Source organism: Streptomyces niger, from assembly GCF_000718305.1.
In the GTDB taxonomy this organism is placed as follows: domain Bacteria; phylum Actinomycetota; class Actinomycetes; order Streptomycetales; family Streptomycetaceae; genus Streptomyces; species Streptomyces niger.
The window spans coordinates 510180-567850 of the sequence record NZ_JOFQ01000002.1 but is presented as its reverse complement, the minus strand read 5'-3'; the positions used below and the strand labels follow the sequence as shown (position 1 = coordinate 567850).

Genomic DNA, 57671 nt, shown 5'->3' with positions numbered 1-57671 from the left:
CTCCCAGAAGCCCCCCATTCCCACTCCCACTCCAAACGGTCGGCACCGACGGACAGCCCCATCACGTCGAGCATCTAGGGTGTTAACGACGAACCACGCGCCCCGCCAGGCGCACACAACCATCGCACCTAACGGTGAAACCGCCGCTACCCAGCGGTCGCGCGTGTCCGCAAGCGGCGGTCAGCGATTCACCTGCCAGTTCCCGTACGTGAGAATGCAGCGATCTGCAGGAACCTCTTTCCACCGTTTCCATCAGGCAAGTGGAGGGCGGGCGGCTCGATGTCGGTGGCGAACTGCTCGACCTTCTGGGAACACAACCGCCTGAAGTCACAGCCAGCGCACTTGCTTGACGAACCCCGCCGCGGGAATTCGCCCTCGACGATCCGCTCGACGGCCCACTCCACATTGGTGACCGCATCCCTCATAGCGTCGGCATCGACGGGAACGTTGACGCGCTTGCCGTCCTTGAGGAGGTGTACGGCGCCTGTGCGTGCGTTCATGCCTCGGACGACTTCGGCACCCCGGCCGTAGAGCTGTACCTGGAGGGACAGGTCCTCCCAGTTCAGGTCATCATTCTGAACCGGGTCGTCGCCGCCTTCCATCGTCTTGAAGTCGATCACCTTCGCATCCTGGATCTCCTCTGCCTCGTCGACACAGAGAAGCAGATCGATTGCGCCCGAGATGACGGCTCCCTCGATCGGCACCTCGAAAGGCAGCTCGACCTGGCGGCGACGTTCGAAATCCTGCCCGTACTCGGCGGCGTAACCGGCGACGACGTCCGCAGACTTCTGCTTCGCGCGCTCGAAGGCGCCCGGGCGGCTGACCGGGTCGGTGCTGGGCGCGACGTGCTTCAGGTGGAACAGGTCCTCGGCGACGGCACGGGCGGCTGTGGGTGTCGGCGGGCGATCCTTGTAGAGCTCATGGAGCTTACCCACCGCGGCGTGCACGGCCCGACCGAATCCGAAGAGTTCCGGGATGGCGGGAGAAAAGCCGTTGACCTCGCCCAGCTTGTACGAGTAAGGGCACCGCATGTAGGAACGGATCTGGGAGTAGGTGGTGGGCAGGACCGATTCGTCTCCCCGGCGGCGCGGAGTGGTCGAGCGCGGCGTCACGCGTGGCGGAGCACTGGGATCAAGCAGGTCACGCCTGATCTCGGGGTGAGACAAGCGGGCTGCGAAGCGCGAGACGCGGGACACCCGCTTGCCACCGGGAAGCATCGATGCCCCGGTGACGTACAGGTAGCGCTCGGCCCGAGTGATGGCCGTGTAGAATAGGCGTGCCTGGTCCGCATCCCCGGTCTGGTAGGAACCGTTGTCGAGAGCCTGCTGGATGAGTGACGTAGGCATCCACCCGTCGTAGCTTCGCCGCTTAGCCGGGAATCGGTTGGCCTCCACGTCCACCACGAACACGACGGGGAATTCGAGGCCTTTGGCACGATGCACCGTGGACACCGAAACGGCGTCGGGACGGCTCACCATCTGATTGTCGGTTTCGTAGCCGTCACCAGCGACGTTCTCGAGGAAGTTGAGAAGGTCCTTGAAGCGGTTACTACCATCGATGGACACGTAGACAGGCTCGACGTCCTGCAGGATGCGGCTGAAGGTGCCGAGGTCGGCCATGATCCCGTCGTCGAACCCGCTGTCGGCCACACCGAGGCCATGCAACAACTCGTGCAGGAGTTCCTGCGGGAAGAGACGCTGCCGCGGCGCACCCTGAGCCACAGGCGCATGGATACGTCGCCCCCAGTCGGCGAATACCTCCCTAACCCGCTTCAGGTCCGCCTTCGGGAACGCCGGGAGGAGTTCCGAGCGGAAGAGGCGCTCGACCTCGTTACGGTCGGGGGAACTATCACGAAGCAGACCGAAGGCGCTGCGGATCGCTGCGGGCTGCGCCCGATCGAACAACTGACTGCCGGCGTTCAGTGCGTAGGGGATGCCCCGGGCGCTGAGCGCCTCTACGAAAGCCCTGTGACGCTTGGAACCGTCGGACTCGGACGTCTCCGTGGAACGCATCAGGACGGCGAAGTCCGCCGGAGTCAGTCCTCGGACGGTACCGTCGGGCTCCTCGTAGCCGGTGCCGAGGAGTTCCTGGATGCGGTCCGCCACGAAGTCCGCCTCCGAAAGCCGGTCGGGGAAGTGCTGGACGGCGAATTCCCGGGGCCCTCGATCGGCGGCCGCCTTGAGGCGCTTCGGCAGGCGGGCGGCACCGAGTTCCTGGGCGGCGAAGTCCCCGGCCGCCTCCACGATCGCCGCAGTGGAGCGGAAGTTGGTGAGCAATCGGTGCTCGGAGGCGCGAGGATACCTGCGGGTGAACTCCAGGATGTTCGTGACGTCGGCGCCACGCCAGCCGTAGATCGCCTGGTCGTCGTCGCCGACGACGAAGAGAGTCTGTGAATGCGCGCGCATAAGACCGATCAAACGCTCCTGCACCACGTTGACGTCCTGGTACTCGTCGACCAGCACATGACGGAGTGAGGCCAGCGCACGCGCGGCGCCAGGATCCTCACTTTCTAGCGCCTCTACCACGAGTCGCTGCATGAGCGAGAAGTCGATGAAGTGGTCCTTCTCCAGGTGACTGCGCAGACGCTCGAGGGCCTCCCCCAGTTCGGGGTCCTCCGCCGCCACCTGACGAGGGTCGAGCAGCTCATCGTTCATCATCTGCCAGGCCCGACCAAGCTGCCGCAGGGTCTTCTAGTACCCGTGCCGGAAGCCCCCTGATGTGGGGTGGGCATCCCTCAGCGACGCGATCCGCAGCTTCGGGTAACGCGAGATCAGGTAGAGCTGATACCGCATCTCGTCCAGTACGTCGAACTGGCGGTAGTCCGCGTCCATCTCGCCCAGTACCCGTCGGCACCAGGCGTGGATGGTACCGACGTACATGCCACCGACCAGATGGGGATCCAGTCCGCATACCTCGAGAGCCTGCGCGACCCTGACCTTGATCTGCTCCCCCGCCTTGTCGGAGAAAGTGAAGGCGACCACCGACTCGGGCGGAGCACCCGAGGCCACGAGATGGGCGACGCGGCCCGCAAGGGTCCGGGACTTACCCGAACCAGCGCCAGCGATCGCCAGGACCTCCCGCTCGGGGGCTACGGCCGCCTCGTACTGATCCTGAGTGAGCCACCCCTTGAGTGCCTGCTCAACGTCCATCGCTCGTCCACCTCTCCATAAAAGGCTGTTGATACCTTCATCGTGCCGGCGGGGTCTGACAATGCGGTGTGAGCTGCGAGTTCGCGCTCTGCTGCCTCCTACGGACCCACGATGAGCGACCGCGTTTCGCACGGGTATCGCAGCCAGCCCCCTGCTCGATGGAGGACGATGCGGTGAGCCACCCTCGCGAGAGAAGGGGGAACCCGACGCGAGTCCGGCTTCGAATCGATAGCAGGGCGAAAGCAAACTGGTTCGGCGCGCTTCCTGAGCGTCTTGGACCTGTGACATGACACGCTGGCAGCCCTGTCGTGGGCATGGCGGCGTGCCATCGTGCTCAATGATCCGAGAACCAGCTGAAATCGTCGCGCGGGAGGGCGGCGGTCCGGTAGAGCTGTCTATAAAGCTTTTCGCCGAAGTTGGTCTGTCGGTCGGCACCCACCTCCTCGCCTAAAGCGATGACGACGGGCGGGACGTCCTGCGGAGAGAAGCCGACGGCTTGGACGACCTGGTCAACGGACGCCCCCTCTGATCGCCCGAGGGCCGAAGTGGCTCCTCGACTCTTCGAGTGCTAGCCGCACGAGGGTCACCGCATCCTCGAACGCTGTGTGCTCCCAAACGCGGACGACGAACCAATCTCGTTCCATCAAGAGCCTGTCCGTCTCCGCGTCCCTCCTTCTGTTGCCCTCGATCTTCGCTGCCAGTAGCAGCCCTCCACGAGAACCGCCACCTTGTACTTGTTGAACAGGACGTCTGCGGTTCGGCGAAGAGTCGGCACCGGTCTGACCGCCATTCTGTAGCGCAGCCCCTGTCGATGTGGTTTCCTCAGAAAGGCGTCAGGCGACTCGGAGATTGGCGCTGCGGAGGCGTTGATTCACCTCACCGAGAAGAAGTCGCTGTTTGCGCCTGGCGGACGTCCACTGGAGCCGGGCGACCACGCGGCCCGCCCTAGGTGCAGAGTCAGCACGACGGTGGCCGGCACTCTGTGGCCGTCATCGACGGCGACGAGCCGCTTGGACGCACCGCCAGTGGCCCGACCCTGCTCGCGTACACGGTCGCTTTTCGTCACACCGGCCCGGGAACGCCAGGCACGTGGAGGAGGATGCTCGGCTCGGGCGGCGCGCCTGCCCTTTTCAGCGGCGGTAGAGGCCTGGCGCCCATGTTTCCATCTACCACAGGTCGAGTGTAGTGATACACGCCAAAAGGCTCAGCGTCGGTAACCGGATTGGGGGCCGGCGTAGAGCGCGGGCGAGCTGTAGGGTGCCAAGGTTGTCCTCCAGCCGGCTAGCCGGCTACAGTGCGCCAATGACCCAACCACATCCTGAAGTCGGCGTCTCCCGAAAGGCGGTCAGTGGCGACACCGATCTCCCGCCGCTCCGGACGATCGACCTGTTCGCCGGGTGTGGGGGGCTGACACAGGGCTTCGTGGAAGCCCGCCATGAGGGCCGATCGGTGTACCGCCCGGTCGCCGCCGTAGAGCTTGATCCTGCTGCGGCGGCTACCTATGCCGTGAACTTCTCCGAACGCTTCGGGGCACACATCCACCAAGGAGATATCGCGCAGTGGGTAAACCTGCCTGGAGGTCTGCCCGAAGCCGACATCGTGTTGGGTGGCCCGCCGTGCCAAGGATTCTCGCGCCTCGGTAATCAGGACCCGAAAGATGAGCGCAACCAGCTCTGGCGTCACTACCTGAAAGTGGTTTCGACGGTCCGACCGATGATGTTCGTAATGGAGAACGTCGATGCATTCAGGAAGTCGTCCGAATTCCAACTCTTGATCAATGAGACGATCACCGGTGGGACCCTCTCCGAATATCGCATCTTTGATGATCTCCTTAACTCCGCCGATCACGGCGTCCCGCAGCGACGGTTCCGGACCATCGCGATTGGCATCCGTAAGGATCTATTGCTGCCTTCTGACTGCGGGGCGCCCAGCCGGGTCGACGAAGTCTCGGATATGGAACTGCAGTCCCGCTTGATTCCAGGGCCCGCCGATGGGCCTCAGCGGACGGTATGGCAGACGATCTCAGACCTTGCCCTGCGTAAGTTGTTCCCGGAACTCCCACATCGACGCAAGGTCGTGAACGGGCAAGAGATTGCCGGCCCTTTCTCCATGGGCGAACTACATCTGAGCCGAAATGGAATAAAGCCCATTTCGATGGCGCGCTATCGGTCCATTCCAGAAGGAGGTAATAGGTTCGATATTCCCTTTGAGCTCCTCTCTCGTTGTTGGAGGAACCACAAGACCGGCTCGGCGGACGTCATGGGGCGAATGCATCGAGACAAGCCCTCGGTCACTATCCGCACGGAATTCTTCAAACCGGAGAAGGGGCGCTACCTGCATCCGTGGCTGCACCGTCCCATCACGCATCTGGAAGCGGCCCGCTTGCAAGGATTCCCAGAAACTTTCCAGTGGTGCGGGAATAGGGCAGAGATCGCGCGTCAGATTGGCAACGCCGTGCCCGTCGGGTTGGGACGGGCCATTGCCGAACATCTGGCACCGCTGCTTCTGACCCAGAGGGACCTCCTCGACTCCCACACTCCGAAGGTGCCTCGCGTGCGGAAGCCGCGGCGCAGGCTCACGACGGCCGCGTGAGCGATGAACGTGCTCGTGCGACTGTGAACGACTGAGCGTTCCGTTCGGGAGGGTTGTGGGCGTAGCGACCAGATATAAAATTGTTCTATTGGACAACGACGTCGAGGAGCCCCATTGTCGGCCCAGGCCCCGGTAAGGGCACGAGGCGGTGGCGCCTCGGCCGACCTGACGTCCGCGGCCGTACGAGACGGCGGCACCTGCGCCCACAGCACGGCGACCGGGCCGTCGACCCCACGACTGCGGAACGACGCGGATCCACGGGGTGGGGATTGAACGAGTTCGAAGATCAGTACGAGGCGTTCAAGCGTCTCATCAAAACTCACACGCCGGAGCAGGCACTGGCGACGATCAAGCTCTTCGGCATGTCCGACGAGCTCGCCAAACGGATCGCGGAACGTCATCAGCAGGAGACCATCGCCATTCGCGAGAAGCGTGAGCCCGGCTCTGTCGTTCGGAACAACCGCGAGACCTGGTACGTAGGCCCTCAGGAGGACGACCGGTGTTGGCCCGCTCTCAGGAACCTGCTGGCGAAACAGTCGTGGAACGAGGATAGCCTGCGCGGCCTCGACTCGGCGTCCACCAAGGTTGTCTCCATGCTCGACCACCCGTTGGAGAGCGCTTTCTCGACCAGGGGATTGGTGGTCGGATATGTGCAGTCGGGTAAGACCAGCAACTTCACAGCGCTCATCGCGAAGGCGGCGGACGCCGGCTACAAGTTCTTCATCGTCCTCGCCGGCATCCACAACGGTCTGCGGCTGCAAACTCAACTACGCTTGGAACGGCAGTTGGTGGGGCCGGTCATAGATCAATGGCACACCCTCACCGGACGCATCGGGGACTTCGAGCCTCCCGCGGGCAATCCGGCCGCCTTCTTCGGTGACAAGAGCCAGCAGCACGTTTTGTGCGTGATCAAGAAGAACGTGCCCAGGCTGCGGAAGCTTAAGGCATGGTTGGAAAAGGCACCGGACTACCTCCGTAACTGCCCGACGCTGATCATCGACGATGAGGCCGACCAGGCGAGCGTCGCCTCACGCAGTACCAACCCCCTGATCCGGGAGATCATCGATCTGTTCCCTCGTGGGGGATACGTCGGTTATACGGCCACGCCCTTCGCCAACCTGTTGATCGATCCCGCGGCCAAGGATCTCTATCCGGAAGACTTCGTCGTCAACCTGCCGAAGCCCCGCGGGCACTTTGGTACCGAAGTGCTCTTCGGTCGTGACGCATTGGACGGTGAGGACCCGCAGGAAGTACCGGACGGGTACGACATGATCCGCACGGTCCCCGACGAGGAGGTACCCCTCGTGAGACCGGGACGCGACGAGATCGAGGGGTTCGTACCCGAGATCAGTGGTTCCTTGAGGACGGCCGTGCTGTACTTCTGGCTCGTCACCGCCGCTCGACGGGTACGCGGAAAGGGCGTTCCCCACTCCACGATGCTGATCCACACCAGCGTCAGCACCCTGGTTCACGAGAGCTTCGAAGGACCCTTGGAAGCTTTCCGTAAGCGGACGGCCGGGTATCTCAAGACCACCGACGGGGAACTTCTCGATGAACTGAGGCGGCTCTGGGAGGCCGAGGTCGCTCGCGTACCCGGTAATGAGCCCGATCTCGGGGAGACACCCGTCTCTTTCGACGCCCTCCTGCCGCTGCTGGCTGGTGTGCTGGACGACTGCCACATCATCCTGGACAACTCGAAGAGCGTGAAGCGACTGGACTACGAGGCCGGTCCTGTCGTCGCCATCGCCGTGGGTGGTAACACCTTGTCGCGTGGCCTGACTCTCGAAGGACTGGCCGTCAGCTACTTCGTGCGAAACGCCACCACGTACGACTCGCTGCTGCAGATGGGCCGTTGGTTCGGTTTCCGCGAAGGGTACGCCGACCTGCCGCGCATCTGGATGACGGACGGGATGCGTGACTGGTTCCGGCACATCGCCACCGTCGAGTCGGAGATGCGTCGGGACATCGATGTGTACATGGTCGAGGACAAGACGCCCAGGACCTTCGCCGTCCGCATGCGGACCCATCCGTCGCTCCGCATCACGGCGGCGGGCAAGATGCGGGACGCGGTCAAGGCGAGTGCGGCGTACGGTGGCCAGCGCGTGCAGACCCGTTACTTCCGGACCCGGGACGCCGAGTGGTTGCAGGCCAACCGGCGGGCCGCTCACGACCTCGTCGACCGCTCCCTACGTCTGGCTGGAGCCCGGCACGAGGACAGAGGGAACCAGGGCCGGCACATCCTCCGAGGTGTGCCCTACGACATGGTTCTGGACTTCCTCGCGGAGTATCGCTTCCACGGCAAGTCGTTGGAATGCGACGCGGATCTGCTGCGCGGCTACGTCGAGCGCCGGGTGCGTTCCGCGGGCGGAGGCGCGCTCAAGCGTTGGAATGTAGCGATCATCGGTAATCCGCTCAGCGGCGACCCGGACAAGCAGTACGAGTTCGCCCCCGGGCTCGCCGTCGATCGAGTCATTCGTGCGAAGCTCGGCGTGAGCGAAAGCGATGCCGCCGACATCAAGACCCTGATGAGCCGCCGCGACGCCGGCGTCGACCTCGATCTCACTGCGCTCACGGAGATCAGCGAAGAGGCTCTCAAGAACGCCAGACGCGAGCAGGCGCCGGACACCGGGCTGTTGACCCTCTATCCGATCGACGCCCTGTCACCGTCACCGACGAACCGTGAGAGTCGCGCCCCGCTCGACGCCGTCGACCACGTCATCGGCGTCGGTCTGGTCTTCCCGAAGCCTCGGGGGAAGGACAGCGAGGTGGAGTACTACAGCGCCGACCTGTCCCGCGTGCAGGACGACGATGAGGAGGATCTGTCTTTGCTCTTCGAGGAGGACGACAGTTGAGCGGGGGCGCTGATCTGCGGCGCGTGCTCGATCGGCACTGGGCCGAGTTGGACCTGACCCCGCTCGGTCCCGGAGCCGCCCTCAGGACGTCCCCGCTTCCCGTCGTCACCGAGCACGGGGCGGTCTCCGCGGCGACCGACGGTTACTCGTTACGCCATTTGTTGATCCCCCTTCGGGGGCGTCGACGGGTCCCCACCGGACGGATCGGCGGAACGCTGCGCGTCACGGAGCGGGCGTTGGAGGACGACGAGACCTACGGTCGTTTCGCGGACATCGTCTGTATCCGAAGAGATCTCGACGACGTTTTCACGGGTTTGTGCGCTGACGTTCTCGTGGCTCTGGAGGCGGACGGACGACACCCCTACCGCACGACGTTGGCGGTGGTCAACCGCTGGCGCCAGCTCTTCAGCGGTGTGCCCCGTGCGCTCACCGAGGCGCAGGAGATCGGTCTCGCTGGCGAGTTGTCGGTCCTACTCCGTCTGCTGGACAAGGACCCGGGGGCCGTGAGTTGGTGGACCGGTCCCGAGGGCGGTCGCCATGACTTTTCCGACGGCCTCCACGCCGTCGAGGTGAAAAGTACCTCCACGACGTCCGAACGCAGGACGTTCGACGTCCATGGGCTCGACCAGCTGGAGCCGCCACAGGACGGGCGTCTGATGTTGGCCTGGCATCGGTTCGAACGAACCCCGCGGGGAAAGAGCGTCGGCGAGCTCGCCGCGGAGGCTGCTCGGCTGTGCATCGACGAGTCGGAGCTGTGGCTTCGGCTGGCACGTGTCGGTTACCGGCGCGGACAGACAGATGAGGAAGGCGCTTTGCGCTTGTCCCCCGTCGAAGAGCGTTGGTACGAGGTCGATGAGGCCTTCCCCCGCCTCACGACGGCCTCCCTGATGAAGCCGGTACCCGACGGCCTCCTGGACGTGCGCTACACCGTCGATCTGGCGGGCGCCCACTCGCCGATGCTGGAGCACACGGCTGTGGAAGCCTTCCTGGGTGAAGTGGGGCGGACGCTATGACCGCGGAATCCCCACGTTGGCTGTCCGAGCCTTATGCTCCCGGCGGCGGAGGGACGGCCGAGGGCGCTTTGAAGAACCTCGACGGCACCGAGCTCGACCCGCTGACCCTTCTCGTGAGGGAATCGGCTCAGAATAGCTGGGACGCACGGGCTGGGGACCGCCCTGTGGACTACCGAGTGGAACTGCGTACCCTCGGGCCCGGCGAGGCGCCGGTGTGGCGCAACCTTTTCGCCGCGGACGCACCCCAGCTTCGACACCTAAAGCTTCGGGCCTCGCTCGCACGCCCCGCTCTACGCATCCTGACCGTGACCGACACGGGGACGAGAGGATTGGGCGGCCCCACTCGCGCCGACGTCGCGGTTCCAGGGCAGTCCGACTTCGCGTCATTCGTCCGCAAGACCGGCAGCTCGAGCAAGATCAGCGGTCGTGGTGGCACCTACGGTTTCGGGAAGGCGGTGTTCCACCTCCTCTCCGCATCACACACAGTGGTCGTGCACACGCGTTGCCGGTTGAACGACCGGTTGGAGACCCGACTTATCGGGTGGGCGGTGCACGAGAGCTACACAGTGGAAGGCGACGACGGTACGAAGACCTTCACCGGCCGTCACTTCTGGGGAAAGGTCCGGCACGGTTACGTCGAGCCGCTGGTCGGGGAGGAGGCCGACGAGGTCGCCGGAAGTCTCGGCCTGACCGCCCTTCCCCACGGTGAGACGGGGACCTCCGTCACGATCCTCGACCCCGTCTTTGGCGAACGCGACGACGCCGAGGCCATGCGGTGGATCGTCGACGCCATGGTCTGGAACCTTTGGCCGAAGATGCTACCGGAGGGGGGAGACGCACCTATGCGCTTCTCCGCCAGCCACGAGGGCCGGACGGTTCCCGTACCCAGGCCGTCGGAAGTACGTCACCTCCGCCCGTTCGTCTGGGCGTACGACGACATGAATCGCCTCGTCGAACACAAGTCCATGGGGCGCGTCCTCGGTCGGCTCGGCATGCGGAAGTTCATCTCACCCCAAGGAACTCCTCCTCGGGTGGCACAGGAAGCGGGGATCGGAGAGAGGCTTCACCACACGTGTCTCATGCGACCGGTCGATCTGGTGGTGAGGTACCTCGAGGGACCTCCCTTCTTCGAAGAGAGCGGAGGCTACGCGGCGGTCTTCCGGGCCGACGCCGGAATGGACCGGATCTTCGCGGCGGCGGAGCCCGCGTCGCACGACGCCTGGTTGGTGGACAAACTCAGTGGAGAGGACCATCGCCTGGCGAAGCACGCTCTCCGCAAGATAAACGACGCCATGAAAGAGGCTTCCGGACCCGCCCCGGTGTCGAACGAAGCAGGCGAAGGCGTTTCCCTTGCCGGGATGAGCCGACTCATGGCGGGGCTTATGGCGGGTACGGCCGGGGAGGGCGCGGAAGCCGTTTTCGCCACGGGTACGACCTCCACTGGAAGCCCCGCGGGCGCCGGACGGGGCTTCGCGGGGGCGGCCGGAGCCGGCGGTGTCCCCGGCCCCAGGGGAGGAACGACCGGTCCGTCAGGTCGTCGGCGCGTTCTGTACGACGGGGTTCCCGAACACGACGTCGTCGACGGTGAGGCCGTCCTCGTCCAACGTTTCACCCTGCCCGACGCGGGTCCGTGCGTCGCGCACGGGCATCCTGCCGTTGCCTTGGGCGACGGTCGCGGGATCGAAGTGGAGCCGCCCATCGGAGCGTCGATTCCCACGGTATTGGGATGGCGCGCGGGGGACGGGCCCATGACGGCCGGAACCTCGTTGTACGCGGATGGCGGTGACGGCACGGTCTGGTCTCTGATCGTCAGGCCGGCCCCTGACACCATGACCGAGTTGACGATCACTGTGGAGGCAGGGGGCGAAGGCCGGTGAACCGTCGCGCCTATCCCTATCGGAGAGCGGCCGTCGGATCGGTGTCCATGGCCGAGTGGTCCCTCAAGTCCGAGGACGGGGACGCCGTTCCGCTGCCCGCCTTCATACCCGACTGGGACTTTCAGAGGGATCTGTCCCTCGAGACGGCGGTCGGAGTCGACCTCGACGCAGTCAGAGCTTCGACCGGACTCCCCTACGAGGCCGAGCTCGTCCTTTCAGTGGTCTGGAGTTCTACGGGCAGCGGCCTTCGACGGCTGGCCGATCGGCTCAGGCTGCTTGGTAGGGGCACTCGCTCGGCACAGCTCTCGTTCACCGTGATCGGACGTGACAGTGGTGGTCTGCTGTCGCTCGACACCCAGCTGATCCTCGCGAAGAGCCTGGACAACCCGGACCCCACCGGTCCTCGGCGCGCGGGATCCGTACTCTGGCATCACCGGGCCGGGGTACGCCTGCAGGGCGACGCGTCGCAGTTCCCCATGGCGGTGGTCGACTTCAAGAGCGCCGGCTACCCGGAGAAGGCTCCTTGGTACCTCGACATCGGTCCGAACCTGGAGGCGGCGACGATGGGCGCCGTCGTGCTTCTCGTGAACAGTGGCACTCCGACTGTGCTCAACGCGCTTCGCCGTGCGGAGAAGGCGTCGTACGCAGAGCGGCTCATCCAGTCCGCCGTCAGGCAGGACGTCGTCCGCCTGATGATCGAGCGGGCCGTAGCGGACGAGGAGCTGACGGATACCTCTCGTTTCGAGCCGGACACGCTCGGTCACACGCTACTCGGGCTGCTGCGCACCTTCCTCCCCGGTACCTCTCTCACCTCCCTGCGCATGACACGTCGCACGGACCCGGCGCTCTTCTCGGCGAAGATCCAGCACGCTGTCGGCCTCTTCTCCAAGGAGACGTGATGGTCTATCTCTATCCGCGTCTTCTGCCCGCAGCCGCGTCCGGCCTTCGGGAGGAGTATCTGCGGCACTCGGTCGAATGCCTGCGCGAACGTTCCACTCTCTCCCACCCGGCCATGTTCTACGCGGCCACCGGTGGCGCCCGTCTTCCCGAACGGCGGCTCGGCTCCCTGCGGGAGTCGGTGCTCTCATGTGCCACTGAGCGTGGCTACCCCGCTAAGCCCGGCAGGAAGCAGGCGGCGGGTTTCGACATCGAGGTGGCGACGATTCTCCACCGGGACTCGGGCATCGTTCCGGCAGAGGCGGTGGCGGGTGATCTCTGGGCCTTCCTCTCGCTCGTCGTCCTGCCGGACGTGTCCGCATGGCGGTTCACGGACCTGCACCGTGACCGGGTACTGGGGACCGACATCACACGCCATGTCTTCGGTCGGCTGTGGTGGCGAGCGCACCTTTTGTGCGACGAGGACGGCGGAAGGGAGGACCTCTACGCCTCACTGTCCGTTCTCAACGAGTCGGCCTTCGACCAGATCTACGCCCGACGAACCTCGATCGGCGGAAGCCCACATCTGGTGCGTGCGATCGTCCGGGTCTGGCAGACGCTCGACGTCCCTCCTCATGCGGAGAGGAAGGTGCTCCGGGATTTCCTGATGCGGGTACTCAGGCTCAACGCCTTCATATCCTTCGACACGCTGCCAGCGGACATACTCGACGAGGAGTTGGAAGGCGTGTTCCGGGAGTCGTTGTCCGTGGTGGTCGGAGTGTGAACTCTGACGGGATCTCGGGCGTTGCCGTGGGAAGTGGCCGCTGATGCATCGCCCGGATGGTGGCTCAGCTGACCGGCGTGGGACAATCTGCCCCCATCTCAGCAGCTACGGCGTGGGAGCGTGAGCTGGATCGCATCCCTCGTCTGGCTGCTCTGTGTTGTCCCCTCGGTCGACGAACCTGGCGACCTAGGCTCCTGCCGGGCGTGTGTTCAGCGGCGCGGAGCACGAGACCGGCGAGTGGCCTCGTTGGCTGCGGGTCGCGGTTGCGAGGGCAGCGGGGTGGGGCGCACCTGTGTCGCGTAGCTGCTGCGGGCCTGGGCGGCGAGGGCCCTGGCGCTGGGTGCGGGACGGTGACCGAGCCGCTGGATGCGCCAGGTCAGCGTCCTTGCAGGTGAGCGGGCGTCGTCCAGCGAGCGTTGGCGGGCAGCCTGCTCTATGAGCATGCCTGGCCGGTGGCCGGCGGTTTCACCGTCGGTGAGCACGGCGGCGAGGGCCGGCCAGGCGGGATCTTCGAGGATTTCCTCCGCGCGCTGGGGCAGGATCGCGCGGATTTGCTGGGCGTGGTGTTCGGCGGTGTGAGTGGGTGGGGTGCGCTGGGCAAGGGCGGCCAGGGGCGCGGTTGCGGCCTGGTCGTAGGCGGCCTGGATGTACAGCAGGCTCTCGCGAGCGGCCATGACCTGCTGGTCGTGGCGGCGCGCCTGGTGCCAGCGGGCGGCGGCGATGGCGACGAGGACGGTTGCATCGAGGAACATCGCGAGAGTGGCTCCGTCCTTGGGGGCGGGTTCTCGGAGCATGGATCGGACGGCGCTGCGTAGTGCGCGTGCGTGGTGGTGTTCGGCGCGGATGCGGGAGCGGGTGGCGCGTTCGAAGGCCCGGGCGGCCTGGCCGAGGTGGGGCCGGATCTCCTTGGGTGCGAGGACGGGGAGGGCGTCGAGGGCTTCGCCGAAGGCGGCGAGGTGGGCCTGCGCGGCCGCATCGTTTCCCCGGTCGAGGAGGGCGGGGGTGCGTTCGGCTGCGTCGGTGGCCCGGTGCCAGGGGTTGGGCTGACGGCGGTTGCCTGGCTGCTGGATGTCGGGATCTGCGTCGGTGGCGGTCAGGCGTTCGCGGATCTTGGGGAAGGAGAGGTCGGGGGCGAGCTTGGAGCCGGAGAACCAGATGGGCTGGCCTGCGGCGCTGGTGTCGCCGTCGAGGGCCACCTTGTAGCCGCGGACGTCACCGGAGGGAAAGCGCTGAACGTCGACGAGGACACCGGTGCCGGCGAGCACGGTGAGGAACTCCTCGGGATCGGTGGCCACCGCGACAGCGGTGCGGACGGTGGTGCGCAGGCGCTCGCGGGCTGTGGCTTGGTGGCCGGCGCGGTGGGCCTTTTCCTGTTCGGCGCGGGTGGGGCGCTGGGCGGCGGTGCGGTCGCCGCGGACGACGCGGTGAAGGCCGTATTCCTTCTCCACGGCGGCGAGCTCGCGGTCGGCGGTCAGGTAGTCGTTCCAGTGGCGAGCGGGGCGCAGGTCTGCTCGGACTTTGGTGGCGATGATGTGGATGTGGTCGGGGGCGTGCCGTACGGCGACCCACCGGCAGCCGTCGGGGCCATCGGCGGGAGCGATGCCGGTGGCCGCGACGACGCGGCGGGCGATCTGTTCCCAGTCTTCGTCGCTGAGGATGCGGTCCTCGGGCGCGGCACGGAGCGAGCAGTGCCATACGTGCTGCTCGGGAGCCCGGCCGAGCCGCCCGGCCTGCTTGACGTGTAGGTCGAGGTCTTGGGCGAGGAGTTTCTTGGTGGCGTCGAAGTCGTCGACGCGGCCGGGATCGGGGGCGAAGCCGTCCCAGGAGGCGACCAGGTGTGGGTCGGTGTGGTCCTTGGCCTTCTTGGTGTCGAACAGGTACCGGATCAGGCCGGCGGTGCTCTTGCCGCTGCTGATTTTCGCGATCACGTGGCCGTCCTCGCAGAGACGGCTCGGTTTGCGGCCGCCGCGATGTCGCCGATGGTGGCCCGGACGGTGTTCAGGGTGCTCTCGGCCTGGGCCAGGGTGGCGGCATCCCCAGCGTGTGGATTGCCGCCGGAGTTGAGCACGCGGGCGATCTGGTTGACGTTGTTGCCGATCCTCGCGACCTGGGCGCGGAGGGCGTTGAGCTCGTCGATGTAGTCGTCGACGGGGGTGCGCTGGCCGGGGACGGCGAGGTCGCCGTCGACGTAGGCCATGACGGCGGCCCCGACGAGGTAGGCGCCGGTGATGTTCAGTGACTGGGCCTTGGCGCGGATTTTGGTCTTCTCCTCGACGCTGTAGCGGGCGTCCACTCGCTCCTTGCGCTGCCCCTTGCCGTAGGGGCGGCGGCGGGCGACGCGATGCAGGGCTGCTACTTCGGCGGCGCGCGGCAGTGGCGGAGACGCCGCATCGACGGGCTTGTCCTCCTCGGGCACCCTCTGGTGCCCGAGTGCCTGCGCCACCCCTGGGGCGCGGGCTTCCCCGTTGGCGCCGTCCTTGGACGGTCCAACGGCATACCTTGCTGCCGCGTGGAGGGCGTGGTTGGTCAGTCGGCTGCCGCGATGAGCTCGCGTCGTGTCGGAGTTGTCCGGGTCCGGATCAGTGTCCTGAGGCTTGGGGAGGCCGGTGTGGTGGGGCATGGATCGCTCCTGAGAGAGGGCCGGGATTTCGGTAGAAGGAAGGCGTGCACGGAGGAGCGTTCACGCGTGCCCCCCTTTAAGAGGGGGCACGCGCGTGAACGGTCCGGGGCGTGAACGCCGTGTGTGCGGTGGCGTGATCGCCTGACCTGGGGTTTCTTGTTATTCGTGAACGCCGTGATCGGTCCGTGCAGGGGGTCACGCGCACGGTGGGCGTGAACGGTTCCGTGAACGCTTTTTGCGGTCCGGCGGGCAGTTGCGGGGCGGCTTCAGCGGGCGGTCAGTGCGGTGTCCGGCCGGTCACCGGAGTCCGGTCAGTCCCGGTCAGGCCACCGGAACTGACCGGGGCTTTAACCGGGAGTGACCGCGGTCGGAAGAGAGGCGACCGCAGGTGCGCCGGAACGCGCCTGCGGCTTGGTGAGCGGTCAGTCAGACGGTCAGGTCAGGAGACGGCGACCAGGCGGCGGGCCCGGTAAGTGGCCTGCTGACCGCCGCTCGCTCCGCCGGCGATGCCCTGGGACTTCTCCGCGTGTCCGGCCTGGGCGAGCTGGTCCAGCTTGCGGCGGGCCTTCTCCACGTCCGCGCGGCTGGGCTTGGGCTCCTCGGTCAGGTGGGCAGCCAGTTCGCGCGGGGTCAGGCCCTCGGGGCTGGCTTGGAGGAGGGCCAGTGGGTCGAGGGTCTGCTCTACATAGGAGGTGCCGCGCTGGTGGTTGTGGATGACCGGCAGCGGACCGATCTCACCGGTCACCATCTTGAGGTGGTGAATCTTGACCGCCGGATCACCGGACTCTCCAGCGATGAACAGCACGCTGCCCGCGCCGGAGGTGAACCAGGTTGACCCGTAGACGCGGTCCAGGACAGGGCGCTGGTCGCGGGGTGTGTCGCCGGTCCACTTGCGCTGGTGATGCAGTTCCAGGAGCTGGGCGCCTTCGCGCAGGGCGTGCTGGCGGGCGTTGTTGTAGGCAATGGCGGCCTCGTCCTCGGTCAGGCGACTGACCGCGTCCTTCAGGCTGTCGATCACGACCGTGTCGGCCTGGTGGGCAGCGGCCAGTTCGGCGAGGAGGTGGGGATCCTTGTCGAGAGTGGTGGGCAGCGGGCCGGACCACACCCGCAGCCGGTCGCGCAGCGTCGGCTCGTCCTTGGGGCCCAGGTGGCGTGCCAGGGCCTTGGCGATCTGTGGCGGGCGGTCCATGGCTAGGTAGAGGACGCGCCGGCTCTCGGCGACGGGCAGGTCCAGTACGGCGGCGTACACGCCGAGCCGGGCCAGGATGACCTGATGGGCGAGCGTGGTCTTGCCGACACCCGGCGGTCCTACGATCATCAGACTCTCGCCCGCCGCCCAAGCGGTCTGCTCCGGAGTGCCCCACAGCGGCTCGGTCTCCGCCCCGGTGTCGGTGACGAACACCCATCCGTCCGAGACGTACCGGTCCAGTCGCGAGGTACCGGCGTTCCGAGCGCGCTCACGCTCGGTGCGGAGCGTGTCCTCCAAGACGGTGTGGAGCTCTTCCGGGTCACCGCCCGGATCGCTTGCGAGCTGGGCGGCGCGCAGACCGGCGCTTTGTACGCGGCGAAGCCGTGCCGTGCGCGCCACGATGTCGGCGTAGTAGCCGGCGCTTCCGGAAGCCACGCTTGCGTGCGCCAGACCGTGAACGGCGTTCGCGCCCCCGACCCGTTTGAGGTCGCCCTGGCGCTGAAGCAGGTCGGACACGGCAATGGGGTCGGTCGGATTTCCCTGCTGATGGAGCTGGAGCAGAGCGCACCAGATCGTCTCGTGGGCAGGGCGATAGAAGTCCGTGCCGTCGAGCAGTTCGCGCACTTCGGCGATGCTCTCGGCGTGGTGCATGCAGGTTCCAAGCACGACCCGTTCGGCATCGGCATCGTGCGGAGGTGCCTGCCCTCCGGCGTCCGCGGGCTCGGGTGACGGACCCGGGAGAGGGGCCGTAGGGTGGGGCACAACAGGTCCTCACCGGTGGTGCGGGGCGGGCAAGGCCCCGCACCACCTCAGGTGGTCGTTCAGTAGCGGGCGATCTCGTGGGACTTCGGACGGCCTTCGGTGTTGGTGCACCGGGGGCCGTTGCCGTGTCCGGGACCGGGGCTTCTCATGCGGCCCATCCCCACTGCCGCGGGCCCTGCTCCAGCAGCTGCCGGTCGAAGCGGGCGAGCTCGGCCTCGCTGTACAGCACGCGGCGGCCCACCTTCACGCCGCGCGGCCCGTACCCCTGGTGTCGCCAGTACCTCACCGTGCTGGCTGCGGTGCGGTAGCGCTCGGCGACCTCGGCGGTGGTCAGGTAGCGATCCATCTTTCCCTTTCGGCTAGGCGTCGAGTCGGTACGCATAGCTGTACCCGACGATCAGCGGTTAGGCAAAACGGATAGGGTTTGGTTCAATCGGGATAGCGACGGCGAGAGACGGAAGAGAGGGAGGTCAGCATGACCACACCGCCTATTGCTGAAGGGGTACCGCTGCTCTACAGCGAGGGGAACGCGGCCGAGCGGGTTGCGCTGGAGCGCGAGGTCAGAGGGTGGAGCACGACCGAGCTCGCCGCCCGGATGACCGAGGCCGGCGTCCCCATGAACCAGACCGCGGTCTGGCGCATCGAGAACGGCACACCGCGACGGAAGATCACCCTCGACGAGGCCCTCGGCTTCGCCCGCGTCTTCGAGCTGCCCCTGGAAGAGCTGATGTCCCCGCCCCAGGAGGGGCTCGACATCGAAGGAAGGCGGTGTGTCCAAGAAGCCGTGGATGCGTTCTACAAGGCTCGCGACGCGCAGGATCACCTGCACCAGGCGGTCGTCCTGGCCGCCGAATACATCCGGGCCCATCCCGATAGCTCGGGTGCCTTCCACAAGCAGTGTCTCCGCCTCGCGGGCGAGGAACGCGACGCTCGCGCTCTCACCCAGTACATCGAGGACGGTGGCTACTACCACCACAACTGACCCACCCCAAAGGAGAACCACTTGGCGAACATTCAGAAGCGCCCTAACGGCAAATGGCGCGCCCGCTACCGCGACCTCGACGGCAAGGAGCACGCTCGCCACTTCGACCGCAAGGTCGACGCCCAGCGGTGGATAGACGAGGTCACGGCCAGCGTGATCACGGGTCAGTACGTCGATCCGCGGTCGGCCAAGACGCCGTTCAAGGAGTACGCAGAGAAGTGGCGGGCCAGTCAGCCGCACCGCCCCTCGACGGCCAAGGCCGTGGCCCAGCACCTGCGTTGCTACGTCTACCCTGTCTGGGAGAAGCGGGCGCTCGGCGCCATCAAGCCCGGTGACATACAGACATGGGTCACCAGCCTGACGACCAACCACAAGCTCGCGGCGAGCACTTCACGGACCGTCTTCAACACGGTCAACGCGGTCTTCCGCGCGGCGGTCCGCGACCGCATGATCCCCCACAACCCGTGTGTCGAGGCGAAGCTTCCCGCCGTGCCCCGGAAGAAGGTGGTGCCCCTGGCGGTCGAGCAGGTGCGGACGCTGGCCGAGGCGGTGCCCGCCCGCTATAAGGGTCTCGTGCTGCTGGGCGCCGCCACCGGACTTCGGCCCGGCGAACTCTTCGGCCTTCAGTTCCGGCACGTCGACCTGCTGCATGCGACCGTCTCGGTCGAGCAGCAGATCCAGCAGACGGCGAAGCACGGGGTGTACGTCGGGCCGCCGAAGACCGCGCGGTCGTATCGCACCGTCCCGCTGCCGAGGGTGGCGGTCGACGCCGTTGAGGCCCACCTGCGGGACTTCCCGGTCGACGGACCGGAGAGCTGGGTCTTCACTGCACCGCAGGGCGGTCCCGTGGTCTACACACACTTCATGGACGGGGCGTGGCGGCCTGCCTGCGCGAAGGCCGGCATCGCGAAGGGCACCGGCCCTCACGCCCTCCGGCATCACTACGCGAGCCTGCTGATCAAGCACGGTGAGTCGGTGAAGACCGTCTCCGAGCGCCTCGGCCACACCAACGCGGCCATGACGCTGAACATCTACACCCACCTGTGGCCCGACTCCGAGGAGCGGACGCGGGCCGCCGTCGACAAGGCGTACGCGGACCGACCCGACGCGGGCGCGGAGCAGGCCGCCGAAGCGGCGTAGCCACTCCGGCCACTCCCCCACACGCTGCCTACGTCAGCACCTTGCGGACTCTGTGCGGACCGCAAAGGCCGCCCAACCCACTCCCCCGCAGGTCAGACGGCCTTTCACCGAACGCATCAGACGTTGAAGCGGAACTCCACCACGTCGCCGTCCTGCATGATGTAGTCCTTGCCTTCCATGCGGGCCTTGCCGGCGGCGCGGGCTTCGGCTACCGAGCCGCATTCGACGAGGTCGTCGAAGGAGATGATCTCCGCCTTGATGAAGCCCTTCTGGAAGTCGGTGTGGATGACACCGGCCGCCTCGGGCGCCGTGGCGTTCTTCTTGATCGTCCAGGCGCGGGATTCCTTGGGGCCGGCCGTCAGGTAAGTCTGCAGGCCGAGGGTGCGGAAGCCGACGTGGGCGAGGGTGGCGAGGCCGGGCTCGTCCTGGCCGACGGACTGGAGGAGTTCGAGGGCCTCGTCCTCGTCGAGCTCGGCGAGGTCCGCCTCCAGCTTGGCGTTCAGGAAGATCGCCTCGGCGGGGGCGACCAGCTCACGCTGCTCGTTCTTGAAGTCCTCGTCGGTCAGCTCGTCCTCGTCGACGTTGAAGACGTAGAGGAAGGGCTTGGTGGTGAGGAGGTGCAGGTCGTGCAGGAGCTCCTCGTTGCCGGAGCCCTGGACGATGCCCGCGGAGAAGAGGGTGTCGCCCTTCTCCAGGATCGCCTTGGCCTCCTCGACGGCCTTGACCTTCGGCTGGACGTCTTTCTTGATGCGCGACTCCTTCTGGAGGCGCGGGAGGACCTTCTCGATGGTCTGGAGGTCGGCGAGGATCAGCTCGGTGTTGATCGTCTCGATGTCGTCCTTGGGCGAGACCTTGCCGTCGACGTGGACGACGTTCTCGTCCTTGAAGGCCCGGATGACCTGGCAGATGGCGTCGGACTCGCGGATGTTCGCCAGGAACTTGTTGCCCAGGCCCTCGCCCTCGGAGGCGCCGCGCACGATGCCGGCGATGTCGACGAAGTCGACGGTGGCCGGGAGGACCTTCTCGGAAGAGAAAATCTCGGCGAGCTTCTGGAGGCGCGGGTCGGGGACGCCGACGACGCCGACGTTGGGCTCGATGGTGGCGAACGGGTAGTTGGCCGCCAGCACGTCGTTCTTGGTCAGGGCGTTGAACATGGTCGACTTGCCGACATTCGGCAGACCGACGATTCCGATCGTGAGCGACACGTTGGCGACTCGACTTCCGACGGGAGGTGGGGTGGGGTGGGCACGGCCCGCACGGTCCGCGCCGGTGGACTGGGGCCCGGTCGGGCGGTGGCCGGGTGGGCCGATCCACCAGTCTACGGGGAGGGGCGGGCGGGCTGTGCGCCGTACCGCCGGCGCCCGGCGGAGCCCCTCAGGGTCGGGCCGGGAGGCACGCCACTGCGCGCGGTCGGGAGGCCCAGCCCGGGTCGGGCCAGGAGGCACGCCACTGCACGCGGTCGGGAGGCCCAACCCGGGTCGGGTCGGGAGGTGCGCCACTGCACGCGGTCGGGAGGCCCAACCCGGGTCGGGTCGGGAGGTACGCCACTGCGCGCGGTCGGGCGGTCCGCCGGTTCCCGTCTTCGGGTCCGCCCACACGATCGCCCCCAACCCTCCGGCCGCGCCTTCATACCCCCTCCCCCTACGCCGATCGTTGTCCCGGGTGTGGCGTCCGTATGGTGATCCGGCTCCATCGTCGTGGAAAGCGCGTGTCCTACGGGCTATTAATCCCACTTAGCGGCCTACCGTTGGCGAGTGGAGCAACACGAAGCGCGCGCACCTCAGCACACCCCGTCCCGGACCGGGCGTCCGGCCGCGGGGCGGGCCGTCGGGAACCGCCCCGCGGCGGCGCCCCCCGTCGTCGGCGGCGGCCGGCCCCCGGCGAAGGCCGCACAGAGCGGTCAGGCCGCACAGAGCGGTCGGGCCGCGCAGGACGGTCGGGCCGCGCAGGGCGGACGCGGCGCCCGAGGCGCGCAGGGCGGCGCCGGGGATGGTCAGGCCGCACCAGGCTCTCGGGACGCTCAGGTCGCGCCGGACGCCGGGCCCGCGATCGCCGAGACCTCGACCGTCTACCGGGCGGGCGCCCGCCGCGTGCTGCCCGGGCCGCTCGCCGCGCTGGTCCGCAGGCTGCCTGCGGCCAAGCTGACCGGCCTGGGCTGCGCGCTGCTGACCACGCTCGCGCTGCTGGTCATGGCCTTCCTGGACCGGCTGCTGGCGGGCGGCTCGCCGACCGTGTACGGCGTCTGCTTCGTGCTGGCGGGGGCCGCGGGCGCACTGTGGGTACGCCCGTACGACCTGGTCGTCGCGCCGGTCACGCTGCCGATCGCGTACACGGTGGGCTGCCTCCCCGTCGCCGGCGCCGGCGGCTCGGGCAGCCTGCTGATGGGCGTCTTCACCGTCCTGGCGGTGAACGCCGGCTGGCTCTACCTCGGTACCGCCCTCAGCGTGCTGCTCGTCGGATTCCGGAAGTGCCTGCTCATCCTCCGACGGCGGGCGCAGCGTCCGGACGTCCGCCAGGACCGGGATCGGCGGCCCCGAGACCGGCGTCCTGGCCCGGAGCGGGAGCGGCGGCAGTCGGGTCGCAAGCCCGCCGGGCGGCCATTGCGGCCCCAACGATCCCCGCGTTGTTCTGAAGCTGCGCAGGCACGATCTCAGCCTTGACGCCCTTGATCAGCGGCAGGAACTTGTGGGACTTCCGGCTCACCCCGCCGCCGATCACGAAGAGCTGGGGCGTGAAGAGCATCTCGACGTGGCGGAGGTACTTCTGGAGCCGGTGCGCCCAGTCGTGCCAGCTCAGGTCCTCCTCGTCCTTGACCCGGGTGGAGGCGCGGGTCTCGGCGTCGTGACCGTCCAGTTCGAGGTGGCCGAGCTCGGTGTTGGCGACGAGCTGCCCGTCGGTGAAGAGGGCGCTGCCGATGCCGGTGCCCAGGGTCAGCATGATGACCGTGCCCATGCGCCCGCGGGCCGCGCCGAAATGCATTTCCGCGAGGCCCGCGGCGTCCGCGTCGTTCAACACGGTGACCGGGCAGTTGCCGGCCTCGCCGGCGAGCCGGGAGGTCAGCAGCGCCGCGGCGTCGGTGCCGATCCAGGCTTTGTCGACATTGGCGGCCGAGCGGGTCACGCCACCGGTGACCACGCCGGGGAACGTCACCCCGACCGGTCCCGACCAGCCGAAATGCTCCACGACCTGCTGGACGCCGTCGGCGACCGCGTCCGGGGTGGCCGGGTGCGGGGTGAGCACCTTGAAGCGCTCCTCCGCCGGCTCGCCGCTTTCCAGGTCCACGGGCGCACCCTTGATGCCCGACCCGCCGATGTCCACGCCGAATACGTTCATGGATGAAAGGCTAGGCGGGGAGAGGCCGGCTCACCCGCCAAAAGGCGAACCGGCCGCCGTCCGTCCGTACGGAGCGGGGATGCGGAGCCGCGGTGCGGTCACTCCGCCGCGGCGGACCCGTCCTCCGTGGCCGACTTCGCCTCCGCGCGCAGGTCGCGGCGGAGCTCCTTGGGCAGCGAGAAGTGGATGGACTCGGTGGCGGAGGTGACGGTCTCCACGTCCTCGTAGCCGCGCTGGGCCAGCCACTCCAGTACGCCCTCGACGAGGACCTCCGGGACGGAGGCGCCCGAGGTGACGCCGACCGTGCCGACGCCCTCCAGCCAGGCCTCGTCGATCTCCTCGGCGCCGTCGACCAGGTGCGCGTCCTTGGCGCCGGCGCCGAGGGCGACCTCGACCAGGCGGACGGAGTTGGAGGAGTTCTTGGAGCCGACGACGATGACGAGGTCGGAGTCGGCACCCATCTGCTTCACGGCCGTCTGGCGGTTCTGCGTGGCGTAGCAGATGTCGTCGCTGGGCGGGGAGAGGAGGTTGGGGTAGCGGCCCTTGAGGGCGTCGACCGTCTCCATGGTCTCGTCGACCGAAAGGGTGGTCTGGGAGAGCCAGACGACCTTCTCCGGGTCCCGGACCTCGACGTTCTGCACGTCGTCCGGGCCGTCGACCAGGGTGATGTGCTCGGGGGCCTCGCCGCTGGTGCCGATGACCTCTTCGTGGCCCTCGTGGCCGATCAGGAGGATGTCGTAGTCCTCCTTGGCGTACCGGACGGCTTCCTTGTGGACCTTGGTGACGAGCGGGCAGGTGGCATCGATGGTGGCGAGCTTGCCGCGCTTGGCCTCGTCGTGGACGACCGGCGCGACGCCGTGCGCGGAGAAGATCACGATGTTGCCCGGGGGCACCTCCGCCGTCTCGTCGACGAAGATCGCACCCTTCTTCTCCAGCGTCTTGACCACGTATTTGTTGTGGACGATCTCGTGGCGCACGTAGACGGGCGCGCCGTACTGCTCCAGGGCCTTCTCGACGGCGATGACGGCTCGGTCCACGCCGGCGCAGTATCCACGGGGGGCGGCGAGGAGGACGCGGCGGGAAGTCGGGGTGGTCATGGTCCCCATCGTACGGGGCCGAGTGGCGTCCTACGGAAGGCCTGGCCAGAGGTGCGGACGGCGCGTTACGGGGCATATGTCCGCACGGCAGGGCGGCTTGCCCGAAACGACCGTACGGCCGACGATCATGTGACACCGCCGATCCCCGGCGGCGTCATGCCAGGCCGCCGATCGCCGGCGGCCCGTTCGTTCTGCAGAGGTGTCCGCCATGCCCCCCACGGCCGATCCGCAGCCCCCCGCCGGCGGCGCTCCCGATGCCCACGGCCCCCATGGCGCCGACGGCCCTGACGGCCCCGCCGGCGCCACCCCGGCCGCCGGGGGACGGCTGCGGCGGACGCTGTCCTTCCGGGACCTGATCGTCTACGGCCTGCTGTTCATCGCCCCGATGGCGCCGGTCGGCATCTTCGGCACGCTGCAGGCCAAGTCGCACGGCGCGATCACGATCGTGTACGTCGTCGCGACGATCGCGATGGCGTTCACGGCGTACTCGTACGCGCAGATGGTGCGGGTCGCCCCGCAGGCCGGCTCGGTCTTCACCTACGCCCGGCTCGGGCTGGGCGAGGGCGCGGGCTTCGTCGCGGGCTGGATGGCGATGCTGGACTACCTGCTGATCCCGGCGGTGGCGTACCTCTTCTCGGGGATCGCGCTGCACTCCCTGGTGCCGGCGGTGCACCAGTGGATCTGGACGGCGGTGGCGGTCGTCGTGACCACGCTGCTGAACCTGTGGGGCGTACGGACCGCCGCCGTGGTGGGCTTCCTGGTGCTGGCCATGGAGATCGCGGTGCTGGTGGTCTTCGTCGTGGTGGCGGTGTGGGTGCTCGCGACGGACGGCGCGCAGCGCGGCTGGGCGGTGCCGTTCACGGGTGAGGGCGGCTTCTCCACGAGCGCGGTGCTGGCGGCGGTGTCGGTGGCGGTGCTCTCGTACCTGGGCTTCGACGCCATCGCCGCGTTCGCCGAGGAGACCGAGGAGGGGCGGCCCACGAAGGACGGCGGGCGCCGGCCGGGCAGCGGCCGGGTGGCACGGGCCGTGCTGACGTGCCTGGTGGTGGCCGGTGTGCTGTTCGCCGTGCAGACGTACCTCGCGGCGCTGCTGGCCCCGATGTCGGCGGCCGAGCTGGCGGCGAAGCCGGCCGAGCAGGGCGACGCCTTCTACGCGACGGCGAACGCGGCGGCCGGCGAGTGGCTGCAGAAGCTGGTCGCGGCGAGCAAGGCGATCGGCGCGGCGTTCGCGGCGCTGGCCGGGCAGGCGGCGGCCGGGCGGCTGCTGTTCGCGATGGCGCGGGACCGGCGGCTGCCGGGGGCGATGGCGAAGGTCGACGCCGGGAGCGGGGTGCCGCGCCGGGCGCTGCTGGGCGCGGCCGTGGTGACGCTGGTCGCGGCGGTCTGGGCGGCGCGCCGGGACGACGGCCTGGACCACCTGTCCTCGATCGTGAACGTCGGGGCGCTGACGGCCTTCGGGCTGCTGCACGCGTCGGTGATCGGCTACTTCTGGCTGCGCAAGCGGGCCGCCTCGCCGAACCTGCTGAGCCATGTGATCGTCCCGCTGCTGGGGCTCGCGGTGGTGGTCGCGGTGATCGTCGAGGCGTCCCCCACGGCCCAGGTCGTCGGCGGCGTGTGGCTGGTGATCGGGCTGGTGGTGCTGGCGGTGCAGTACGCACGCGGCCGGGGCGCCCCCCGCACCGGCTGAGGGCGGCCAGCGTGAGAGCCATCCCTGTCCCACTCGCGCCGTCCCGGAGTCGCGAACCCATGGGACGCACACAAGAAGGTAGGGGCGCGTAGGGGTCGGACTGTCGGTCCCCGCCGATACGCTCGATCCCATGGCTCTACAGACGTCCGCAGAGGCGCCCCTCCCCGTCGGCCAGGTGTCGCGGCTCATCGGCGGGTGGATCGACCGGCTCGGCGCGGTGTGGGTCGAGGGGCAGATCACCCAGCTCTCCCGGCGGCCCGGCGCGGGCGTCGTCTTCATGACGCTGCGCGACCCGTCGCACGACATCTCGGTGAGCGTGACGTGCTACCGCCAGGTCTTCGACAAGGTCGCGGACGTGATCAGCGAGGGCGCCCGGGTCGTCGTGCACGCGAAGCCCGAGTGGTACGCGCCGCGCGGCCAGCTCTCGCTGCGGGCCGCGGAGATCAAGCCGGTGGGCGTCGGCGAGCTGCTGGCGCGGCTGGAGATGCTGAAGAAGGCGCTGGCCGCCGAGGGGCTGTTCGCGGCGGAGCGCAAGCGCCCGCTGCCGTTCCTGCCGCAGCTGATCGGGCTGGTCTGCGGCCGGGCGAGCGCGGCGGAGCGGGACGTCCTGGAGAACGCCCGGCACCGCTGGCCGGCCGTCCGTTTCGAGGTGCGCAACGTCGCGGTGCAGGGCGTGCACGCGGTCCCGCAGGTGATCGAGGCGGTACGGGAGCTGGACGCCCGGCCGGACGTGGACGTGATCATCGTGGCGCGCGGCGGCGGCAGCGTGGAGGACCTGCTGCCGTTCTCCGACGAGCAGCTCGTACGGACCGTGGGCGAGGCCCGTACGCCGGTCGTGTCGGCGATCGGGCACGAGCCGGACAGCCCGCTGCTGGACCTGGTCGCGGACCTGCGCGCGTCGACGCCGACGGACGCGGCGAAGAAGGTCGTGCCGGACGTGGGCGAGGAGCTGGCCCGCATCCAGCAGCTGCGGGAGCGCGCGCTGCGCTCGGTCACCGGCTTGCTGGACCGCGAGGAGCGCGGCCTGGCCGGTGCGCTGAACCGTCCGTGCATACGGGAGCCGCACCGCATGGTGGACGCGCGCGAGGAGCAGGTCACCGCCCTGCTGGAGCGCGGCCGGCGCACGCTGGGCCATCTGCTGGACCGGGCCGACTCCGAGCTGACGCACACCCTGGCGCGGGTGGTGGCGCTCTCCCCCAAGGCCACCCTGGAGCGGGGGTACGCCGTGCTGCAGCGCGCGGACGGCACCGCGGTCCGGGCGCCGGAGGAGGTCGCCGAGGGCGAGGAGCTGCGGGCCCGGGTGGCGGACGGCGACTTCACGGTCCGTCGTACGGACGGCGCTGTCACACCCCGCACTTAGGCTGGGGTCCATGGCCAAGGCGAAGACGGACACGGGCATGGAGACGGACGGCGCGGCGGGTGCCGGTGCCGCGGGGGCGCCGGACGTGACGTCCACGCTCGGGTACGAGCAGGCGCGGGACGAGCTGATCGAGGTGGTCCGCAGCCTGGAGGCGGGCGGCACGACGCTGGAGGAGTCGCTCGCGCTGTGGGAGCGCGGCGAGGAGCTGGCGAAGGTGTGCCGGCGCTGGCTGGACGGGGCCCGGGCCCGGCTGGACGCGGCGCTGGCGGAGGAAGCGGACGAGGCCGAGGAGGCGACGGAGGGCTGAGGGCCGGGGGCCGAGCCCGGTCTTTCGGCGGCAGTGGCCTCCCGAACCCTTCGCGGCGCAGGCATGTGAAACCGCTCACAATTGTCCTGCTTTAGTTGAAACTTAATCTATCTTGGTTAGAGTGGAGGGTGTACGACCGGACCGCTCCGGCCCGGAACCACCACGAATCACCGAGGTGCCCTCCATGACTCTCGCCCTTGACGCCGCCGCTGCTGACCTCCTTTTCCGTGAGGCCCAGACCGCCAACACGTTCACGGACGAGCCGGTCACCGACGAGCAGGTTCAGGCCATCTACGACCTGGTGAAGTTCGCCCCGACCGCCTTCAACCAGTCGCCGCTGCGCCTGACGCTGGTCCGCTCCGAGGACGCCCGCAAGCGCCTCGTCGAGCACGCCATGGGCGCCAACGGCCCGAAGACGCTGTCGGCCCCGCTGACCGTCATCCTCTCCGTGGACCTCGACTTCCACGAGAAGCTGCCGACGCTGTTCCCGCACGCCCCGGGCATCAAGGACACCTTCTTCTCCGAGGCCGCCGTGCGCGAGGTCGCCGGTACCCAGAACGCCACCCTGCAGGCGGGCTACTTCATCCTCGGCGTCCGCGCCGCCGGCCTGGCCGCCGGCCCGATGACCGGCTTCGACTTCACCGCCATCGACAAGGAGTTCTTCGGCGACGGCAAGCAGAAGTCCTTCATGGTCATCAACATCGGCAAGCCGGGCACCGACGCCTTCTTCCCGCGCTCCCCGCGCCTGTCCTTCGAGGACGCCGTCGCCACCGTCTGAGCCACGGCCGGCACGCGCATCGCGTACAGCAGGAGGCCGCCGCACCCGCTCCGGGTGCGGCGGCCTCTTCGTGCGTGTGCGGCGGCCTCTTCGTATGTGCGGCGCGAGAGTGCGACCGTGGGTTCTCGTCCTGCTACTTCACTTCTCGTTCTTCGCCTGCAGCTACTTCTCGTTCTTCGCCTTCAGCGCGCCCGCCAGCTCCGCGAGGCCGTCGTAGGAGGCGGTGCCGGTGACGACCGTGGTGTGGCCGGACTCCTTGCGCACCAGGGCCTTGTACGTGTCGCCCTTGTACTGGTCCCAGCGGACGCCGTCGACCTTCCGGGCGCCGCCGGCCGGGGTGGCGTTCAGCGTGACCTTCTTGATGAAGTCGCGGGCCGGGGCGTCGCTCTGCTCGACCGCCGCGTACTGGTCCTTCGGGTCCAGGAAGCCCAGGTGCCAGGCGCCGCCCTTGCCGTCGTCGTCCGCCTCGTACGAGACGGAGGTGGCCCGCCAGCCCTTGGCCAGGCCCTCGGGCGCGGCGACCGGGTACGGGGCCGCGCGCCGGGCGGTCGCGAGCTCGACGCGGTAGCCGACGGTCTTCACCGCCGTCTGCTCCGCGCTCTTGCTGTCGTCGTGCGGGATGAAGAGATAGATCGCCGCGACGACGATGCCGATCACGGCCATCGACAGGACCATGTCCCGCACCGTTTGCTTGCCTCGCATACCAGCCACGCCCTCTATGGTCCCCCATGCCGGGAACGCATCGGACAAGACCCCCGCATCGGCCACGTCCGGGCCGCGCGCACGGCTCCGCGAGGCCGGCGAGCGGTGCTCATCCGTGGGGCGCCCTGCTCATTTTCTCGACATAGCGATAAGGTCGAGCGAACCCTCACCTAACCGGCCGTCGCCGTACAGAAAGGTGCGCTCCGATGACCGAGCATCATCTGCCGTCCCCGCTGGAGGTCAGCCCCGAGGCCCCCGACCGCAACCTCGCCCTGGAGCTGGTCCGGGTCACCGAGGCGGGTGCGATGGCGTCCGGCCGCTGGGTCGGCCGCGGCGACAAGAACGGCGCGGACGGCGCCGCGGTCAAGGCCATGCGGGCCCTGATCCACACCGTCTCGATGAACGGCGTCGTCGTCATCGGCGAAGGCGAGAAGGACCAGGCGCCGATGCTGTTCAACGGCGAGCGCGTGGGCGACGGGACCGGCCCGGAGTGCGACGTGGCCGTGGACCCCGTGGACGGCACCACGCTGACGGCCAAGGGCATGGCCAACGCCGTCTCCGTCATGGCCGTCGCCGAGCGCGGCTCCATGTTCGATCCGTCCGCGGTGTTCTACATGGACAAGCTGGTCACCGGCCCCGAGGCGGCGGACTTCGTCGACATCAACGCCCCGGTCGGCGTGAACATCCGCCGCATCGCCAAGGCGAAGAAGTCCAGCCCCGAAGACGTCACCGTCGTCGTCCTGGACCGCCCCCGCCACGAGGGCATCGTCAAGGAGATCCGCGAGGCCGGCGCCCGCATCCGATTCATCGCCGACGGCGACGTGGCCGGCGCGATCATGGCCGTACGTGAAGGCACCGGCGTGGACCTGCTGCTGGGCATCGGCGGTACGCCCGAGGGCATCATCACGGCCTGCGCGATCAAGTGCCTGGGCGGCACGATCCAGGCCAAGCTGTGGCCCAAGGACGACGAGGAGCGGCAGCGCGCGATCGACGCGGGCCACGACCTGGACCGGGTGCTGCACACCGACGACCTGGTCAGCGGCGAGAACGTGTTCTTCGTCGCCACCGGCATCACCGACGGCGAGCTGCTGCGCGGCGTCCGCTACCGCGCGGAGACCGCCACGACCCAGTCGCTGGTCATGCGCTCCAAGTCCGGCACGATCCGGCAGATCGACTCCGAGCACCGGCTCTCCAAGCTGCGCGCCTACAGCTCGATCGACTTCGAGCGGCCCAGCTGAGGCACCGCTCCCTACGCCCGACGGCCCGGTGCCCCGCCGCTGATGCGGTGGGGCACCGGGCCGTCGGGATCCGTACGGCATTCAGCCCGCGGCGGGCATGTGGGCCGCGCGCTGCAACTCGGCGTCGCGGCGCCGGCGGCGGGCCAGGACGACCCGGCGCTCGGCGGCGGTCAGGCCGCCCCAGACGCCGTACGGCTCGGGCTGGAGCAGCGCGTGCTCACGGCACTCGATCATCACGGGGCAGCGGGCACAGACCCGCTTCGCGGCTTCTTCCCTGGCCAGACGGGCAGCTGTCGGCTCCTTCGACGGCGCGAAGAAGAGTCCGGCCTCGTCCCGTCGGCACACCGCCTCGGAGTGCCAGGGGCCGGCCTCGTCCCGAGCGGGCACTCGCTGGGCGGGCACGACGGCGGCGTCCTGCAGGGGCTGATGCGGTAGCAGCACGGTCTACTCCTGACGACGGCTCGGCGATTTCAGTCACCACTTGCCCGTCTCGCTGCGCACGACGTTTCGCACACCCCGCAGCCGTACGAGAGACGATGCACCAGCCCTACCCGCTGTACGCGGCTCTATGCACACCGTGGCGTTCGGTTTGAAAGCAGCGTCGGATGCGGCGCGCCTTACAGATGCGTCCTACCTGCGGTCCGGCCGACGCCTCAGTGACCCAGGTGCCGGCGCCGGCGCTCGCGCAACGCGCTGTGCAGATCCCGCACCCACTTGCCGCGCTTCGGCTTCGCCTCGACGCTGCCGAGCAGCGCGAAACCGCCCACCGTGATCACCGGGGCCGCCGGGTCGTCCGACTCCTCCGACCGGGTCTCGAAGGAGCCGAGGACGCCGGAGCCGCCGCCGCGCAGCGTCACGTTCTCCGGCACCCGGATGTCCACGCTGCCGAAGATCGAGGTGGCCTGGATGTGCAGATGCTGCCGCGTGAAGATCGCCTCGGTCAGGTCGATCTCGACCGAGCCGAAGATCGCGACCGCGGTGATCCGGGCCGGCGCCCGCCAGCGGCCCGCGCGCACGGCTGCGCCGAAAACCCCGACGAGGTGGGCGTCCGCGGGCGCACCCGCCGTCTCCGGGGCGTACGACGGGGCGGCCTCCCGGCGCTCCCGCGCGCCGTCCCGCGCCGCCGGCAGGTCGCTGATCAGCGGCTCCAGCTCGCCCATGGTCTTGGCGCGGTAGACGCCGTCGATGCGCTCGGCGTGCTCCTCGGCGTCCAGCCGCCCCTCGGCCAGCGCCTCGCGCAGGATCGCGGCGATGCGGTCCCGGTCCGCATCGGAGGCCCGGATGGCGGCCTCGGCGACCGGGGCCGGTGCGGGTTTGGTGAGATCCACGGGTGCGGGGCGCTGTCCCCCGTTGTCTGTTGCGTCCACGTCAGCAGCGTAGCGAAACGCGATAGATCGCGACCAGGGGACAGCGCCAACCGTCACTTCTCCGGGCAGAACCGCTGCGGCGCGTGGCCGCGGGTGGTGGCCCGGACGCAGCCGCCGGGCAGCCCCTTGTACGCCTCGGTGCCGAAGTTCGCGGTCACGGTGAGGCCGGCGCTGCCGCCGAAGGTGGTCCGCTGCACCGAGCGGTCGGCGGTGAGCGTACGGAAGTCCGTCATCGCCTCCGTGCCGCCGGCCTGTTGGATGCCCGCGAAGAACCGCTGCAGCTCGGCGATCTCCTTGCCGTGCGCGTCCAGCACCTTGCCGTCGAGCGCGAGGTTCACCGGTGTGTTGTAGAGCATGGCGAGCAGCGCGCGGTCCCGCTTCTGCTCCGGGAGCTTGTAGAGGGGCAGCTCCCAGCGGTCCGTGCTGACCACCGAGTCGTGCAGCACCGTCTCGTACAGCGGCACCCGGTACGCGGGGTCGAACATGGCCTTGGCGACGGACGCGTCGAGCTTCGCCGGCTTGAAGAACATGCCGGGCCGTCCCTTGGGCCAGTAGCCGCCCCAGGTCTCCTTGTCCCGCTCGGCCTTCCACAGGCCGTCGTGGACCGGCGTGCTGGAGCCGTGGCTGAAGTCGAGGACCTGGTTCGCCCAGGAGCCCGCCGACTCCGAGCCCAGGACGAGCGGCCGGCCGCCGGTGAGGGCGCCGCCGGACACCCCGCGCATCCGCTGGAGGCGGTTCGCGCGGTCCTTCGCCTGCGTCATCGGGTGGCCGGGCGTGTGGTCGCGGAAGAGCTCGCCGGTGGCGTCCACGTCGAGGAAGTAGCTGTGCACGCCGTTCGCCGACATGTCCCGTACCCGGTCGGCGAGGTAGTGGTGGCCCGGCTCGGCAGCGGCGAGGGCCTGGGAGCTGAGGTAGCAGCCGCGGCCCCCGAAGCCGCCGACGGGCTTGCCGTCCGCGTCGTGCACGCACCCGTCCGGCCACACCCGGTCCGGCCACTTCGCCACGCTGGTGTCGGCGCTCTTCGGGTCCTGAGCGTTGTCCCAGCTGTCGTACGGGCCGACGAGGTAGCCGGCCTTCTGCGCGGCGGCGACGGCCTCCTTCGACATGGGGTCGCCGTCGGCGTCGTAGCCGAACCACATCCGGGAGATGCCGAGCTTCTTCAGCCGCGCGACGGTCTCCTTGCTGCGGCCGTCGCCCCACACGTAGGCGTGCGGGGCGCCGATCAACTTGGCGACCTCGGGGTTCTTGCGGATCTTCGCCTTCAAGCTGCCGAGCTGCCCCTTCGAGGCGAGGTAGCGGCGGTAGTCCTTGGCCGCGGCGACCGGCGAGCCGTCGGTCAGCGAGAGGGCCACGGTGTAGTCGCCCGTGCCGTCGGCGCGGCGGAAGTCGTGGCTGGCGGCGGTGTGCAGCCGCCCGCCCTGGGAGACGAACCGCACATTGGTGCCCAGGTCGGTGGGGACGAGGGTGCTGACCCCGTGGTCGCCCGCCGTGGTGCCCCAGAAGGGCATCGTCAGGTCCTTGAGGTCGATGCCGTCCTCGCCGGTCAGCCCGGCCTGCTCCGAGTTCCAGAAGGTGTCGGCCGCGGGGATGCGCAGCCCCTCGCCGCGGGGCAGTTCGTAGGCCGTGCCCCGCGGCTGGGCGGCGCCCCCGGCGGGCCAGGCGATGCTGCCGTCCTTCGTTGCGTGCATGCGCACGACCAGTCGCCCGTCGCGGGCCGCGACCGAGACGTCGAGGCCGCGGTCGGGGTAGGACCAGCGCGCGGTGGCGCCGTGGCGGGTCACCGGGGAGACGGTGCCCAGCGGCTCCCCCGCCGCCGCGGAGAGCTCGGACTCGGTGCCGCTCGCCGTACGGGCGGTGATCCGCATCGTGCGGGGGTCCACGTGCGCCTCGCCGCCCTTGATGCGCAGCGCGACCGTGCCGCTGTCGTCGTTGCCGGGCGCCGCGGGCCCGGCGTACGCCTGGAGGGCCGTGAACGTGCTCGCGGTCAGCGCGGTACCGGCCAGCGCGGCGAGCGCGGCCCGCCGCTTCCGGGAGCCTGTCGCAGCTTTCAGGAAACGTGTCATGCGACGGCACTGTGCGCGCGGCTTCTAAGGGAGTTATAAGAGGCGCCCGGGGCCGCCTCGCCCGGGCCAGGACCGGGTGAGCCTTACCTCACAGCCGCGACCGCCGTACGGGGTTCTAAGGTGTTGAGGCTGCCGTTGATGACAGCGAAGTCACCGTCCAGTGAGGATTATCCGTAATGTCCGCCTCTTCCCGCCCGACCCTCCCGGACTCTTCCCGCCCGGCCCTCCCGGACTCTTCCCGCCCGGCCCTCCCGGCATTCGCCTATACCGACCTCCTGCCCACGGGCGAGGACAAGACCGAGTACCGCCTCGTCACGTCGGAGGGTGTCAGCACCTTCGAGGCCGACGGTCGGACGTTCCTCAAGGTCGAGCCGGAGGCGCTGCGCAAGCTCGCCGCCGAGGCGATGCACGACATCGCGCACTACCTGCGCCCGACGCACCTCGCGCAGCTGCGGAAGATCCTGGACGACCCGGAGGCCTCGGCCAACGACCGCTTCGTCGCACTGGACCTGCTGAAGAACGCCAACATCGCGGCGGCCGGCGTGCTCCCGATGTGCCAGGACACCGGCACCGCCATCGTCATGGGCAAGCGCGGCCAGAACGTGCTGACCCAGGGCGGCGACGAGGAGGCCCTCTCCCGCGGCATCTACGACGCGTACACCAAGCTCAACCTGCGCTACTCCCAGATGGCCCCGCTGACCATGTGGGACGAGAAGAACACCGGCTCGAACCTGCCGGCCCAGATCGAGCTGTACGCGAACGACGGTGACGCGTACAAGTTCCTCTTCATGGCCAAGGGCGGCGGCTCGGCCAACAAGTCCTTCCTCTTCCAGGAGACCAAGGCGGTCCTCAACGAGGCCTCCATGATGAAGTTCCTGGAGCAGAAGATCCGCTCGCTCGGCACGGCCGCCTGCCCGCCCTACCACCTCGCGATCGTGGTCGGCGGCACCTCCGCCGAGTACGCGCTGAAGACCGCGAAGTACGCCTCCGCGCACTACCTCGACGAGCTGCCCACCGAGGGCTCCCCCACCGGCCACGGCTTCCGTGACACCGAGCTGGAGGAGAAGGTCTTCGAGCTGACGCAGAAGATCGGGATCGGCGCGCAGTTCGGCGGCAAGTACTTCTGCCACGACGTGCGCGTGGTGCGCCTGCCGCGGCACGGCGCGTCCTGCCCGGTCGCCATCGCGGTGTCCTGCTCCGCCGACCGCCAGGCCGTCGCGAAGATCACCGCCGAGGGCGTCTTCCTGGAGCAGCTGGAGACCGACCCGGCGCGCTTCCTGCCGGAGACCACGGACGAGCAGCTGACCGAGGGCGCGGGCGCCGACCTGGACGCGGTGAAGATCGACCTGAACCGGCCGATGGACGACGTGCTCGCCGAGCTGACCAAGCACCCGGTCAAGACCCGGCTGTCGCTGACCGGCACGCTGGTCGTGGCGCGCGACATCGCGCACGCCAAGATCAAGGAGCGGCTGGACGCCGGCGAGGAGATGCCGGAGTACCTGAAGAACCACCCGGTCTACTACGCCGGCCCGGCCAAGACGCCCGAGGGTTACGCGTCCGGCTCCTTCGGCCCGACGACGGCCGGCCGGATGGACGCGTACGTCGAGCAGTTCCAGGCGGCCGGCGGCTCGAAGATCATGCTGGCCAAGGGCAACCGCTCCCAGCAGGTCACCGACGCCTGCCACGCGCACGGCGGCTTCTACCTCGGCTCCATCGGCGGCCCCGCGGCCCGCCTCGCCCAGGACTGCATCAAGAAGGTCGAGGTCCTGGAGTACGAGGAGCTCGGCATGGAGGCGGTCTGGCGGATCGAGGTCGAGGACTTCCCGGCGTTCATCGTCGTGGACGACAAGGGCAACGACTTCTTCACCGACCCGGCCCCGGCCCCGACCTTCACCAGCATCCCGGTCCGCACCGGAAGCTGATCGCTCCGCCCCGTCTCTCGCACCGAGGGCCCGGCCACACTGTGGCCGGGCCCTCGGCCGCGTCCGCGGCGACCGGAAGCCTCCACAGCGGTGAGCGCCAGGCAGTTACATGCACCGGCCACCGGCATCCCCGTTCGGGTGATCTCCAACCGTACGACTGCCGTAGGCATATGCCCCCGGTTTGACTGGCGTCATGGTCAAAGCTCAACACGAGGCCCACCACCGGGCGTTCCAAGAGATCCCGCAGCTCTTCAGACGAGCCTTCGACCTCCTGGAACTGCCCGATCCGGGGGACGCCGAGGTGACGGTCCTCCCCTGCGACGTCACCGAGTTCCAGCCGGTCGAGCGGCGCGTGGACACGCTGTTACACCTGAAGTGCCCGGACGGACGCGTTTACCTGCTGATCGTCGAAGCCCAGTCCAAGAAGGACCCCGAGAAGGCTCTGAACTGGGCCTATTACCTGAGCTACCTGGGCAGCAGATACAAGAAGCACCGCCCGGTGCACCACCCCGTACTGCTCGTCGTCTGCCGTGACAAGCAGACCGCCGACTGGGCGGCCGGCCCCTTCCCGCTCGGGCTTCCCGGGAAGCCGAACCTTCTCGTGTCGCCCTTCGTTCTCGGGCCGGACAACGTGCCCGTCATCACGGACGTCACCCGCGCGGCGGCGGATCTGCCGCTCGCCGTGTTCTCCGCGCTGACGCACAGTGCCGACGACCGCATCGGTGAAATACTGGAAATCCTGGCCACCGCGCTGAAGAAGGCCCCCGACGACAGCACCACCCTCTACGCCGAACTCACCGCGAGCGGCCTGGACAACTCCCCGGCGGCCGCACTCTGGAGGCAACTGATGGGAACCCGGCTCTTCGACTTCCAGAACAGCACGACCTGGGTCGCCGAGGGATTTCGCGAGCAAGGCCGCCGGGAAGCCCGGGCCGAAGTGCTGCTCCGGGTCCTGGAGGTGCGCGACATTCCCCTGACCGACGACGAGCGGGAGCGCATCGCCTCCTGCCAGGACAGTGAGCGCCTGGACCTCTGGTTCGGGCGCGCCCTCATCGCCACCACCACGAACGAGGTCTTCGGCGAACCCGCCGAGGAGTGACCTCCTGCGGGGAATGCCCGGTCCTGTGCGCGACGCTGGTCGTCATGGAGGTGCACCCACGATGAGCGACAGCACTGAGTACAGGACCGAGCACGACTCCATGGGCGAGGTACGGGTCCCGGCCGACGCCAAGTGGCGGGCCCAGACCCAGCGCGCGGTGGAGAATTTCCCGATTTCCGGGCAGCGGCTGGAGCGGGCCCACATCGAGGCGTTGGCCCGCATCAAGGCCGCGGCGGCCAAGGTCAACGCCGAGCTGGGGGTGGTGGACGCGGACGTCGCGCGGGCGATCCAGGAGGCCGCGGCGGAGGTCGCCGACGGCCGTTGGGACGACCATTTTCCCGTCGACGTCTTCCAGACCGGGTCCGGGACCTCTTCCAACATGAACACCAATGAGGTGCTGGCCACGCTTGCCACCGAGCGGCTGGGCCGGGACGTGCACCCCAACGACCACGTCAACGCCAGCCAGTCCTCCAACGACGTCTTCCCGTCCTCGATTCATATCGCCGCCACCGCGGCCGTCACCGCTGACCTGATCCCCGCTCTGGAGCACCTGGCCGAAGCGCTGGAGCGCAAGGCCGAGGAGTTCAAGGAGGTCGTGAAGTCGGGGCGGACGCACCTGATGGACGCCACGCCCGTGACGCTGGGGCAGGAGTTCGGCGGGTACGCGGCGCAGGTCCGGTACGGCGTGGAGCGGCTGACCGCCTCGCTGCCCCGGCTGGCCGAACTGCCGCTGGGCGGCACGGCGGTGGGCACCGGCATCAACACCCCGCCCGGCTTCGCCGCCGCGGTCATCCGGGAGGTGGCGCGGGCGACCGGGCTGCCGCTGACCGAGGCGCGGAACCACTTCGAGGCGCAGGGTGCGCGGGACGGCATCGTGGAGACCAGCGGCCAGCTGCGCACCATCGCGGTCGGGCTGACGAAGATCGCGAATGATCTGCGGTGGATGGCTTCCGGGCCGCGCACCGGCCTCGCGGAGATCGCCCTGCCGGACCTGCAGCCCGGCTCCTCGATCATGCCGGGGAAGGTCAACCCGGTCATTCCCGAGGCGGCGCTGATGGTGGCGGCGCAGGTGACGGGGAACGACGCGACGGTGGCCGCCGCGGGCGCGGCGGGCAACTTCGAGCTGAACGTCATGCTGCCGGTCATCGCCAAGAACGTCCTGGAGTCGGTGCGACTTCTGGCCAATGTCGCGCGGCTGCTGGCGGACCGTACGGTCGACGGCATCACGGCCAACGCCGAGCGGGCCCGCGAGTACGCCGAGTCCTCCCCTTCGGTCGTCACTCCGCTCAACAAGTACATCGGCTACGAGGAAGCGGCGAAGGTGGCCAAGAAGTCGCTGGCCGAGCGGAAGACCATCCGCGAGGTGGTGATCGAGTCCGGATACGTCGAGCGCGGCGCGCTGACCGAGGCCCAGCTGGACGAGGCGCTGGACGTGCTGCGCATGACGCATCCGTGACGGTCGCTGCGGCCCACGTCACGGCGGTGCGGCGATTCCGCCCCTAAGATCTGCGCATGACAGCGGATACGGTGGAGACAAGGGACGGGCATACGTCCGGTATCGCGCGCTGGGCGCCGGGCGAGCACATTCTGTGGCGCTATCGCGGTAATGCCACCGACCGGTTCCACATCTGCCGACCCGTCACCGTCGTCCAGGACACCGACGAGCTGCTCGCCGTCTGGCTGGCGCCGGGCACCGACTGCGTCAAGCCGGTGCTCGCGGACGGCACTCCGGTCGCCCGTGAGCCGCTGGCCAGCCGGTACACCAAGCCGCGGCGCGTGGTGCGGGACCGCTGGTTCGGCACCGGTGTCCTGAAGCTGGCCCGGCCCGGTGAGCCGTGGTCGGTGTGGCTCTTCTGGGAGCGCGGCTGGCAGTTCAAGAACTGGTACGTCAACTTGGAGGAGCCGCGCCGCCGCTGGGCCGGCGGCGTGGACTCCGAGGACCACTTCCTGGACATCGCGGTCTACCCGGACCGGCACTGGGAGTGGCGGGACGAGGACGAGTTCGCGCAGGCGCAGACCGACGGGCTGATGCCCGCCGCGCAGGCCGAGGACGTGCGCGCGGCGGGCCGCTCCGCGGTGCAGCGGATCACCGAGTGGGGCGCGCCGTTCGCGGACGGCTGGGAGCACTGGCGGCCGGACCCGCAGTGGACCCTGCCGGCGCTGCCGAAGGACTGGGGCCGGGTGCCCGGCCGCTCCTCCGCGTGAGCGACCTCGCGGCGAAAAAGCGGCCGCTTGTGCGGAATCCTTACCCGCGAGAGTGACGCAATGGGCCGAACGGCTGACGGAACCGCCCGAATTGCAAGGACTTCGGGGAACATGCGTTCCCTTTTGCGCCATGCTCAGGGGCGAGCCCCCTTGCTGCGCCCCACGGGTTCAAACGTAGGATCGTCCTCCGCAAGAGGGCCGAGATGGCACAGACGCAACTCCAGAACTGGAAACCGAACTTGACCGCGGTCGCAGGAGGGGCGGGGTCGTGAGCGACAGCTACGACGGGTACGAGGGCCTGAACCGGTTAGCACTGGACCGGGCCGGGCAGGCCGAGGCATTCAACGCGATCGCCTCGTCCTACGACAGCGCGTTCCCCCACAAGGAGGGCCAGCGCGCCGCAGGTGCCTGGCTCGCCGCCGCGCTGCCGGACGGCTCCCGCGTGCTGGACGTCGGCTGCGGCACGGGCCTGCCCACCGCCCGGCAACTCTCCGGCGCCGGCCACCGCGTCGTCGGGGTCGATCTCTCCGCCACCATGATCAGGATGGCGCGGGAGAACGTTCCCGCCGCCGAGTTCCACCATCTCGACCTCGCCGATCTGCGGGACGGCCGACTCGGCGGCCCCGGCTCGTTCGACGGCGTCGCCGCCTTCTTCTCCCTGCTGATGCTGCCGCGCGCGGAAATCCCGTACGCGCTGCGGATGCTGCACACACTCCTGCGGCCGGAAGGGCTGCTCGCCCTGTCGATGGTCGAGTCCGACGTGGACGACTACCCGATTCCGTTCCTGGGCAACACGATCCGGGTATCGGGTTACCTGCGGGACGACTTGCGCCATGTCGTGCGCGACGCGGGTTTCGAAGTCACCGGGGAGGACTCGTATGCGTATGCCCCGGCCAGTACGGACGTGCCACCCGAGATCCAGCTCTTCCTGCACCTGCGACGCGCTTGAGACGCAGCGCGCCCGGCGCGCAGCCCCGGACGGATGGAATCCCACGCGTGACGGAGCACCCCACCTCCCACCCCTCGCGACCGGCACCCCTGCCGGCCGCGCCCCCGGCCATGGCGCCGCGGGGGCTGCCGGAGACGACGGCGCACGGCGCCGCCGATCCGCGCAACGCCCTGCAGCGGCCCGCCGGCCCCGCCCCTGTCGACCTGCCAGGGCCCGGCCTGCCCGGCTCCGTGGCGGCCGGCCCGCCCGAGCGCCCCGGCGGCTCCGGTGAGCTGCCCGCGCCCCCGGGGCGCAGCGGGAAGAAGCGCCGGCGCCAGCGGGGCCGGCGGGCAGCGGACGCCGCCGACCACAACGCGGCGCAGGGCGCCGGCGGCCACACCCAGGCCGGCGGTCCGGGCGGCGAGCCCGTCGGCGACCCGGCCCGGGACCGCGGTGCCCCGCACGGCGGAGCACGGTCCCGTGCGGAGGAGCCGGACAGCGGCTCCGGCGCGCACGAGAACGGCGGCATCGGCCGGCCCCGTGACGGCGAAGGCCGGGCCCGACAGCGGCCGCAGGACCCCGCGGTGCCGCCCGCCGGACCGCGACGCGGCCGCTCGGCGAGCGGCGGCGGGCCCCGCCGGCAGGCCGAGGAACCAGTGCGCCCGGAGACGCCGCCGGCCCGTTCGGCGCATCCGACCGAGGGGGGTGAGCCGATGCCGGCACGGCAGCCAGGCGGTGACCGGCTGCGTTTCGTCGGTGCCGCGACCCGCCGGATCGCACGCGGCATCGACCTGGACGAGATCGTGCTGGGTCTGTGCCGGGCGACCGTTCCGACGTTCGCCGACGCGATCCTGGTGTACCTGCGCGACCCACTGCCGGTGGGCGACGAGCGGCCGGCCGGCCCCGTCGTGCTGCGGCTGCGGCGCACGGACCGGATCCCCGAGGAGGCCGACACCAACGGCGGCCGGCTGCCCACCCTGCCCGCGCAGCCCGACCTGGGCCCGGCGATGGGCGGTACGGCGGCCGAGCTGGCCGAGGTCGTGCCCGGCGGGCCGCTGGCCGAGGTGCTGCGCGGGGTGCGTCCGCTGTTCGGGGAGGCGCAGGCCGCGCAGGCGGCGCTGCCCGAACTGCTCGGCACCGGCACGCGGATGCCGCACGGCCAGCGCGTCATCCTGGCGCCGCTGCGCGGTCGCCGCCGGGTGATCGGCGCGGCGGTGTTCCTGCGCCGCCCGGACCGGCCCGCGTTCGAGCCGGACGACCTGCTGGTGGCGGCGCAGCTCGCCACCCACACGGCGCTCGGCGTGGACAAGGCGGTGCTGTACGGGCGCGAGGCGTACATCGCCGACGCGCTGCAGCGCACGATGCTGCCCGACTCCCTCCCGCAGCCCACCGGCGTTCGCCTCGCCAGCCGGTACCTGCCGGCCGCCGAGACCGCCCGGGTCGGCGGCGACTGGTACGACGCGATCCCGCTGCCGGGGTCCCGCGTGGCCCTGGTCGTCGGCGATGTGATGGGTCATTCGATGACCTCGGCCGCGATCATGGGTCAACTGCGCACCACTGCGCAGACCCTGGCCGGGCTCGACCTGCCGCCGCAGGAGGTGCTGCACCACCTCGACGAGCAGGCCCAGCGGCTCGGCACGGACCGGATGGCGACCTGCCTGTACGCGGTCTACGACCCGGTCGCGCACCGGATCATCGTGGCCAACGCCGGTCATCCGCCGCCCGTCATGCTGCACCGCGGGGGCCGCGCCGAGGTGCTGCGCGTGCCGCCGGGCGCGCCGATCGGCGTCGGCGGGGTCGACTTCGAGGCCGTCGAGCTGGACGCCCCCGCCGGGGCGACCCTCGTCCTCTACACGGACGGCCTGGTGGAGTCCCGGATACGGGACGTGTGGACCGGCATAGAGCAGCTGCGCGAGCGGCTGACGGAGACGGCCCGGCTGACCGGGCCGAACCCGCCGCCGCTGGAACCGCTCTGCGACGAGGTGCTGGACATGCTCGGCCCGGGCGACCGGGACGACGACATCGCGCTGCTCGCGGCCCGCTTCGACGGGATCGCGCCGAGCGACGTGGCGTACTGGTACCTCGACCCGAAGGCCCAGACGGCCGGGCAGGCCCGCCGGCTGGCCCGAAGAGCCCTGCAGCGCTGGGGTTTGGAAGAGCTGACGGACCAGGTGGAGTTGCTGGTCAGCGAGGTCGTGACGAACGCCGTGCGGTACGCGGAGCGGCCGATCACGCTGCGGCTGCTCCGTACGGACGTACTGCGCTGCGAGGTCGGCGACGACGTGCCGCAGCTGCCGCGGCTGCGCCAGGCGCGCCCGTCGGACGAGGGCGGCCGGGGCCTGTACCTGGTCAACCGGCTGGCCCGGCGCTGGGGCGCGACCCGACTGAGCACCGGCAAGGTCGTGTGGTTCGAGATCTCGATGCCGCCCGTGGCACGGCGGCTGCCGGGCCGCGAGTAGCGCCCGGCCCGGCCCGTGTACGCGTGTGGCCCCCGCCCTCCGGAGAGGGCGGGGGCCACACGGCGTGCCGGGTCAGCCGGCGAACGGTTGCCTGCCGTTGCCCTGGTCCGTCCCGCCGTTGCCGCTGTCACCGGGCAGCGGGAAGTCCGAGGACTCGCTCGGGGACGGGGAGGCCGAGGGCGAGGGGGACTCGCTCTCCGACTCGCTCGGCGACGGGGAAGCCGACGGCGAGGGCGACTCGGAGCTCTCCGACGGGGACGGCGACGGGGACTCGGACTCCTCGGTCTCGGTCGGCGTCGGGCTGGGCGGCGGGGCGACGCCCGCGCCCATGTCGGTGTCCAGGTCGAAGCGGGCCGTGCGCTCGCCGCCCAGCGCGTTCTGGGTGTAGGCGGCCCAGATCTCGGCGGGGTAGCCACCGCCGTTGACCCGGCCGCCGCCGCCCGCGCCCTTGAGCGTGACCTGGGGGTGCGGCGGGTTCGCGTCCTCACCGAAGAGGCCGACGGCGGTGACCAGCCGGGGCGTGTAGCCCACGAACCAGGCGGACTTGTTGTCGTCGGAGGTACCGGTCTTGCCGGCGATGTCGTAGTCGGTGTTGCGCACCGCCGTGCCCGTACCGTCCTTGACCACGCCGGTCAGCACGGAGGTCACGGTGTCCGCGGTGGTCCGGTTGAGCACCTGGCCGCCGATCGGGTCCGGCAGTTCGACCGGGTCCTCCTCGCCGCGCTGGGCGTGCGTCACCAGCTGCGGGGTGATCTTTTTGCCGTGGTTGTCCAGCGTGGCGTACACGCCGGCCATCTGCATCGGGCTGGCGCCCATCGAACCGAGCGTCATCGCCGGGCGGGCCGACATCTTCTCCGCGTCCATGCCGAGCTGCCCGGCGGTCTGCCGCACCTTCTCCAGCCCGACGTCCACGCCCATCTGCGCGAAGACGGAGTTGACGGAGTTGTTCATGGCCGTCTGGACGCTGATCGGGCCGTAGTCCTCCTCGTCCTCGTTGGGCGGCGCGAAGCCGATGGCGCTGCCCTTGACGGGGCGGCGGCTGGTGCCGTCGTAGATCGTGTTCGGGGTGATCGGCGTGCCGTCCTGGGTGGTGGAGTTCTTCTCCAGGGCGGTGGCGAGGATCAGCGGCTTGAAGGTGGAGGCGGGCTGGTAGTCCTCGCGCGTGGCGTTGTTGACGTAGTGCTCCAGGTAGCCCTTGCCGCCGTACAGCGCCACGACGTGCCCGGTCTTCGGGTCGACGGAGACCGCGCCGGCCTGCGCGTCGGCGTCCACGTCCCGCGCCTTCGGATCCAGCTTGCTGGTGAGCTCCTGCTTGACGGCCGACTCGAGCGCCTGCTGGCGCTTCTTCTCCACGCCGAGGGTGATGGTCCAGCCGCCCGCCGCGATCTGCTCGTCGGTGATGCCCTGCTTGTTCAGCTCCTGGTCGGCGAGCTTGACCAGATAGCCCTTCTGCCCCTTCAGGCCCGAGCTGGGCTTGGGGTCGTCCGGCACCGGGAACTTCATGCCCTGCCGCTTGCCGGCGTCCAGCCAGTGCATCTCGACCATGTTGTCGAGGGTGTAGTTCCAGCGGTCCTTGACCCGCTTCCGGCCGGCGTCGGTGGCCACGGCCCAGTCGTACTGGCTGGGGGCCTGGAGCAGCGAGGCGAGGTAGGCGCCCTGCTCGACCGTGAGGTCACGGGTGTGCACGCCGTAGTACGCCTGCGCCGCGGCCTCGATGCCGTACGCGCCGCGGCCGTAGTAGCTGGTGTTGATGTAGCCGGCCAGGATCTCGTTCTTGCCGAGCTTCTGGTCGACCTTCAGGGAGATGACGATCTCCTTGAGCTTGCGGCTGACCGTCTGTTCCTGCGTCAGGTAGTAGTTCTTCACGAACTGCTGGGTGATGGTCGAGCCGCCCTGCTTGCCCTGGCCGCGCAGGGTGTTGAGGATGCCGCGCGTGGTGCCCTTCAGGTCGATGCCGGAGTCCTTGTAGAAGGTCTTGTTCTCGGCGGCGACGAAGGTGTGCTGGACGTCCTTGGGGATGTCGCTGATCGGCACGCTCTCGCGGTTGAAGCCGGTGCGGGCCAGGACGGAGCCGTCGGCGTACTTGTAGACGTTGCTCTGCGCGGCGGCCTGGCCGTTGGCGGAGGCCGGTACGTCGATGAAGAGGTACAGGCCGATGAAGCCGACGATGCCCAGCAGGCAGAGGGTGAAGAACGCCCCGAGCAGCTTCTTGAAGGTGAAGAAGCGGCCGATGCCGCCGCGTTTCTTCGCCTTCGCCCGGCGCCTGCCCCTCTTCTGCGCCCGTCTCGCCTCGGCTCGGCCCATCGCTGTCGTCACTCCAGTCGTTCCGCCCCCATTGACCCAGCCTCCGAAGCTAACCCCCCGGTGTCATCACATACTCATCGATCAAGCATTTTCCGGACGTGACAATGAGCACCCCGTTCCTGTGCAACCGTTTGGCGTTTTCCGCGATCGCGCCCCGCGGCCGCTTGCGCCCGCCTCACCCGCGCGATTAAATAGCTATCACTTTGCTAGACCAGTGAAAGCATGAGTACGGGAAGCCGTACGGAACGGGGGACCTCATGTCCGAGTCCACGCCCACACCGCCCGCGACCACCGATCCCGACACCCCGAAGCTGCCGGACCCGCAGGTCAGGGAGGTCACCGCGCACAGCATCCCGGGCGGCCTCGGCCTGCTGCTGACCGTCGTCGGCTTCATCGGCGGCATCGCGCTGGCGATCTTCGGCGGCGCGTCCGCCTCGGCCGGCAGCAAGGCGCTCGGCGTCACGCTGATCGTCGTCGGCGTCGTGCTGCTGCTCGTCTCGCTCTTCTGCATGGGCGGCGTGAAGATGGTCGCGCCCGGTGAGGCGCGGGTCATCCAGCTCTTCGGCCGGTACGTCGGCACGATCCGCACCGACGGCCTGCGCTGGATCAACCCGCTCACCAGCGCCACCAAGATCTCCACCCGGGTCCGCAACCACGAGACCGCGGTCCTGAAAGTGAACGACGCGTACGGCAACCCCATCGAGCTCGCCTCGATCGTCGTCTGGAAGGTCGAGGACACCGCGCAGGCGCTGTTCGAGGTGGACGACTTCCTGGAGTTCGTCGCCACCCAGACCGAGGCGGCCGTCCGGCACATCGCGATCGAGTACCCCTACGACGCGCACGACGAGGACGCGCTCTCGCTGCGCGGCAACGCCGAGGAGATCACCGAGAAGCTCGCCGCCGAGCTGACCGCGCGGGTCGAGGCGGCCGGCGTCCGGATCATCGAGGCCCGCTTCAGCCACCTCGCGTACGCCCCGGAGATCGCCTCGGCGATGCTCCAGCGGCAGCAGGCCGGCGCGGTCGTCGCGGCCCGCCAGCAGATCGTCGAGGGCGCGGTGGGCATGGTCGAGTCGGCGCTCGACCGGATCAACGAGCAGGGCATCGTCGAGCTGGACGAGGAGCGCAAGGCGGCCATGGTTTCGAACCTGATGGTGGTGCTCTGCGGTGACCGCGCGGCCCAGCCCGTCCTGAACACGGGCTCGCTGTACCAGTGAGCGACGAGCCCGGGGCGCCGGAACGGCGGCCGCGGCAGCGCAAGCAGGTGCTGCTGCGGCTCGACCCGGCCGTCCACGACGCGCTGGCGCGGTGGGCCGGGGACGAGCTGCGCAGCGTCAACGCGCAGATCGAGTTCCTGCTGCGCGGCGCGCTGGCGGAGGCGGGCCGGCTGCCCAGGGACGCCGGCGCGATGCGGCGCCGGGGGCGTCCGCCGAAACGGGTCGACCCGACACCCGATCCGGCGCCCGACCCCGCGTCCGAGGGGACGCCCGGGACCGGCGGCGGGGCAGCGGACGGCCCGCCCGAGAAGTGACCCGAGGACCCCGCCCCGAAGGCCTGACCCGGCCTTCGGGGCTCTTCTCCGTCCATCTATACACTCAATGTATACACGTGATGTAGTGTGCTCTCCATGCTCCTGGAACACCCCCACCCCGCCGCGCGTCCGGAGGTCGGCGCATGACCCCGGCCGGTTCCCTGCTCGCCGCCCGCGACCTGCGCAAGGCGTACGGGCGCACCTCCGCACTCGACGGCGTGGACTTCTCGGTACACCCCGGCGAGGTCGTCGCCGTGATGGGCCCGTCCGGCTCCGGCAAGTCCACGCTGCTGCACTGCCTCGCCGGCATCGTGCGGCCCGACTCCGGCACCGTGCACTACGACGGGCACGTCCTGACCGCCGAGAGCGACGCCCGGCGCAGTGCCCTGCGCCGCCGCGACTTCGGCTTCGTCTTCCAGTTCGGCCAACTCGTCCCCGAACTGACCTGCCTGGAGAACGTCGCCCTGCCGCTGCGCCTCAACGGCGCCAAGCGCAGGGCCGCCGAAGCCACAGCCCGCGAATGGCTCGGCCGGCTCGAAGTCGACGACGTGCACGGCAAGCGCCCCGGCGAGATCTCCGGCGGCCAGGGCCAGCGCGTGGCCGTCGCGCGCGCCCTCGCGGTCCGCCCTCGGGTCCTGTTCGCCGACGAACCCACCGGCGCGCTGGACTCCCTCAACGGCGAACGCGTCATGACCCTGCTGACCGACGCCGCCCGCGACACCCGCGCCGCCGTCGTCCTGGTCACCCACGAACCGCGCGTCGCCGCCTACGCCGACCGCGAAGTCGTCGTCCGCGACGGCACCGCGCGGGAACTGGCGGGCACCGCATGACCGCCACCGACCGGCGGCCCCGCGACCGCACCGACCGGCCCGCACCGGCCCCGCGCACCGGCCTCGGCGCCCGCCTGGGCGACCTGGCCATGGGCGTGCGCTTCGCGGTCACCGGCGGCCGCGAGGGCTGGGCCCGTACGCTGCTGACCGCCCTCGGCGTCGGCCTCGGCGTCACCCTCCTGCTCGCCGCCGCCTCCGTCCCGCACCTCCTGCAGTCCCGCGAGGACCGCGGCCGGGCACGCACGCCGGCCGACGCGGCGCAGACCGTGCACCGCGCGGACAACACCCTCCTGACGGCCACGGCCGACACCGTCTTCCGCGGTGACACGGTGCACGGCACGCTGCTGCACCCCGACGGCGCCCGGCCGCCGGCCCCGCCCGGCGTACGCGACGTACCGGGCCCCGGCGAGATGGTGGTCTCCCCCGCCCTGCGCGAGCTGCTGGCCTCTCCCCAGGGCAAGTTGCTGCGCGACCGGCTCGACGACCGCATCACCGGCACCATCGGGGACGCCGGGTTGGTGGGTCCGGGTGAGCTGACGTACTACGCGGGCAGCGACACCCTCACCACCGAGGCCGGCGCGCACCGCGTCGCGTCCTTCGGTGCCCGATCCGAGGCCGAGCCGCTGGATCCCGTGCTGTTCGTGCTGCTCCTCGTGGCGTGCGTGGTGCTGCTGACGCCGGTCGCCCTCTTCATCGCCACCGCGGTCCGCTTCGGCGGCGAGCGCCGCGATCGGCGGCTGGCCGCGCTCCGGCTGATCGGCGCGGACGCCCGGACGACGCGGTGGATCGCGGCGGGCGAGGCCCTGTTCGGCGCGGTGTGCGGGCTGGTGGCGGGCGCCGGGCTCTTCCTTCTCGGGCGGCAGTTCATCGGCGCGGTCACGGTGTGGGAGGTGAACGCCTTCCCCGCCGACCTGACCCCGGTGCCGGCGCTGGCCGCGCTGATCGCGGTGGCCGTGCCGCTCGCCGCGGTCGCCGTGACGCTCTTCGCGCTGCGCGGGGTGACCATCGAGCCCCTGGGGGTGGTACGGAACGCGGTCACCCGGCGGCGGCGCATGTGGTGGCGGCTGCCGCTGCCCGTCGCGGGCCTCGGCATCCTGCTGCTGGCCGGGGAGTTCCAGCAGCAGGACGAGGCGGCGCCGCCGTTCATGATCGCGAGTGGCACCGTGCTGGTCCTGCTCGGCATCGCGCTGCTGCTGCCGTGGGCGGTCGAGGCGTCCGCGGCCCGCTTGCGGGGCGGCCCCGTCCCCTGGCAGCTGGCCACCCGCCGGCTGCAGCTGTCCAGTGGCGGCGCGGCCCGCGCGGTCAGCGGGATCACCGTCGCGGTGGCCGGCGCGATCGCCCTGCAGATGGTCTTCGCCGCCATCCAGGGCGACTTCATGAAGATCACCGGCCAGGACGGGCGCCGGGCCCAGCTCAACCTGTCGCTGCCGACCGCCGACGTCTCCACCACCCGGCAGATGATCAGCGATTTCCGGAAGACCGAGGGCGTACGCGCCATCATCGCCGGCATCGAGGCCGACGCCGCCCGGCCGGGACCGCGGCGCACGGGCGAACCCTTCGTCCCGCGCACGCAGTTCACCGTCGGCGACTGCCCCTCGCTGCGCGAGATGGCGCGCATCGGCTCCTGCCGGGACGGTGACGTCTTCGTCGTGCACGACAGCACCGGCATGGTCGACGACGCGTACATCGGACAGACCGCGCGCCCCGGCAAGCAGGTGATCTTCAACCTGGACAGCAGGACGGACGAGCCCGACGGCCCGCCCCGGCTGTGGACGGTCCCGAAGACGGCCCGCACCGTCGACTCCCGCAAGGACCCGGCGGGCGAAACGCGCTTCGGCATCTTCGCCACGCCGGCCGCCGTGGACACCGGGCTGCTCGCCGCGCCCGTCGCCCGCGCGATGGTCAGGACCGACCCGCGGGTGCCGGACGCCGCCGAGTACGTACGCAACACCGCGGCCCGCATCGACCCGCTGATGAGCGTCGACACGCTGCAGAACCTCCAGCGGGACAAGAACTACGCGAGCGTCCGCACCGGGCTGCTGATCGCCTCGGCGGCGACCATGGCGCTGATCGCCGCGAGCATGCTCGTCTCGATGGTGGAGCAGCTGCGTGAGCGCCGTCGGCTGCTGTCCGTACTGGTCGCCTTCGGCACCCGGCGCGCGACGCTGGGCTGGTCGGTGCTGTGGCAGACGGCGCTGCCGGTCGGCCTCGGGCTGGCGCTGGCCGTCGCGGGCGGCAGCGGCCTGGGCGTCGCCCTGCTGCGGCTGGTCGGCAAGTCCGATCCGGACTGGTCGGTGCTCTGGCCGCCGGTCGCCACGGGCGCCGGGCTGGTGCTGCTCGTCACCCTCGTCAGCCTCCCGCCGCTGTGGCGGATGATGCGGCCGGACGGGCTGCGGACGGAGTGACGTGCCGTGCGGGGCGGGCGGCGCCGGCCGGCCCCCGCCCCGCTATGCACAGCACGTATACACGCAGCGCACACCACGACGTAGAGTGAGCCGCATGTCTATCGGTCATACCCTGCTGGGCCTTCTGGAGTCCGGCCCCCGCCATGGCTACGACCTCAAGCGGGCCTTCGACGAGCACTTCGGCCAGGACCGCCCGCTGCACTACGGACAGGTCTACTCGACCATGTCCAGGCTGCTGAAGAACGGCCTGGTCGAGGTGGACGGTATCGAGGCCGGCGCCGGGCCCGAGCGCAAGCGGTACGCCATCACCGACGCGGGCGTGACCGACGTGGCCCAGTGGCTGCACCGCCCGGAGAAGCCCGAGCCGTACCTGCAGTCCACCCTCTACACCAAGGTGGTGCTCGCCCTGCTGACCGGCCGGGACGCCGCCGAACTGCTGGACACCCAGCGCACCGAGCACCTGCGGCTGATGCGCGGGCTGACCGAGCGCAAGCGCAAGGGCGACCTCGCCGACCAGTTGATCTGCGACCACGCCCTCTTCCACCTCGAAGCCGACCTGCGCTGGCTGGAGCTGACCGCCGCCCGCCTCGACAAGCTCGCCCAGGCGGTCAACGCATGACACCGGAGGGCTCGATCCTGTCCGGCGAGGGGCTCCACAAGCACTACGGACGCACCCCCGCGCTGGACGGCGCGGACTTCTCGATCCACCCCGGCGAGGTCGTCGCCGTGCTGGGCCCGTCCGGCTCCGGCAAGTCCACGCTGCTGCACTGCCTCGCCGGCATCGTCCGCCCCGACTCCGGCAGCGTCCGGTACGACGGCCGCGAGCTGACCACCCTTCCGGACGCGGAGCGCAGCGCCCTGCGCCGCCGCGACTTCGGCTTCGTCTTCCAGTTCGGCCAGCTCGTCCCCGAACTGACCTGCCTGGAGAACGTCGCCCTGCCGCTGCGCCTCAACGGCGCCAAGCGCAAGGCCGCCGAAGCCACAGCCCGCGAATGGCTCGCCCGCCTCGAAGTCGACGACGTGCACGGCAAGCGCCCCGGCGAGATCTCCGGCGGCCAGGGCCAACGCGTGGCCGTCGCGCGCGCCCTCGCCGGCCATCCGCGCGTCCTGTTCGCCGACGAACCCACCGGCGCGCTGGACTCCCTCAACGGCGAACGCGTCATGACCCTCCTCGCCGACGCCGCCCGCGACACCCACGCCGCCGTCGTCCTGGTCACCCACGAATCCCGCGTCGCCGCCTACTCCGACCGCGAGGTCACCGTCCGCGACGGCCGGGTCAAGGAACCCCTGGCGGGTCTGTGATGACCCTGCTCGACACGCGCGGCACCGGCAACCGGGCCGGCGGCCCGCCGCACCGCCCGCCCGGCGGACCCGCCGGCTGGCTGCGCGACCTGGCCCTGGGCGCCCGGTTCGCGGTCACCGGCGGCCGCGAGGGCTGGTTCCGTACGGCGCTCAGCGCGGTCGGCGTGGGCATCGGCGTCGCCGTACTGCTGCTCGCCGCCTCGGCCCCGACGCTGCTCAACGCCTGGCACGGGCGGGAGAAGGCCCGCGAGAACCTCGGTCAGCTGCACGAGCCGCGCGCCTCCGACCGCACCCTGCGCTACGCCCAGGCCGACACCTCCTTCCACGGCGACGCCGTCCGCGGCCGCCTGGTCCGGCCCGACGGCGCCCACCCGCCCGTACCGCCGGGCCTGCGACGGCTACCGGGGCCGGGCGAGATGGTGGTCTCGCCCGCCCTGCGCGACCTGCTCGCGGAGCCCGGCAGCGGACCGCTCCGCGACCGCCTGGACTACAAGGTCGTCGGCACCATCGGCGACAGCGGGCTGCTCGGCCCACAGGAGCTGACGTTCGTCGCGGGGATGGACGACCGGTCGGCGGGCGAGTCGTACCGCATCGACCGCTTCGGGAAGACCTTCGACCCGCAGCCGCCGAGCGCCCGGCTCGTGCTGCTCATCGTCCTGGCGTGCGTGGTCCTGCTGATGCCGGTCATGGTCTTCGTCGGGACCGCGGTGCGCTTCGGCAGCGACCGGCGCGAGGCCCGGCTGGCCGCGCTCCGGCTGGTCGGCGCCGACATCCCCACCACCCGCCGGATCGCCGCCGGCGAGGCGGTGGTCGGCGCCGGGCTGGGCCTCGCCGTGGGGCTGCTGATCTTCCTCGTGGGGCGGCAGGCGGCCGGCGCCGTCACCCTGTGGGACGTCAACGTCTTCCCCGCCGACGTGCTGCCGGCCCCGGCCCTCGCGGCCCTGATCGCCGTGCTGGTACCGGCGGTGGCCGTCGGTGTCACGCTGTTCGCGCAGCGCTCGGTGACCGCCGAGCCGCTGGGCGTCGTCCGCGAGGCACCGGTCCGGCGGCGCCGGATCGTCTGGCGCCTCGTCCTGCCCCTCACCGGCCTGGCCCTGCTGTCGTCGCTGGTCTGGGAGCCGGACCCGGTCTGGTTCCGGGCCGTACGGCTGGGGGTCGGCTCGGCCCTGCTGCTCCTCGGCATCACCGCGCTGCTGCCCTGGCTGGTCGAGGCCGTCGTGCGGCGGCTGCACGGCGGCCCGGTGCCCTGGCAGCTGGCCGTACGACGGCTCCAACTGTCCGGCGCGGCGGCCAACCGGGCCGTCAGCGGCATCACCGTCGCGGTGGCCGGGGCGATCGCCCTCCACATGGTCTTCACCACCTTCCAGGCCGGGTTCGCGGAGGCCTACGCCAAGTCCGCGGCCCGCCCGGTGATCGAGCTGAGCGGCAGCGCCGCCGACGCGCAACGGACCCGGGACGCGCTGGCCACGCTGCGCCGCACGCCCGGCGTGACCTGGGCGCACGGCACCATCGACGCGCTGGCGGGCCGGGCCGGCGACCGGGGCACCCGCGGCGCCGACGGGCACCTCTCCGCCGACAGCGCGACGGTGGTCGTCGGCGACTGCGCCGAACTGCGCCACCGGGCCCCGATCGGCAGCTGCCGCGACGGGGACGTCTTCGTGACGGAGCCGCGGAACGGCACCGGCCGTGCCCCCGGCTCCGTCCGCCCCGGCGCGCGGCTGAACCTGAACCCGCCCGACGGGTACGGCGAGGCGGGCCCGGCCCGCCCGTGGACCGTCCCGGACTCGGCACGCCGGGTGACGGCCGTGCGGCACCCCGGCGAGGACCTGCCCGGCGACGTCCTCGCCACCCCCGGCGCGCTGTCCCCGGCCCTGCTCCGGGCTCCCGAGATGAAGCTGCGCGTCGGGTACGACAAGGCACAGGAGACCGCCGCTGTGGAGCGCATTCGCACGGCCGCGTTCCACGCGAACCCGGGGATGCGGGAGCTGTCCGCGATCGACAACCCGCACGACCGGCAGTACGCCGGGGTGCGCACCGCGGTGTACGTCGGCGCCGTGGTGGTCCTGCTGCTCATCGGCGCGGGCTTGATCGTCTCCACCGTCGAGCAACTACGCGAGCGGCGACGGCTGCTGTCCGTGCTGAACGCGTACGGCACCCGCCGCTCGACGATGGGCTGGTCGATCCTCTGGCAGACCGCGATCCCCGTGGTGCTGGGCCTGGCACTGGCGGTCACCGCCGGCGTCGGCCTCGGCACGGTCCTGCTGACCACGACGGAGACCGGCGTACGGGTGGACTGGCCGGTGGTCGCCTCCGTCACGGGCCTCGGCGCAGGGGTGATCCTGCTGGTCACGGCGTTGAGCCTGCCGCCGCTGTGGCGCATGATGCGCCCGGACGGCCTCCGTACGGAGTGAGGGGCGGACGGGAAGGCTGCGCGGCCGTCCCCGTCCCGCCCTCAGGCCGCGATGCGGACCGGCAGCGGCCGTAGGGCCTCGCGCAGCGCCGCGGCGAACTCCTCGAACTCGCGCTGCCGCGCCGCGCCCGCCCGCATCGCCAGCGCGATCCGCCGGGAGGGCGCCGGGTCGTCGAAGTACCCGGTGGTGAGCTCCTCGTTGCGGCCGGTCTCCACGCGCAGCGCGGTACGCGGCAGCAGCGTGACGCCCATGCCGCCGGCCACCAGCTGCACGAGCGTGGAGAGCCCGGCCGCGCTGGTGGTCACCGCGGCCCCGTCCTCCCGGCCCGCCTCCCGGCAGATGTCCAGCGCCTGGTCGCGCAGGCAGTGGCCCTCGTCCAGAAGCAGCAGGTCCAGCTCGCGCAGCGCCTCGCGCGGTATGTCGCCGCGGCCCCCGAGCCAGTGGTCCTTCGGCGCGACCAGAACGAAGTCCTCGTCGAAGAGCGGCAGCTCGGTGACGCCGGCCACGCCGAGGGGCACGGCGAGCAGCAGCAGGTCCAGCCGGCCGTGCGCGAGGCCGTCCAGCAGCGAGGCGGTCTGCTCCTCGTGCACCTGGAGGTCGAGGTCGGGATAGGTACCGTGGACGAGGTTCAGCACGGCCGGGAGCAGGTACGGCGCGCAGGTCGGGATGACGCCGAGCCGCAGGACGCCGGTGAAGGGCGCGCGGGCCGCCTCGGCCTCCTCCATCAGATCGCCGACCGCCTCCATCACCGTGCGTGCCCGGGCCGCGACCCGTTCCCCCGCGGGCGACAGCAGGACCTTGCGGGTCGTACGCTCCAGGAGCTGGACGCCGAGCGCGTCCTCCAGGGCCGAGACCGCGCCGGAGAGCGCGGGCTGGCTCATGCCGATCTCGGCGGCCGCCTCCCGGAAATGCAGGTGCTCAGCCACCGCGGCGAAGGCGCGGAGCTGCGAGAGCGAGGGCTGCCGGGGACGTCCGGCGCCCGGGGTCGTGGGCGAGGCCACTGATAACCACCTCCGATCAACACCCCCGAGTCTAGCTATTTCCCTGATCAATGCCCGCTGTGGCACTGTGGACAGCGTCCAACCCCCAGGAAAACCCCAAAAGGGATTTCCGACCCTGCAAGGAGTGCGCGTGCTCACTGTCGGTGACAAGTTCCCCGAGTTCGACCTGACTGCCTGTGTCTCGCTGGAGAAGGGCAAGGAGTTCGAGCAGATCAACCACAAGACCTACGAGGGCAAGTGGAAGATCGTCTTCGCGTGGCCCAAGGACTTCACCTTCGTGTGCCCCACCGAGATCGCGGCCTTCGGCAAGCTGAACGAGGAGTTCGCCGACCGTGACGCCCAGATCCTGGGCTTCTCCGGTGACTCCGAGTTCGTGCACCACGCCTGGCGCAAGGACCACCCGGACCTGACCGACCTGCCCTTCCCGATGATGGCCGACTCCAAGCACGAGCTCATGCGTGACCTGGGCATCGAGGGCGAGGACGGCTTCGCGCAGCGCGCCGTCTTCATCGTGGACCAGAACAACGAGATCCAGTTCACCATGGTGACCGCCGGCTCCGTCGGCCGTAACCCCAAGGAGGTCCTGCGGGTCCTGGACGCCCTGCAGACCGACGAGCTGTGCCCCTGCAACTGGTCCAAGGGCGACGAGACCCTGGACCCGGTCGCGCTGCTCTCGGGCGAGTGAGCTGGAGGCTGAACCCACATGGCTCTCGATGATCTGAAGTCCGCCGTTCCGGACTACGCCAAGGACCTCAAGCTGAACCTCGGTTCGGTGATCGGCAACAGCGACCTGCCGCAGCAGCAGCTGTGGGGCACCGTCCTGGCCTGCGCCATCGCGTCGCGCTCGCCGAAGGTGCTGCGCGAGCTGGAGCCCGAGGCCAAGGCCAACCTCTCCGCCGAGGCGTACACCGCCGCCAAGTCGGCCGCCGCCATCATGGCGATGAACAACGTCTTCTACCGGACCCGGCACCTGCTGTCGGACCCCGAGTACGGGACGATGCGCGCCGGCCTGCGCATGAACGTCATCGGCAACCCCGGTGTCGACAAGGTCGACTTCGAGCTGTGGTCGCTGGCCGTCTCGGCCATCAACGGCTGCGGCATGTGCCTGGACTCGCACGAGCAGGTCCTGCGCAAGGCCGGTGTCGAGCGCGACACGATCCAGGAGGCCGTCAAGATCGCGGCCGTCCTGCAGGCGGTCGGCGCGACGCTGGACGCGGAGGCGGCGCTGGCCGAGTAACACCGGGCTTCGCCCACGCATACCGAAGGGCCCCACGGACGCCATGTCCGCGGGGCCCTTCGGCTACCCGCCACGGGTGTCGCCCCGTCGCCCGGCTCTCGCGCCGCGCCGGTTGCTCGCGCAGTTCCCCGCGCCCCTGAAGGGGCGCGGGGAACTGCGCGACCAGCCACGACGGTGGGCACTCGGCCGCCGGCCGGCACTCCTACGGCGGCTAGCCGTCAGCGCCGCGGGACGGCGCGACGTCCAGCGCGGACGCGCCGTGCGGCATCATCGGGGCACGACGGAGCGCCTGTTCCTGCGCGTAAGCGCGAAGGTACGACGCCACCGTATTCGTGACGGCCACCAGCGGGACCGCCACCACCGCGCCGCCGATGCCCGCGACCAGACCGCCCGCGGCCACCGAGAGGATCACGGCCAGCGGATGCACCCGCACCGCCCGGCCGAGGATGAAGGGCTGCAGGATGTGGCCCTCGATCTGCTGCACGGCCAGCACGACCACCAGCACCATCAGCGCGGTGAACACACCCTGCGTCACCAGCGCGACCACGCACGCCAGCGCGCCCGAGACCACCGCGCCCACCAGCGGGATGAAGGCGAACAGGAAGATGAAGACCGCGAGCGGCACGGCCAGCGGCACGTTCAGGAAGTAGAGCCCGATGCCGATGAAGATCGCGTCGATCAGCGCCACGATCACCGTGCCCCGCACATAGGCCGTCAGCGTCCGCCAGGCCCGCGGCCCGGCCCCCGCCACGCCCCCGCGCGCCGCGCTGGGCACCAGCTTCAGCAGCCACTCCCAGATGCGCCGCCCGTCGTACAGCAGGAAGAGCGTGGTGAACATCGCGAGGAGTATGCCGGTGAGCATCTCTATGACGACCGTGACGCCTTCCAGGCCGGCACTGGTGATCTCCTCGGTGTTCGAACCGATGGCGTCCTGGAGGTTCTTGGCGATGTCGTTGATCTGGCCCTCGGTCACATGGAACGGGCTTTTCAGCAGCCAGTCCTTCAGCTCGCTGATGCCGTCCTGCACCCGGCTGGAGACCGAGTCGATGTTGTCCATGACCTGCCAGACCACGAACCAGCCGACCAGGCCCATGATGACGAAGCCGGCGATGAACGTGATCGCCGTCGCCGGGCCCCTGGGCAGTCCGCGATGCCGGAGCCAGGCCACCGTCGGCTGCAGCAGCGCGGTGATCAGCAGCGCCGCGATGAACGCCAGCACCACCAGCTGGATGCTGGTGATCGCGCGCGCCAGCACGTAGACCGCGCCGGCCAGTACCAGCAGCCGCCAGCCCGCTTCGGCGGCCACGCGTATCCCCCACGGGACCGCGTCCACCGGCTCGGGGCGGGGCTGCACGGCCGGCGCGTAGGCGGGCGGCGCGGGCACGGACGCGGCGGCGGCCCGGCCGTCGTCGCCAGGGCCGCCGTTCTCGCCGGCCCGGGCGGCGCCGTCAGCGACCGCTGTGGCGCCGGAAGTGGCCGCTGTGACACGAGAGGTGGCTGCTGCGGCGCGGGAGGTTCTGGAGGCGGCTGACGGCCCTTCCAAGGGCTCGGGAGCGACCGAGGCCGCCGCCGCGGTCCCGGTGGCCGGTTCCGCGTGACCGTCGTCGCCACCGGTCGCGGGCCGGCCGGGTACGACGGGCGGCTCCGGCGGCATGGGGGGCGCCGGCGGCATGGGCGGCACCTCACGGATGCTCCGCGCACCGTGCCCCAGCCGGTCGTCGCCGTCGGCGGCCGCGGCTTCCGTGCGCCGGCGCCGTTCTTCAAGGCGCGCGGCCAGCCGCGTCAGGCCGGCCCCCGCGCCGCCGACCCACTGAGGCAGTCTGGACATGTCGCTTCCTCTTCCCCCCTCGATCTGCGTCACTGTGGGAACGACGTTACCCGTGCCGGACGCGCAAAACCCCCGACCCTTGTCCGGTCGGGGGTTGCGCGTCACTGGGCTGCGAGCCGGCCTAGTACCAGCTGTTGGCCTGCCAGAAGGACCAGGCGCCGCAGGGGCTGCCGTAGCGGTCGTTCATGTACCCCAGGCCCCACTTGATCTGCGTGGCCGGGTTGGTCTGCCAGTCGGAACCGGCCGAGGCCATCTTCGAACCGGGCAGCGCCTGGACGAGACCGTAGGCGCCGGAGCCGGCGTTGGTGGCGCGGTAGTTCCAGCCGGACTCGTGGTCCACGATGTTGCTGAAGCACTGGAACTGGTCGGCCGGCATCATCTGCCGGGCCATCGCCTGGGTCTCGGCGATCGTGTAGGACGCCTTGACCTGGATGTCGAGCGAGC

General features: G+C 70.2%; 46 protein-coding genes and 1 pseudogene (1 of these 47 only partly in view). 29 read left to right on the top strand and 18 right to left on the bottom strand.

Features of this window, described 5'->3' with window-relative positions; translation table 11 throughout:
- Window positions 1-188: 188 nt before the first annotated feature.
- The 3 genes from IF20_RS06350 to IF20_RS39840 form a co-directional block, all read right to left on the bottom strand.
- Window positions 189-2657 carry an ATP-dependent helicase gene (locus IF20_RS06350; protein ID WP_110943853.1) on the bottom strand — a complete coding sequence of 823 codons (2469 nt, stop codon included), beginning with the start codon at window positions 2655-2657 and terminating at the stop codon, window positions 189-191.
- 33 nt (window positions 2658-2690) lie between these two features.
- On the bottom strand, window positions 2691-3149 hold the full coding sequence (locus IF20_RS38985) for a UvrD-helicase domain-containing protein (protein ID WP_199896504.1): 459 nt from the start codon (window positions 3147-3149) through the stop codon (window positions 2691-2693).
- A gap of 643 nt (window positions 3150-3792) precedes the next feature.
- Window positions 3793-3939, bottom strand: coding sequence for a hypothetical protein (locus IF20_RS39840; RefSeq protein ID WP_234426519.1), 147 nt, complete (start codon window positions 3937-3939; stop codon window positions 3793-3795).
- 512 nt (window positions 3940-4451) lie between these two features.
- Here IF20_RS39840 and IF20_RS37435 point away from each other — a divergent pair.
- The 6 genes from IF20_RS37435 (at window position 4452) to IF20_RS06320 (ending at window position 13143) form a co-directional block, all read left to right on the top strand.
- A complete protein-coding gene (locus IF20_RS37435) occupies window positions 4452-5741 on the top strand; it encodes a DNA cytosine methyltransferase (protein ID WP_110943851.1) in 1290 nt (429 codons plus the stop codon).
- Between the two features lie 269 nt (window positions 5742-6010).
- Window positions 6011-8593 carry a Z1 domain-containing protein gene (locus IF20_RS06340; RefSeq protein ID WP_052863952.1) on the top strand — a complete coding sequence of 861 codons (2583 nt, stop codon included), beginning with the start codon at window positions 6011-6013 and terminating at the stop codon, window positions 8591-8593.
- Between the two features lie 23 nt (window positions 8594-8616).
- Window positions 8617-9606 carry a PD-(D/E)XK motif protein gene (locus tag IF20_RS06335; protein WP_234426539.1) on the top strand — a complete coding sequence of 330 codons (990 nt, stop codon included), beginning with the start codon at window positions 8617-8619 and terminating at the stop codon, window positions 9604-9606.
- Window positions 9607-9674: 68 nt separating this feature from the next.
- Entirely contained in the window at window positions 9675-11483 is a 1809-nt protein-coding gene (locus tag IF20_RS06330) for a hypothetical protein (protein WP_052863950.1), read from the top strand.
- Window positions 11484-11530: 47 nt separating this feature from the next.
- On the top strand, window positions 11531-12382 hold the full coding sequence (locus IF20_RS06325) for a hypothetical protein (RefSeq protein ID WP_052863949.1): 852 nt from the start codon (window positions 11531-11533) through the stop codon (window positions 12380-12382).
- Complete coding sequence (locus tag IF20_RS06320) at window positions 12382-13143, top strand: DUF6339 family protein (RefSeq protein ID WP_052863948.1); 762 nt, start codon at window positions 12382-12384, stop codon at window positions 13141-13143. Before IF20_RS06325 ends, IF20_RS06320 begins: the two co-directional genes overlap by 1 nt.
- Window positions 13144-13352: 209 nt before the next feature.
- On the opposite strand, the gene IF20_RS06315 is transcribed toward IF20_RS06320, so the two are convergent.
- From IF20_RS06315 to IF20_RS06300, 4 genes are all read right to left on the bottom strand, one after another.
- A complete protein-coding gene (locus tag IF20_RS06315; protein ID WP_052863947.1) occupies window positions 13353-15071 on the bottom strand; it encodes a relaxase/mobilization nuclease domain-containing protein in 1719 nt (572 codons plus the stop codon).
- On the bottom strand, window positions 15068-15763 hold the full coding sequence (locus IF20_RS06310; RefSeq protein WP_110943850.1) for a MobC family plasmid mobilization relaxosome protein: 696 nt from the start codon (window positions 15761-15763) through the stop codon (window positions 15068-15070). Before IF20_RS06310 ends, IF20_RS06315 begins: the two co-directional genes overlap by 4 nt.
- Window positions 15764-16202: 439 nt before the next feature.
- Window positions 16203-17714, bottom strand: coding sequence for a DnaB-like helicase N-terminal domain-containing protein (locus tag IF20_RS06305; RefSeq protein ID WP_267881120.1), 1512 nt, complete (start codon window positions 17712-17714; stop codon window positions 16203-16205).
- 145 nt (window positions 17715-17859) lie between these two features.
- A complete protein-coding gene (locus IF20_RS06300; RefSeq protein WP_033031686.1) occupies window positions 17860-18060 on the bottom strand; it encodes a helix-turn-helix transcriptional regulator in 201 nt (66 codons plus the stop codon).
- Window positions 18061-18189: 129 nt separating this feature from the next.
- Between IF20_RS06300 and IF20_RS06295 the strand changes: the two genes are divergently transcribed.
- Together IF20_RS06295 and IF20_RS06290 are read left to right on the top strand one after the other, a co-directional pair.
- Window positions 18190-18696: a helix-turn-helix domain-containing protein gene (locus tag IF20_RS06295; protein ID WP_052863945.1), complete on the top strand. Its 507-nt coding sequence runs from the start codon at window positions 18190-18192 to the stop codon at window positions 18694-18696.
- 21 nt (window positions 18697-18717) lie between these two features.
- Window positions 18718-19836 carry a tyrosine-type recombinase/integrase gene (locus IF20_RS06290; RefSeq protein WP_052863944.1) on the top strand — a complete coding sequence of 373 codons (1119 nt, stop codon included), beginning with the start codon at window positions 18718-18720 and terminating at the stop codon, window positions 19834-19836.
- A gap of 116 nt (window positions 19837-19952) precedes the next feature.
- On the opposite strand, the gene ychF is transcribed toward IF20_RS06290, so the two are convergent.
- A complete protein-coding gene (gene ychF / locus IF20_RS06285) occupies window positions 19953-21041 on the bottom strand; it encodes a redox-regulated ATPase YchF (RefSeq protein ID WP_052863943.1) in 1089 nt (362 codons plus the stop codon).
- A gap of 549 nt (window positions 21042-21590) precedes the next feature.
- Between ychF and IF20_RS40685 the strand changes: the two are divergent.
- Window positions 21591-22298: pseudogene (locus tag IF20_RS40685) on the top strand (DUF6542 domain-containing protein); the annotation flags it as partial.
- Between the two features lie 13 nt (window positions 22299-22311).
- On the opposite strand, the gene ppgK reads toward IF20_RS40685, so the two are convergent.
- Both ppgK and IF20_RS06270 read right to left on the bottom strand, forming a co-directional pair.
- Window positions 22312-23169 carry a polyphosphate--glucose phosphotransferase gene (gene ppgK / locus IF20_RS06275; RefSeq protein WP_052863941.1) on the bottom strand — a complete coding sequence of 286 codons (858 nt, stop codon included), beginning with the start codon at window positions 23167-23169 and terminating at the stop codon, window positions 22312-22314.
- Between the two features lie 98 nt (window positions 23170-23267).
- Entirely contained in the window at window positions 23268-24266 is a 999-nt protein-coding gene (locus tag IF20_RS06270; protein WP_052863940.1) for a 4-hydroxy-3-methylbut-2-enyl diphosphate reductase, read from the bottom strand.
- A gap of 208 nt (window positions 24267-24474) precedes the next feature.
- On the opposite strand from IF20_RS06270, the gene IF20_RS06265 reads away from it, so the two are divergent.
- The 4 genes from IF20_RS06265 to IF20_RS06250 all read left to right on the top strand — a co-directional run bounded on the left by IF20_RS06265 (window position 24475) and on the right by IF20_RS06250 (window position 28398).
- Window positions 24475-25953 carry an APC family permease gene (locus IF20_RS06265; protein ID WP_110943847.1) on the top strand — a complete coding sequence of 493 codons (1479 nt, stop codon included), beginning with the start codon at window positions 24475-24477 and terminating at the stop codon, window positions 25951-25953.
- A 130-nt stretch (window positions 25954-26083) separates the two neighbouring features.
- The gene (gene xseA, locus IF20_RS06260) at window positions 26084-27313 is read left to right on the top strand and encodes an exodeoxyribonuclease VII large subunit (protein ID WP_052863939.1); all 1230 of its coding nucleotides are present in this window, start codon (window positions 26084-26086) and stop codon (window positions 27311-27313) included.
- A gap of 10 nt (window positions 27314-27323) precedes the next feature.
- Window positions 27324-27620, top strand: coding sequence for an exodeoxyribonuclease VII small subunit (locus IF20_RS06255; protein ID WP_052863938.1), 297 nt, complete (start codon window positions 27324-27326; stop codon window positions 27618-27620).
- Window positions 27621-27804: 184 nt separating this feature from the next.
- Window positions 27805-28398: a malonic semialdehyde reductase gene (locus tag IF20_RS06250; RefSeq protein ID WP_052863937.1), complete on the top strand. Its 594-nt coding sequence runs from the start codon at window positions 27805-27807 to the stop codon at window positions 28396-28398.
- A gap of 162 nt (window positions 28399-28560) precedes the next feature.
- On the opposite strand, the gene IF20_RS06245 is transcribed toward IF20_RS06250, so the two are convergent.
- The gene (locus IF20_RS06245) at window positions 28561-29100 is read right to left on the bottom strand and encodes a DUF4245 domain-containing protein (RefSeq protein WP_110943846.1); all 540 of its coding nucleotides are present in this window, start codon (window positions 29098-29100) and stop codon (window positions 28561-28563) included.
- 206 nt (window positions 29101-29306) lie between these two features.
- Here IF20_RS06245 and glpX point away from each other — a divergent pair, with 206 nt between their 5' ends.
- A complete protein-coding gene (gene glpX, locus IF20_RS06240) occupies window positions 29307-30338 on the top strand; it encodes a class II fructose-bisphosphatase (protein ID WP_052863935.1) in 1032 nt (343 codons plus the stop codon).
- Between the two features lie 81 nt (window positions 30339-30419).
- On the opposite strand, the gene IF20_RS06235 is transcribed toward glpX, so the two are convergent.
- The 3 genes from IF20_RS06235 to IF20_RS06225 form a co-directional block, all read right to left on the bottom strand.
- Window positions 30420-30779 (bottom strand): WhiB family transcriptional regulator, encoded by a 360-nt coding sequence (locus IF20_RS06235; RefSeq protein WP_052863934.1) that lies wholly within the window; start codon window positions 30777-30779, stop codon window positions 30420-30422.
- Between the two features lie 212 nt (window positions 30780-30991).
- Window positions 30992-31666, bottom strand: a complete 675-nt coding sequence (locus IF20_RS06230) for a DUF1707 SHOCT-like domain-containing protein (RefSeq protein WP_052863933.1) — start codon at window positions 31664-31666, stop codon at window positions 30992-30994.
- A 92-nt stretch (window positions 31667-31758) separates the two neighbouring features.
- Complete coding sequence (locus IF20_RS06225) at window positions 31759-33768, bottom strand: glycoside hydrolase (protein WP_052863932.1); 2010 nt, start codon at window positions 33766-33768, stop codon at window positions 31759-31761.
- A gap of 176 nt (window positions 33769-33944) precedes the next feature.
- On the opposite strand from IF20_RS06225, the gene IF20_RS06220 reads away from it, so the two are divergent.
- The 6 genes from IF20_RS06220 to IF20_RS06195 all read left to right on the top strand — a co-directional run bounded on the left by IF20_RS06220 (window position 33945) and on the right by IF20_RS06195 (window position 42381).
- Window positions 33945-35690, top strand: coding sequence for a fumarate hydratase (locus IF20_RS06220; protein WP_234426518.1), 1746 nt, complete (start codon window positions 33945-33947; stop codon window positions 35688-35690).
- A 193-nt stretch (window positions 35691-35883) separates the two neighbouring features.
- Window positions 35884-36789, top strand: a complete 906-nt coding sequence (locus IF20_RS06215; protein WP_052863931.1) for a hypothetical protein — start codon at window positions 35884-35886, stop codon at window positions 36787-36789.
- 61 nt (window positions 36790-36850) lie between these two features.
- Window positions 36851-38245, top strand: a complete 1395-nt coding sequence (locus IF20_RS06210) for a class II fumarate hydratase (RefSeq protein ID WP_052863930.1) — start codon at window positions 36851-36853, stop codon at window positions 38243-38245.
- Between the two features lie 56 nt (window positions 38246-38301).
- Window positions 38302-38994 (top strand): cytidylyl-2-hydroxypropylphosphonate hydrolase, encoded by a 693-nt coding sequence (gene fomD / locus IF20_RS06205; RefSeq protein ID WP_052863929.1) that lies wholly within the window; start codon window positions 38302-38304, stop codon window positions 38992-38994.
- A gap of 268 nt (window positions 38995-39262) precedes the next feature.
- Entirely contained in the window at window positions 39263-39943 is a 681-nt protein-coding gene (locus tag IF20_RS06200) for a class I SAM-dependent DNA methyltransferase (RefSeq protein WP_052863928.1), read from the top strand.
- A gap of 47 nt (window positions 39944-39990) precedes the next feature.
- Complete coding sequence (locus IF20_RS06195) at window positions 39991-42381, top strand: SpoIIE family protein phosphatase (RefSeq protein WP_052863927.1); 2391 nt, start codon at window positions 39991-39993, stop codon at window positions 42379-42381.
- Between the two features lie 72 nt (window positions 42382-42453).
- On the opposite strand, the gene IF20_RS06190 is transcribed toward IF20_RS06195, so the two are convergent.
- Entirely contained in the window at window positions 42454-44685 is a 2232-nt protein-coding gene (locus IF20_RS06190) for a transglycosylase domain-containing protein (protein ID WP_052863926.1), read from the bottom strand.
- A gap of 257 nt (window positions 44686-44942) precedes the next feature.
- Between IF20_RS06190 and IF20_RS06185 the strand changes: the two genes are divergently transcribed.
- The 7 genes from IF20_RS06185 (at window position 44943) to IF20_RS06155 (ending at window position 53161) form a co-directional block, all read left to right on the top strand.
- Window positions 44943-45899, top strand: a complete 957-nt coding sequence (locus tag IF20_RS06185; RefSeq protein ID WP_052863925.1) for an SPFH domain-containing protein — start codon at window positions 44943-44945, stop codon at window positions 45897-45899.
- On the top strand, window positions 45896-46213 hold the full coding sequence (locus IF20_RS06180) for a hypothetical protein (RefSeq protein ID WP_052863924.1): 318 nt from the start codon (window positions 45896-45898) through the stop codon (window positions 46211-46213). Before IF20_RS06185 ends, IF20_RS06180 begins: the two co-directional genes overlap by 4 nt.
- A gap of 143 nt (window positions 46214-46356) precedes the next feature.
- Complete coding sequence (locus tag IF20_RS06175; RefSeq protein ID WP_052863923.1) at window positions 46357-47043, top strand: ABC transporter ATP-binding protein; 687 nt, start codon at window positions 46357-46359, stop codon at window positions 47041-47043.
- The gene (locus IF20_RS06170; protein WP_052863922.1) at window positions 47040-49448 is read left to right on the top strand and encodes an ABC transporter permease; all 2409 of its coding nucleotides are present in this window, start codon (window positions 47040-47042) and stop codon (window positions 49446-49448) included. The genes IF20_RS06175 and IF20_RS06170 overlap by 4 nt, the downstream gene beginning before the upstream one ends.
- Before the next feature lie 94 nt (window positions 49449-49542).
- Window positions 49543-50067, top strand: coding sequence for a PadR family transcriptional regulator (locus tag IF20_RS06165; protein WP_052863921.1), 525 nt, complete (start codon window positions 49543-49545; stop codon window positions 50065-50067).
- Window positions 50064-50750, top strand: coding sequence for an ABC transporter ATP-binding protein (locus IF20_RS06160; RefSeq protein WP_052863920.1), 687 nt, complete (start codon window positions 50064-50066; stop codon window positions 50748-50750). Before IF20_RS06165 ends, IF20_RS06160 begins: the two co-directional genes overlap by 4 nt.
- Complete coding sequence (locus IF20_RS06155; protein WP_110943845.1) at window positions 50750-53161, top strand: ABC transporter permease; 2412 nt, start codon at window positions 50750-50752, stop codon at window positions 53159-53161. Before IF20_RS06160 ends, IF20_RS06155 begins: the two co-directional genes overlap by 1 nt.
- Before the next feature lie 41 nt (window positions 53162-53202).
- On the opposite strand, the gene IF20_RS06150 is transcribed toward IF20_RS06155, so the two are convergent.
- Window positions 53203-54162, bottom strand: coding sequence for a LysR substrate-binding domain-containing protein (locus IF20_RS06150; RefSeq protein WP_110943844.1), 960 nt, complete (start codon window positions 54160-54162; stop codon window positions 53203-53205).
- A gap of 130 nt (window positions 54163-54292) precedes the next feature.
- On the opposite strand from IF20_RS06150, the gene IF20_RS06145 reads away from it, so the two are divergent.
- Window positions 54293-54847 (top strand): peroxiredoxin, encoded by a 555-nt coding sequence (locus IF20_RS06145; protein WP_030623150.1) that lies wholly within the window; start codon window positions 54293-54295, stop codon window positions 54845-54847.
- 18 nt (window positions 54848-54865) lie between these two features.
- Window positions 54866-55399 carry an alkyl hydroperoxide reductase gene (locus IF20_RS06140; protein ID WP_052863919.1) on the top strand — a complete coding sequence of 178 codons (534 nt, stop codon included), beginning with the start codon at window positions 54866-54868 and terminating at the stop codon, window positions 55397-55399.
- A 211-nt stretch (window positions 55400-55610) separates the two neighbouring features.
- On the opposite strand, the gene IF20_RS06135 is transcribed toward IF20_RS06140, so the two are convergent.
- Together IF20_RS06135 and IF20_RS06130 are read right to left on the bottom strand one after the other, a co-directional pair.
- Complete coding sequence (locus tag IF20_RS06135; RefSeq protein WP_052863918.1) at window positions 55611-57227, bottom strand: AI-2E family transporter; 1617 nt, start codon at window positions 57225-57227, stop codon at window positions 55611-55613.
- A 121-nt stretch (window positions 57228-57348) separates the two neighbouring features.
- Window positions 57349-57671, bottom strand: the final stretch of a protein-coding gene (locus IF20_RS06130) for an aggregation-promoting factor C-terminal-like domain-containing protein (RefSeq protein WP_052863917.1). 382 nt of this gene lie beyond the right edge of the window; the window shows 323 of its 705 coding nt (coding positions 383-705); its start codon lies beyond the right edge, outside the window; the stop codon is at window positions 57349-57351.

What these genes read in the sequence shown, in the direction of transcription:
- IF20_RS38985 (WP_199896504.1), bottom strand. Translation starts at nt 3,149, where the DNA reads ATGGACGTTGAGCAGGCACTCAAGGGGTGGCTCACTCAGGATCAGTAC.
- IF20_RS06140 (WP_052863919.1), top strand. Translation starts at nt 54,866, where the DNA reads ATGGCTCTCGATGATCTGAAGTCCGCCGTTCCGGACTACGCCAAGGAC.
- xseA (WP_052863939.1), top strand. Translation starts at nt 26,084, where the DNA reads ATGGCTCTACAGACGTCCGCAGAGGCGCCCCTCCCCGTCGGCCAGGTG.
- IF20_RS06135 (WP_052863918.1), bottom strand. Translation starts at nt 57,227, where the DNA reads ATGTCCAGACTGCCTCAGTGGGTCGGCGGCGCGGGGGCCGGCCTGACG.
- IF20_RS06220 (WP_234426518.1), top strand. Translation starts at nt 33,945, where the DNA reads ATGTCCGCCTCTTCCCGCCCGACCCTCCCGGACTCTTCCCGCCCGGCC.
- IF20_RS06210 (WP_052863930.1), top strand. Translation starts at nt 36,851, where the DNA reads ATGAGCGACAGCACTGAGTACAGGACCGAGCACGACTCCATGGGCGAG.
- IF20_RS06255 (WP_052863938.1), top strand. Translation starts at nt 27,324, where the DNA reads ATGGCCAAGGCGAAGACGGACACGGGCATGGAGACGGACGGCGCGGCG.
- IF20_RS06295 (WP_052863945.1), top strand. Translation starts at nt 18,190, where the DNA reads ATGACCACACCGCCTATTGCTGAAGGGGTACCGCTGCTCTACAGCGAG.
- IF20_RS06320 (WP_052863948.1), top strand. Translation starts at nt 12,382, where the DNA reads ATGGTCTATCTCTATCCGCGTCTTCTGCCCGCAGCCGCGTCCGGCCTT.
- IF20_RS06270 (WP_052863940.1), bottom strand. Translation starts at nt 24,266, where the DNA reads ATGACCACCCCGACTTCCCGCCGCGTCCTCCTCGCCGCCCCCCGTGGA.
- IF20_RS06265 (WP_110943847.1), top strand. Translation starts at nt 24,475, where the DNA reads ATGCCCCCCACGGCCGATCCGCAGCCCCCCGCCGGCGGCGCTCCCGAT.
- IF20_RS06245 (WP_110943846.1), bottom strand. Translation starts at nt 29,100, where the DNA reads ATGCGAGGCAAGCAAACGGTGCGGGACATGGTCCTGTCGATGGCCGTG.
- IF20_RS06170 (WP_052863922.1), top strand. Translation starts at nt 47,040, where the DNA reads ATGACCGCCACCGACCGGCGGCCCCGCGACCGCACCGACCGGCCCGCA.
- IF20_RS37435 (WP_110943851.1), top strand. Translation starts at nt 4,452, where the DNA reads ATGACCCAACCACATCCTGAAGTCGGCGTCTCCCGAAAGGCGGTCAGT.
- glpX (WP_052863935.1), top strand. Translation starts at nt 29,307, where the DNA reads ATGACCGAGCATCATCTGCCGTCCCCGCTGGAGGTCAGCCCCGAGGCC.
- IF20_RS06160 (WP_052863920.1), top strand. Translation starts at nt 50,064, where the DNA reads ATGACACCGGAGGGCTCGATCCTGTCCGGCGAGGGGCTCCACAAGCAC.
- IF20_RS06190 (WP_052863926.1), bottom strand. Translation starts at nt 44,685, where the DNA reads ATGGGCCGAGCCGAGGCGAGACGGGCGCAGAAGAGGGGCAGGCGCCGG.
- IF20_RS06350 (WP_110943853.1), bottom strand. Translation starts at nt 2,657, where the DNA reads ATGATGAACGATGAGCTGCTCGACCCTCGTCAGGTGGCGGCGGAGGAC.
- IF20_RS06165 (WP_052863921.1), top strand. Translation starts at nt 49,543, where the DNA reads ATGTCTATCGGTCATACCCTGCTGGGCCTTCTGGAGTCCGGCCCCCGC.
- IF20_RS06215 (WP_052863931.1), top strand. Translation starts at nt 35,884, where the DNA reads ATGGTCAAAGCTCAACACGAGGCCCACCACCGGGCGTTCCAAGAGATC.
- IF20_RS06155 (WP_110943845.1), top strand. Translation starts at nt 50,750, where the DNA reads ATGACCCTGCTCGACACGCGCGGCACCGGCAACCGGGCCGGCGGCCCG.
- IF20_RS06175 (WP_052863923.1), top strand. Translation starts at nt 46,357, where the DNA reads ATGACCCCGGCCGGTTCCCTGCTCGCCGCCCGCGACCTGCGCAAGGCG.
- IF20_RS06300 (WP_033031686.1), bottom strand. Translation starts at nt 18,060, where the DNA reads ATGGATCGCTACCTGACCACCGCCGAGGTCGCCGAGCGCTACCGCACC.
- IF20_RS06325 (WP_052863949.1), top strand. Translation starts at nt 11,531, where the DNA reads ATGGCCGAGTGGTCCCTCAAGTCCGAGGACGGGGACGCCGTTCCGCTG.
- fomD (WP_052863929.1), top strand. Translation starts at nt 38,302, where the DNA reads ATGACAGCGGATACGGTGGAGACAAGGGACGGGCATACGTCCGGTATC.
- IF20_RS06250 (WP_052863937.1), top strand. Translation starts at nt 27,805, where the DNA reads ATGACTCTCGCCCTTGACGCCGCCGCTGCTGACCTCCTTTTCCGTGAG.
- IF20_RS06185 (WP_052863925.1), top strand. Translation starts at nt 44,943, where the DNA reads ATGTCCGAGTCCACGCCCACACCGCCCGCGACCACCGATCCCGACACC.
- ppgK (WP_052863941.1), bottom strand. Translation starts at nt 23,169, where the DNA reads ATGAACGTATTCGGCGTGGACATCGGCGGGTCGGGCATCAAGGGTGCG.
- IF20_RS06310 (WP_110943850.1), bottom strand. Translation starts at nt 15,763, where the DNA reads ATGCCCCACCACACCGGCCTCCCCAAGCCTCAGGACACTGATCCGGAC.
- IF20_RS39840 (WP_234426519.1), bottom strand. Translation starts at nt 3,939, where the DNA reads ATGGCGGTCAGACCGGTGCCGACTCTTCGCCGAACCGCAGACGTCCTG.
- IF20_RS06225 (WP_052863932.1), bottom strand. Translation starts at nt 33,768, where the DNA reads ATGACACGTTTCCTGAAAGCTGCGACAGGCTCCCGGAAGCGGCGGGCC.